At 40.6% G+C, this 57,671-nt stretch carries 50 protein-coding genes and 2 pseudogenes (1 of these 52 running past the window's edge); 40 read left to right on the top strand and 12 right to left on the bottom strand.

Going from position 1 to position 57,671, the window contains the following annotated elements:
• The 11 genes from rseP to ribF form a co-directional block, all read left to right on the top strand.
• A protein-coding gene (gene rseP, locus MR181_RS08150; RefSeq protein WP_242336910.1) for an RIP metalloprotease RseP crosses the window boundary here: on the top strand, positions 1 to 701 show its 3' portion. 577 nt of this gene lie to the left of the window's left edge; only the last 701 of its 1,278 coding nucleotides appear in the window; its start codon lies off the left edge, out of view; it ends in the stop codon at positions 699 to 701.
• A gap of 18 nt (positions 702 to 719) precedes the next feature.
• Positions 720 to 2,462 carry a proline--tRNA ligase gene (locus tag MR181_RS08145; RefSeq protein ID WP_242336908.1) on the top strand — a complete coding sequence of 581 codons (1,743 nt, stop codon included), beginning with the start codon at positions 720 to 722 and terminating at the stop codon, positions 2,460 to 2,462.
• 81 nt (positions 2,463 to 2,543) lie between these two features.
• Positions 2,544 to 6,872 (top strand): PolC-type DNA polymerase III, encoded by a 4,329-nt coding sequence (locus MR181_RS08140; protein ID WP_242336906.1) that lies wholly within the window; start codon positions 2,544 to 2,546, stop codon positions 6,870 to 6,872.
• Positions 6,873 to 6,986: 114 nt separating this feature from the next.
• On the top strand, positions 6,987 to 7,469 hold the full coding sequence (gene rimP / locus MR181_RS08135) for a ribosome maturation factor RimP (RefSeq protein WP_191911787.1): 483 nt from the start codon (positions 6,987 to 6,989) through the stop codon (positions 7,467 to 7,469).
• Between the two features lie 15 nt (positions 7,470 to 7,484).
• Positions 7,485 to 8,720: a transcription termination factor NusA gene (nusA, locus tag MR181_RS08130; protein ID WP_242336903.1), complete on the top strand. Its 1,236-nt coding sequence runs from the start codon at positions 7,485 to 7,487 to the stop codon at positions 8,718 to 8,720.
• 18 nt (positions 8,721 to 8,738) lie between these two features.
• Entirely contained in the window at positions 8,739 to 9,041 is a 303-nt protein-coding gene (gene rnpM, locus MR181_RS08125) for an RNase P modulator RnpM (RefSeq protein ID WP_098044624.1), read from the top strand.
• On the top strand, positions 9,031 to 9,342 hold the full coding sequence (locus tag MR181_RS08120; RefSeq protein WP_191911789.1) for a L7Ae/L30e/S12e/Gadd45 family ribosomal protein: 312 nt from the start codon (positions 9,031 to 9,033) through the stop codon (positions 9,340 to 9,342). Before rnpM ends, MR181_RS08120 begins: the two co-directional genes overlap by 11 nt.
• Positions 9,343 to 9,355: 13 nt before the next feature.
• Complete coding sequence (gene infB, locus MR181_RS08115; RefSeq protein ID WP_242336900.1) at positions 9,356 to 11,563, top strand: translation initiation factor IF-2; 2,208 nt, start codon at positions 9,356 to 9,358, stop codon at positions 11,561 to 11,563.
• Between the two features lie 15 nt (positions 11,564 to 11,578).
• Positions 11,579 to 11,944 carry a 30S ribosome-binding factor RbfA gene (gene rbfA / locus MR181_RS08110; protein WP_003716934.1) on the top strand — a complete coding sequence of 122 codons (366 nt, stop codon included), beginning with the start codon at positions 11,579 to 11,581 and terminating at the stop codon, positions 11,942 to 11,944.
• A 58-nt stretch (positions 11,945 to 12,002) separates the two neighbouring features.
• Complete coding sequence (gene truB, locus MR181_RS08105) at positions 12,003 to 12,902, top strand: tRNA pseudouridine(55) synthase TruB (RefSeq protein WP_242336897.1); 900 nt, start codon at positions 12,003 to 12,005, stop codon at positions 12,900 to 12,902.
• A 14-nt stretch (positions 12,903 to 12,916) separates the two neighbouring features.
• Positions 12,917 to 13,885: a riboflavin biosynthesis protein RibF gene (ribF, locus tag MR181_RS08100; protein WP_242336894.1), complete on the top strand. Its 969-nt coding sequence runs from the start codon at positions 12,917 to 12,919 to the stop codon at positions 13,883 to 13,885.
• Between the two features lie 87 nt (positions 13,886 to 13,972).
• Here ribF and MR181_RS08095 read toward each other — a convergent pair whose 3' ends face one another.
• The gene (locus MR181_RS08095) at positions 13,973 to 14,344 is read right to left on the bottom strand and encodes a hypothetical protein (RefSeq protein ID WP_242336891.1); all 372 of its coding nucleotides are present in this window, start codon (positions 14,342 to 14,344) and stop codon (positions 13,973 to 13,975) included.
• 114 nt (positions 14,345 to 14,458) lie between these two features.
• Here MR181_RS08095 and hrcA point away from each other — a divergent pair, with 114 nt between their 5' ends.
• The 5 genes from hrcA (at position 14,459) to lepA (ending at position 21,271) form a co-directional block, all read left to right on the top strand.
• The gene (gene hrcA, locus MR181_RS08090; RefSeq protein WP_191911795.1) at positions 14,459 to 15,508 is read left to right on the top strand and encodes a heat-inducible transcriptional repressor HrcA; all 1,050 of its coding nucleotides are present in this window, start codon (positions 14,459 to 14,461) and stop codon (positions 15,506 to 15,508) included.
• Positions 15,509 to 15,520: 12 nt separating this feature from the next.
• Positions 15,521 to 16,096: a nucleotide exchange factor GrpE gene (gene grpE / locus MR181_RS08085; RefSeq protein WP_242336888.1), complete on the top strand. Its 576-nt coding sequence runs from the start codon at positions 15,521 to 15,523 to the stop codon at positions 16,094 to 16,096.
• 21 nt (positions 16,097 to 16,117) lie between these two features.
• Positions 16,118 to 17,989 (top strand): molecular chaperone DnaK, encoded by a 1,872-nt coding sequence (gene dnaK / locus MR181_RS08080; RefSeq protein ID WP_191911797.1) that lies wholly within the window; start codon positions 16,118 to 16,120, stop codon positions 17,987 to 17,989.
• 120 nt (positions 17,990 to 18,109) lie between these two features.
• The gene (gene dnaJ / locus MR181_RS08075) at positions 18,110 to 19,264 is read left to right on the top strand and encodes a molecular chaperone DnaJ (protein ID WP_242336885.1); all 1,155 of its coding nucleotides are present in this window, start codon (positions 18,110 to 18,112) and stop codon (positions 19,262 to 19,264) included.
• 171 nt (positions 19,265 to 19,435) lie between these two features.
• Complete coding sequence (lepA, locus tag MR181_RS08070) at positions 19,436 to 21,271, top strand: translation elongation factor 4 (protein ID WP_148444538.1); 1,836 nt, start codon at positions 19,436 to 19,438, stop codon at positions 21,269 to 21,271.
• A 70-nt stretch (positions 21,272 to 21,341) separates the two neighbouring features.
• Here the strand turns inward: lepA and MR181_RS08065 are convergent, their stop codons facing one another.
• Positions 21,342 to 22,541 (bottom strand): MFS transporter, encoded by a 1,200-nt coding sequence (locus MR181_RS08065; RefSeq protein WP_242336882.1) that lies wholly within the window; start codon positions 22,539 to 22,541, stop codon positions 21,342 to 21,344.
• 553 nt (positions 22,542 to 23,094) lie between these two features.
• On the opposite strand from MR181_RS08065, the gene MR181_RS08060 reads away from it, so the two are divergent.
• Entirely contained in the window at positions 23,095 to 23,343 is a 249-nt protein-coding gene (locus tag MR181_RS08060) for a cytochrome b5 domain-containing protein (RefSeq protein WP_191911207.1), read from the top strand.
• A 90-nt stretch (positions 23,344 to 23,433) separates the two neighbouring features.
• Here the strand turns inward: MR181_RS08060 and MR181_RS08055 are convergent, their stop codons facing one another.
• The gene (locus tag MR181_RS08055; protein ID WP_191911208.1) at positions 23,434 to 24,243 is read right to left on the bottom strand and encodes a Cof-type HAD-IIB family hydrolase; all 810 of its coding nucleotides are present in this window, start codon (positions 24,241 to 24,243) and stop codon (positions 23,434 to 23,436) included.
• 158 nt (positions 24,244 to 24,401) lie between these two features.
• Here MR181_RS08055 and MR181_RS08050 point away from each other — a divergent pair, with 158 nt between their 5' ends.
• The 7 genes from MR181_RS08050 (at position 24,402) to MR181_RS08020 (ending at position 31,715) form a co-directional block, all read left to right on the top strand.
• Complete coding sequence (locus MR181_RS08050; RefSeq protein ID WP_242336879.1) at positions 24,402 to 25,769, top strand: RsmF rRNA methyltransferase first C-terminal domain-containing protein; 1,368 nt, start codon at positions 24,402 to 24,404, stop codon at positions 25,767 to 25,769.
• Between the two features lie 14 nt (positions 25,770 to 25,783).
• Positions 25,784 to 26,650, top strand: a complete 867-nt coding sequence (locus MR181_RS08045; RefSeq protein ID WP_242336875.1) for an SPFH domain-containing protein — start codon at positions 25,784 to 25,786, stop codon at positions 26,648 to 26,650.
• A 17-nt stretch (positions 26,651 to 26,667) separates the two neighbouring features.
• Positions 26,668 to 28,437, top strand: a complete 1,770-nt coding sequence (locus MR181_RS08040; protein ID WP_191911211.1) for a sensor histidine kinase — start codon at positions 26,668 to 26,670, stop codon at positions 28,435 to 28,437.
• Entirely contained in the window at positions 28,415 to 29,140 is a 726-nt protein-coding gene (locus MR181_RS08035; RefSeq protein ID WP_191911212.1) for a LytR/AlgR family response regulator transcription factor, read from the top strand. The genes MR181_RS08040 and MR181_RS08035 overlap by 23 nt, the downstream gene beginning before the upstream one ends.
• 412 nt (positions 29,141 to 29,552) lie before the next feature.
• On the top strand, positions 29,553 to 29,957 hold the full coding sequence (locus MR181_RS08030) for a CidA/LrgA family protein (RefSeq protein WP_003716951.1): 405 nt from the start codon (positions 29,553 to 29,555) through the stop codon (positions 29,955 to 29,957).
• A 15-nt stretch (positions 29,958 to 29,972) separates the two neighbouring features.
• A complete protein-coding gene (locus MR181_RS08025) occupies positions 29,973 to 30,713 on the top strand; it encodes an LrgB family protein (protein WP_182581543.1) in 741 nt (246 codons plus the stop codon).
• Positions 30,714 to 30,743: 30 nt separating this feature from the next.
• Positions 30,744 to 31,715, top strand: coding sequence for an L-lactate dehydrogenase (locus MR181_RS08020; protein WP_242336872.1), 972 nt, complete (start codon positions 30,744 to 30,746; stop codon positions 31,713 to 31,715).
• Positions 31,716 to 31,789: 74 nt separating this feature from the next.
• Here the strand turns inward: MR181_RS08020 and MR181_RS08015 are convergent.
• From MR181_RS08015 to mvk, 6 genes and pseudogenes are all read right to left on the bottom strand, one after another.
• Positions 31,790 to 33,029: pseudogene (locus MR181_RS08015) on the bottom strand (ISL3 family transposase).
• Between the two features lie 164 nt (positions 33,030 to 33,193).
• Entirely contained in the window at positions 33,194 to 33,880 is a 687-nt protein-coding gene (locus tag MR181_RS08010; RefSeq protein ID WP_242336869.1) for a YjjG family noncanonical pyrimidine nucleotidase, read from the bottom strand.
• Between the two features lie 16 nt (positions 33,881 to 33,896).
• Entirely contained in the window at positions 33,897 to 34,934 is a 1,038-nt protein-coding gene (gene fni, locus MR181_RS08005; RefSeq protein ID WP_242336867.1) for a type 2 isopentenyl-diphosphate Delta-isomerase, read from the bottom strand.
• Between the two features lie 111 nt (positions 34,935 to 35,045).
• Positions 35,046 to 36,158 carry a phosphomevalonate kinase gene (locus MR181_RS08000; RefSeq protein WP_242336864.1) on the bottom strand — a complete coding sequence of 371 codons (1,113 nt, stop codon included), beginning with the start codon at positions 36,156 to 36,158 and terminating at the stop codon, positions 35,046 to 35,048.
• 25 nt (positions 36,159 to 36,183) lie between these two features.
• Complete coding sequence (gene mvaD, locus MR181_RS07995; protein ID WP_242336861.1) at positions 36,184 to 37,155, bottom strand: diphosphomevalonate decarboxylase; 972 nt, start codon at positions 37,153 to 37,155, stop codon at positions 36,184 to 36,186.
• Positions 37,155 to 38,105, bottom strand: coding sequence for a mevalonate kinase (gene mvk / locus MR181_RS07990; protein WP_191911218.1), 951 nt, complete (start codon positions 38,103 to 38,105; stop codon positions 37,155 to 37,157). Before mvk ends, mvaD begins: the two co-directional genes overlap by 1 nt.
• Positions 38,106 to 38,264: 159 nt before the next feature.
• Between mvk and MR181_RS07985 the strand changes: the two genes are divergently transcribed.
• The 9 genes from MR181_RS07985 to MR181_RS07945 all read left to right on the top strand — a co-directional run bounded on the left by MR181_RS07985 (position 38,265) and on the right by MR181_RS07945 (position 47,792).
• Positions 38,265 to 41,129 (top strand): helicase C-terminal domain-containing protein, encoded by a 2,865-nt coding sequence (locus MR181_RS07985; protein WP_369807486.1) that lies wholly within the window; start codon positions 38,265 to 38,267, stop codon positions 41,127 to 41,129.
• Between the two features lie 53 nt (positions 41,130 to 41,182).
• Entirely contained in the window at positions 41,183 to 41,701 is a 519-nt protein-coding gene (locus MR181_RS07980; protein ID WP_242336854.1) for a cell wall elongation regulator TseB-like domain-containing protein, read from the top strand.
• 77 nt (positions 41,702 to 41,778) lie between these two features.
• The gene (locus MR181_RS07975) at positions 41,779 to 42,495 is read left to right on the top strand and encodes a DnaD domain-containing protein (RefSeq protein ID WP_242336851.1); all 717 of its coding nucleotides are present in this window, start codon (positions 41,779 to 41,781) and stop codon (positions 42,493 to 42,495) included.
• A 22-nt stretch (positions 42,496 to 42,517) separates the two neighbouring features.
• Positions 42,518 to 43,450, top strand: coding sequence for a DMT family transporter (locus MR181_RS07970; RefSeq protein ID WP_242336848.1), 933 nt, complete (start codon positions 42,518 to 42,520; stop codon positions 43,448 to 43,450).
• 305 nt (positions 43,451 to 43,755) lie between these two features.
• The gene (locus MR181_RS07965) at positions 43,756 to 44,772 is read left to right on the top strand and encodes a uroporphyrinogen decarboxylase family protein (protein ID WP_242336845.1); all 1,017 of its coding nucleotides are present in this window, start codon (positions 43,756 to 43,758) and stop codon (positions 44,770 to 44,772) included.
• 13 nt (positions 44,773 to 44,785) lie between these two features.
• The gene (locus MR181_RS07960; RefSeq protein WP_242336842.1) at positions 44,786 to 45,529 is read left to right on the top strand and encodes an amino acid ABC transporter ATP-binding protein; all 744 of its coding nucleotides are present in this window, start codon (positions 44,786 to 44,788) and stop codon (positions 45,527 to 45,529) included.
• A 17-nt stretch (positions 45,530 to 45,546) separates the two neighbouring features.
• Entirely contained in the window at positions 45,547 to 46,215 is a 669-nt protein-coding gene (locus tag MR181_RS07955) for an amino acid ABC transporter permease (protein ID WP_242336840.1), read from the top strand.
• A gap of 15 nt (positions 46,216 to 46,230) precedes the next feature.
• Positions 46,231 to 46,929 (top strand): amino acid ABC transporter permease, encoded by a 699-nt coding sequence (locus MR181_RS07950; RefSeq protein ID WP_242336837.1) that lies wholly within the window; start codon positions 46,231 to 46,233, stop codon positions 46,927 to 46,929.
• A gap of 20 nt (positions 46,930 to 46,949) precedes the next feature.
• On the top strand, positions 46,950 to 47,792 hold the full coding sequence (locus tag MR181_RS07945; protein ID WP_242336835.1) for a transporter substrate-binding domain-containing protein: 843 nt from the start codon (positions 46,950 to 46,952) through the stop codon (positions 47,790 to 47,792).
• 67 nt (positions 47,793 to 47,859) lie between these two features.
• On the opposite strand, the gene MR181_RS07940 is transcribed toward MR181_RS07945, so the two are convergent.
• The gene (locus MR181_RS07940) at positions 47,860 to 48,816 is read right to left on the bottom strand and encodes an L-lactate dehydrogenase (RefSeq protein WP_240411486.1); all 957 of its coding nucleotides are present in this window, start codon (positions 48,814 to 48,816) and stop codon (positions 47,860 to 47,862) included.
• A gap of 506 nt (positions 48,817 to 49,322) precedes the next feature.
• Here MR181_RS07940 and MR181_RS07935 point away from each other — a divergent pair.
• The 6 genes and pseudogenes from MR181_RS07935 to dtd all read left to right on the top strand — a co-directional run bounded on the left by MR181_RS07935 (position 49,323) and on the right by dtd (position 54,496).
• The gene (locus tag MR181_RS07935; protein WP_191911289.1) at positions 49,323 to 49,622 is read left to right on the top strand and encodes a hypothetical protein; all 300 of its coding nucleotides are present in this window, start codon (positions 49,323 to 49,325) and stop codon (positions 49,620 to 49,622) included.
• Between the two features lie 63 nt (positions 49,623 to 49,685).
• Positions 49,686 to 50,648: a 50S ribosomal protein L11 methyltransferase gene (gene prmA, locus MR181_RS07930; protein ID WP_242336831.1), complete on the top strand. Its 963-nt coding sequence runs from the start codon at positions 49,686 to 49,688 to the stop codon at positions 50,646 to 50,648.
• Positions 50,648 to 51,403 carry a 16S rRNA (uracil(1498)-N(3))-methyltransferase gene (locus MR181_RS07925; RefSeq protein WP_242336829.1) on the top strand — a complete coding sequence of 252 codons (756 nt, stop codon included), beginning with the start codon at positions 50,648 to 50,650 and terminating at the stop codon, positions 51,401 to 51,403. Before prmA ends, MR181_RS07925 begins: the two co-directional genes overlap by 1 nt.
• Before the next feature lie 50 nt (positions 51,404 to 51,453).
• Positions 51,454 to 51,798: a hypothetical protein gene (locus MR181_RS07920; RefSeq protein WP_191911227.1), complete on the top strand. Its 345-nt coding sequence runs from the start codon at positions 51,454 to 51,456 to the stop codon at positions 51,796 to 51,798.
• A gap of 21 nt (positions 51,799 to 51,819) precedes the next feature.
• Positions 51,820 to 54,043 (top strand): annotated as a pseudogene (locus MR181_RS07915) (RelA/SpoT family protein).
• Between the two features lie 15 nt (positions 54,044 to 54,058).
• Positions 54,059 to 54,496: a D-aminoacyl-tRNA deacylase gene (gene dtd / locus MR181_RS07910; protein ID WP_191911229.1), complete on the top strand. Its 438-nt coding sequence runs from the start codon at positions 54,059 to 54,061 to the stop codon at positions 54,494 to 54,496.
• 65 nt (positions 54,497 to 54,561) lie between these two features.
• Here the strand turns inward: dtd and MR181_RS07905 are convergent, their stop codons facing one another.
• The gene (locus MR181_RS07905; protein WP_191911230.1) at positions 54,562 to 55,413 is read right to left on the bottom strand and encodes a fructosamine kinase family protein; all 852 of its coding nucleotides are present in this window, start codon (positions 55,411 to 55,413) and stop codon (positions 54,562 to 54,564) included.
• Between the two features lie 147 nt (positions 55,414 to 55,560).
• The gene (locus tag MR181_RS08795; protein ID WP_277956503.1) at positions 55,561 to 55,692 is read right to left on the bottom strand and encodes a hypothetical protein; all 132 of its coding nucleotides are present in this window, start codon (positions 55,690 to 55,692) and stop codon (positions 55,561 to 55,563) included.
• A 92-nt stretch (positions 55,693 to 55,784) separates the two neighbouring features.
• Between MR181_RS08795 and aspS the strand changes: the two genes are divergently transcribed.
• Positions 55,785 to 57,572 (top strand): aspartate--tRNA ligase, encoded by a 1,788-nt coding sequence (gene aspS, locus MR181_RS07900; protein WP_242336827.1) that lies wholly within the window; start codon positions 55,785 to 55,787, stop codon positions 57,570 to 57,572.
• Positions 57,573 to 57,671 lie beyond the last annotated feature (99 nt).

Genomic DNA, 57,671 nt, shown 5'->3' with positions numbered 1-57,671 from the left:
TTCTCGGGTTTCTCTTAAGCGGTGGCGTTCCGGTGAATAGCAACAAGATCGGGCACGTTAATGCCAATTCAGTTGCTGCGCGGGCGGGTCTCGTAAGCGGCGATCGGATTAAGCAAGTTAACGATACTAAAATTAAAGATTGGACAGCTTTGTCAACTGCAATCTCTAGTCACCCGGGGAAGAAAATTACCGTAACTTATGAACACCGCGGAAAACAGCACACCACCACAATGGTTCCCAAAACAGTCAAACAGTCAGATCAAAAGGTTGGTCAAATTGGGATTCTTGAAGAAACGGATAAGAGTTTCTCAGCACGGCTTAATTTTGGTTGGCAACGGTTTGTTCAAGCAGGTACACTAATTTTTAGTGTTCTCGGCCACATGGTTACCCATGGCTTTTCATTAAATGATTTTGGGGGACCAGTCGCAATTTATGCAGGAACGTCACAAGCAACGGCGCTCGGATTTACGGGTGTTTTGAATTTCTTAGCACTTCTTTCAATTAACCTCGGAATTGTTAACCTATTACCAATTCCGGCGTTAGATGGAGGAAAACTGTTGTTAAATATCATTGAGGCGGTTATTCGTCGCCCAATTCCGGAAAAAGCCGAAGGAATTGTGACGATGATTGGTTTCTTCTTGCTGCTAGTGTTAATGATTTTGGTTACGTGGAATGACATTCAGCGTTATTTCATTCGATAAGGGAAAAGGAGTATTTTAATGCAACAATCAAAGATTTTAATTCCAACAAAAAAGGAAGCGCCAAGTGATGCGGAAGCGCTTAGTCATAAGATGATGGTCCGCGCTGGCTACATTTATCAAGTATCTGCTGGTGTTTGGGCTTACTTACCAATGGCCTACCGAGTAATTCGGAAGGTTGAAAATATCATTCGTGAGGAAATGGAAAAAGCTGGTGCGGTTGAAATGATGATGCCAGCACTTCTTCCTGCTGACTTGTGGAAAGAATCTGGTCGGTATGAAAGCTATGGCGATAACCTATTTAAGTTAAAGGATCGTCGTGATCGTGACTTTATCATGGGACCAACCCATGAAGAAACGTTTACTGAAGTTATCCGTGACAGTATCAAGTCATACAAGAAGTTGCCATTGGTTGTTTACCAATTGCAGGATAAGTTCCGGGATGAAGATCGTCCTCGTTATGGGATCCTTCGTGGTAAGGAATTTGAAATGCTTGATGGTTATTCATTCTCTGCTGATCAAGCAGGTTTAGATCAGGCATATGATCTTCAAGCAAGAGCATACCGTAATATTTTTGACCGGATTGGCTTAGACTACAAGGTGATCTTAGCTGATTCAGGAACAATGGGTGGTAAGAACTCACAAGAATTTTCTGCGCCTGCAGAGGTGGGGGAAGATATCATTGCTTATACTGACGGTGATTACGCTGCTAACTTGGAAAAAGCCACTAGTAAGTTTACCGGTGTTCAACAAACCGCTGAACCAGAAAAGCTTGAAAAGAAGCCAACTCCAGGGGCTCACAGTGTCGACGAGGCTGCGGAAAGCCTTGGAATAGACTCAACACAAATTATCAAGGCAATGTTCTACATGGCTAAAATGAGTGAAGAGGAAACGCAACCAGTTCTTGTTTTGATGCGCGGTAATGATGAAGTTAACGAGGCCAAGCTGAAGGATGAACTAGGCTGTGAAGAATTAGAGCTAGCTGATGAAGAAGACGCTGTGAAGTATTTAGGAGCACATCCAGGTTCACTTGGTCCAGTTGGTGTTGGTGAAGATGTTAAAATCTATGCTGACAATTACGTTAAAGTAATGGTTAATATGGCCTGTGGGGCTAACGATGACGGTCACCACTACATTAATGCCAATATTGATCGTGACTTCCGGGTGGATCAGTTTGGTGATTTCCGTAACGTTAAGGAAGGCGAAATTGCACCGGATGGTCATCCAATCAAGTTTACCCCAGGGATTGAAATTGGGCATATCTTTAAGTTAGGGACCCATTATTCAAAGAAGCTTGGTGCACAAGTGCTCGATAATAATGGCCGCCTAGTTGATGTTATTATGGGAAGCTACGGGATAGGTGTTAGTCGGTTGCTTTCTGCAGTTGCTGAACAAACTGCTGATGACAATGGATTAGTATGGCCCGACAGTATTGCACCATTTGATGTTCATGTAATTCCTGTGAATGCTAAAAAAGCAGATCAAATGGAAATGGCAAATGAACTTACCGTAGCTCTTGAAAAAGCTGGCTATGATGTCTTAGTAGATGACCGAAAAGAACGTGCTGGTGTTAAGTTTGCCGATTCTGACTTAATTGGTATTCCAATTCGGATTACTGTTGGTAAGAAGGCTTCAGACGGTATTGTTGAAATTAAGATCCGGAAGACCGGTGAAACAGTTGAAGTTAAGACTGAAGAAGTCGTTAATACTGTTGCAATTTTGCTTAAGCAACTTAGTGGACAAGATGCTACTGAAGCTAAATAATTAGTCTAATCATTAATTGGTGGTGACGATGGTAGAATTTAATTTATCAACGCGCCACTTTTTATTGTAGGAGGATAAAAAGTGAGTTTATCACGACAAGAATTATTTCAAAAGCTACTTGAACAAATTCACTTTCCCGAAAAAGATAACCCTGCCTTTCATGATGCAAAGGTTCAATCTGTCGTGGTTCATAAGGATTCGCGTTTATGGGAATTTCATTTAATGCTTCGACAGCCGTTACCATTTAACCTTTTTAGTGAATTTTCTAATGCACTAAAAATTGGTTTTCGGGATATTGCTAATACGCGGGTGAAAATTAGCAGTCCAATGACTGATCTTGATCCCAAACTAATTGGTGATTATTGGGAGTATGTAGTCCGGCAAACGGCACCTGATTCACCGATGACTCAACAAGTTTGTACACAGACAGCACCTGAGGTTAAGGACGGTCGAGTAACTCTTGTTATTGAAAACGAGATGATGAAAGACTTCCTTATTAAAAATATTTTAGGAAAGATTGAAGAGGACTATGTTGACCTTGGTTTTCCTAAATTTCGGATTCACCCATTTGTTGATGAATCTGCTTCGGAGGCCCGGATTAAGGAATTGAAGGCCAAGCATGAAGCAGACGATGCCGCACTTGCTGCTAAAGCAATGGAACAGATTAAAAAGAATAACGTTGCTAAAAAGAAAAAGCAGCAAAGTAAGGTTGCTCCTGCCGATGGACCTGTTCAACTTGGCCGAGTAATTAATGATTCTCAAGAAGTTAAGCAAATGAAAGATATTGCTGAGGAAGAACGCTCGGTTGTCGTTGAGGGCTATGTCTTTAGTACTGAGGTACGGGAACTACGCTCAGGTAGGCAATTACTGACATTTGAAATTACCGACTATACTTCTTCGTTTGCGGTAAAGAAATTCTCTCGCAATGAAGCTGATGAAGCCCAATTTGCAAATATCAAAGAGGGAATGTGGCTTAAAGTTCGTGGGCCGGTACAAGAAGATACATGGATGCATGATTTAGTTATTAATGCCTTTGACGTTAATGAAATTAAGCATGAAGAGCGTCAGGACAAAGCGCCGGCTGATGATAAGCGAATTGAGTTACATGCCCATTCAGAAATGAGTCAAATGGATGCCACTAATTCAATTACCGAATTAGCTAACCGTGCTCATTCATGGGGACAGCCTGCAATTGCAATTACGGATCACGCAGATGTTCAAGCGTTCCCAGAAGCGTTTAAGGCAGCTAAAAAAACAGGAATTAAGATGCTTTATGGTGTAGAAGCAAACGTGGTTGATGACGGGATCCCGTTGGTGTACAACGAAAATGACACACCGCTAGATGGTCAGACATATGTTATCTTTGATGTTGAAACAACGGGGCTTTCAGCTATTTATGATAAGGTGATTGAACTTTCCGCTTCGAAGATGAAAGATGGTGAAGTCTTGGAGCGGTTTGATGAATTTATTGATCCTGGGTTCCCTCTTTCTGAACAGACAACTAACCTAACATCAATTACTGATGAAATGGTTCAAGGCTCAAAAAGCGAGGAAGAAGTCTTTAAGATGTTTAGGGACTTCTGTGAAGGGTGCATTATTGCTGGTCACAATGTCTCCTTTGATATGGGGTTCATGAATACTGGTTACCGTCGCCATAACATGGAAGAAATTACGGCTCCTGTTATTGATACTTTACCGTTGGCCCGGTTCCTCTATCCTCATATGCGAGGATATCGTTTGAATACCTTAAGTAAGAAGTTCAAGGTTGCTCTTGAACACCACCACCGGGCAAACTATGATGCCGAAGCAACAGGGAAGCTGCTGCATATCTTCTTAAAGGATGCGGAAAAGCGGTATGGAATTAAACTAATCAGTGACTTGAATAAACACATGACTGATAATGATGCTTATCGGCATGCGCGACCATTTCATGTTACGATTCTTGCCCAGACTCAAGCAGGACTGAAAAACCTCTATAAGTTGGTTTCACTGTCTAACGTTAAGTATTTTGCACGAGTACCGCGGATTCCGCGTAGTGTTCTAACTAAGTATCGCCAGGGACTCCTTTTGGGTACTGCCTGCTCTTCTGGTGAAGTATTTACCGCAATGATGGAAAAAGGATTCGCTGAAGCTGAGCGAAAGGCTAAGTATTATGACTTTATTGAAGTTCAGCCGAAGCCTAATTACCAGCCATTATTAGAGCAGAAGGTTATTGCTGATGATGCCCACTTGGAAGATATTTTGAAGAACATGGTTAAACTAGGTGAAAACCTAGAGAAGCCAGTTGTTGCAACGGGGGATGTCCATTATTTAGATGCTCATGATGCCATTTACCGTAAGATCCTTATCAATTCTCAAGGTGGTGCTAATCCACTTAACCGAACTAGAAGACCAGATGTTCATTTTAGGACAACGGATGAGATGCTTAATGAATTTAGTTTTCTTGGCGCTGATGAGGCTCATCAAATCGTTGTCACAAATACCCATCAGGTTGCTGATCTGATTGATGACGGTATTTGTCCGGTTAAGGATAAGCTCTATACTCCTCATATGAAGGGAGCAGAGCAAGAAATTCAGGATCGTACGTGGGACACTGCTAAGAAATGGTATGGTGATCCGTTACCAAAGATTGTTCAAGACCGGGTTGAACTTGAGCTAAATAGTATTGTTAAAAACGGGTTCTCGGTAATTTACCTGATTGCTCAACGGCTAGTAGCAAAGTCAAATAAAGATGGTTATTTAGTAGGTTCTCGGGGATCCGTTGGTTCAAGTGTGGTTGCTACGCTGTCTGGTATCACGGAGGTTAATCCGTTGCCACCACACTATCGATGCCCGAAGTGTCATTATTCCCACTTCTATACCAAGGGGGAATACAGTTCAGGATTTGACCTTCCAGAAAGAAAGTGTCCTAAGTGCGGAACGCTATTAGTTAAGGATGGTCATGATATTCCGTTCCAAACTTTCTTAGGGTTTAAGGGAAATAAGGTTCCAGATATTGATTTGAACTTCTCTGGAGACTACCAGCCAATTGCTCATAACTACATGAAAGTGTTGTTCGGTGAAAAGAACGTTTTCCGTGCGGGAACGATTGGTACTGTTGCTGATAAGACTGCCTATGGCTATGTTAAGGCCTATGAACGTGATACGGATAAGCAGTTCCGAGGAGCGGAAGAGGATCGGCTTTCTCATGGTGCTACTGGTGTTAAACGAACAACAGGACAGCACCCGGCTGGAATTATTATTGTTCCTGATGATATGGAGATTTATGATTTTACGCCAGTTCAATACCCGGCTGATGATCAAGAGGCAGCTTGGGAAACAACTCACTTTGATTTCCATTCCATCCACGATAATATTTTAAAGATGGATATTTTGGGACATGATGATCCAACGATGATTCGTGCATTACAAGACTTATCTGGGGTTGATCCACAGACTATTCCGATGAACGATCCGGGAGTAATGAGTTTATTCTCTAGTCCCGAGGCATTAGGGGTCAGTGAAGAACAGATCCAAAGTAAAACGGGAACTCTTGGTTTACCAGAATTCGGGACCCGTTTTGTTCGGGGAATGCTTGAGGATACCCACCCGAAGAATTATTCGCAACTCTTGCAAATCTCCGGACTTTCTCATGGAACGGGCGTGTGGTTGGACAACGCTCAAGAGTTAATTAAACAGGGCGTTGCAACAATCGCCAATGTGATCGGGTGCCGGGACAACATTATGACCGACTTAATTCACTATGGTCTTGATTCTGAAACCTCATTCCAGGTAATGGAATCAGTTCGTCACGGTCGGGGAATCCCTGATGATTGGCAAAAGAAAATGCGTGAGGCTAATGTTCCGCAATGGTACATGGACTCATGCTTGAAGATTAAATACATGTTCCCCCGAGCTCACGCGGCCGCCTATGTTCTGATGGCATTACGGATTGCGTACTTCAAGGTATACTTCCCGCTTGTTTATTACTGTGCCTTCTTCTCTGTCCGTGCTGATGACTTTGACGTAGTTGCAATGTCACACGGTAAAGATGCCGTTAAGACACGGATGAAAGAGATTAGTTCGCAAGGAAACGACGCAAGCGCTAAGGACAAGAGTTTATTGACGATCCTCGAATTAGCTAATGAAATGCTAGAACGGGGCTTTAAGTTCAAGATGGTTGATCTTGAGCGATCTGATGCAAGCAACTGGTTAATTGATGGTAATTCATTAATTGCTCCATTTCGTGCAGTTCCTGGTTTGGGATTGAATGTTGCTAAGCAGATCGTTGCTGCTCGTGAAGAAAAGAAATTCCTATCGAAGCAGGACCTAGCTGAGCGGGGAAAGGTTTCCCAGACAATTATAGATTTTCTTACTCAGAACCATGTCCTAGACGGGCTGCCGGATGAAAACCAATTAAGTCTGTTCTAGGGATAGTTGCTTGCTAGTTGAGCAAGTTCATGCTACAATTAATTATGGTAAATAACTCGTTGGAGTGAGCAGAGATGCTCGCTCTTTTTATTGCAAATAATGGAGGTGACGCAGTTGAGCAATGTCGTTGAAATAGTAACCGGATTAGCTAAGCCGATTTTAGCCAAGCATGATTGCTACCTTTACGATCTTGAATTTGTTAAGGAAGGCAAAAGCTGGTACTTACGAGTTTATGTTGATAAGGATGGGGGAGTTACCCTAGAAGACTGTGCAGATATTAGTGATGAACTAAGTGAGGCACTTGATAGCACCGAGCCTGATCCAATTCCTCAGGCATATTTCCTTGAGGTTTCTTCTCCTGGTGCCGAACGTCCATTAAAGAAGGAAGCTGATTATGAGCGAGCAATCAATGATTATATTCACGTTTCCCTTTACCAGCAGATAGAAGGGAAAAAGGCATATGAGGGAACGTTGGTTGAACTTACGCCTGACGAACTAACATTGGAATATATGGATAAAACTCGTCAGCGTCGAATTAAGATTGAACGTAAAATGATCGCACAAGCACGATTGGCAATCGACTTTAGTAAGATTTAAAGGGAGTGTTAAAAGGTGAGCAAAACAAAAACAAACACTGAAATGATCGCCGCTCTAGATTACTTAGAGAAGGAAAAAGGGATCAAGAAGGAAATTGTTATTGAAGCCTTGGAACAGGCTTTGGAACTCGCATATAAGCAAAATTACGGTGAAAAGAACGTTGAAGTTGACTTCGACGGGGTTACTGGTAATATCAAGGTTTACGCTGTTAAAACGATTACCGATAATGAAGACTTGGTTGAAGAAGATGAGAACGAGTATATGAGCCTTGCTGATGCGCGAAAGTTGCCACATGGCCAAGGATACGATGTTGGTGATGAGATTCGTGAAGAAGTTACGCCACGTGATTTTGGCCGAATTGCAGCCCAAACAGCAAAGCAAGTGGTAATGCAACGGTTACGCGAAGAAGAACGCAAGATCATCTATAATAAGTACAAGACTTACGAGAATGAAATTATTACTGGTGAAGTTTCTCGTGAGGATAAACGTTTTACGTGGGTTGACCTTGGTGATGGTGTTGAAGGTGCCATGGGTTACCGGGATAAGATGCCTAATGAACACTACCACATTCACGATCGGATCCAGGTTTACGTTTCAAAAGTAAATGATGATCGTCATGGTCCACAAATCTTTGTCAGTCGAACAGCTCCAGAATTATTAAAACGGCTATTTGAACGGGAAGTTCCTGAAATCAAGGACGGGACAGTTTTAATTGAGAATATTGCCCGTGAGGCTGGAGATCGTGCTAAGGTAGCTGTTTATTCCAATGATCCAAACGTTGATCCTGTTGGTACTTGTGTCGGTCCTCGTGGTTCACGTGTTCAAGCAATTGTTAATGAACTTGACGGTGAGAACATGGATATTGTTGAATATGTTAAGGATCCGGCTCAATTTATTGCTAATGCTCTTAATCCTGCGGAAGTTCTGGATGTTATTTTTAATGAATCAGGAGCTCCAGTTACTGAAGAACAATCAGAAGAAGATTCAACTGATGCCTCTGTAACGGAAAACACCGATGCCGCAACTGAGATGGAGAATACTGAGGAAGCGGAACCTGTTGCAACAACTGAAGAACGTTCATGCACGGTTGTAGTTCCTGATAGTCAGCTTTCACTTGCAATTGGTAAGCGGGGTCAAAATGCACGGTTAGCTGCACGGTTAACAAAGTATAAGATTGATATTAAGCCGGCTTCTGAGATGGAAAATAGTACTGATACACTCAAAGAAGAAACTGACGCTTCAGAAGATTAAAGCAGCGGGGTGAAATAAATGAAAAAGAGAAAAGTACCGATGCGTAAAGATATTGTTACCGGCGAAATGATGCCGAAGCGACAATTAATCCGGGTAGTTAAGAACAAGGAAGGCGAAGTTACGCTTGATCCAACCGGTAAGAAGTCCGGTCGGGGCGCATACATTGCAGTAGATGTAGAGATCGCTAAGCGGGCAAAGGAAGAAAAAACCTTTGAAAAGGCTTTTCATGTTAAGTTGGATGATTCATTTTATGATGAATTGATTCAATACACGGATCACCTTCAAGCACGACAAGCTTTATTTGGTAACAATGAAAAATAATCAACAATCCGTTTTAAACTTACTCGGATTAGCACGCCGCGCCAAACAAATTCAAAGTGGCGAAGGCGGTGTCTTAAAATTAATTCAAACAGGAAAAGCCCAGTTTGTTTTCTTAGCTCAGGATGCTGGTTCAGCAACACTAAAGAAGTTTACGGATAAATGTACCTTTTACAAGGTTCCACTCTGTACACTTTTTACTAAAGAACAACTAAGTCAAGCAATTGGACAGTCAAGAACTGTTATTTGTGTAACGCAATCTGGATTTGCAAGAAAGTTTGAGGAACTACTAACGATGAATTAAGGAGCGTGAGTACATGGCCAAAGAACGAATTTATGAATTAGCCAAAGAACTCAAGATGCCAAGCAAGAGCCTTGTAAATGTAGCTAAGGATCAAGGGATGGATATTAAAAGCCATATGTCATCTGTAACACCTGATCAAGCACAAAAGTTACGTCAAGTTGTTAAGGGGAACAACAAGAATGACGCTAACCAATCAAAAAAGCAGGCTAACCATAACAAGAAAAATGAACATCATGATCAAAAGCATCATGATAACAACCATTCCTCTAAGCAAACAAACCAAAGCAATAACCGTCATCAAAATGATAACAACGGTCGCTTTGGTGGCAGCTTAAATGAATCTGGTCGAAAGGGTAAGCGATTCAACAAGAAAAACAAAAAGCGAAACAAGAAACATAACAACAATGGTCGCCTTCGTGAAGTTAAGCATCAACAACCTACTCAGCGAAAGGATAAGCCATTACCAGATGTTCTTGAATATACCGAGGGAATGAATGCGCAAGATCTTGGAAAAATCTTGCACCGTTCACCAGCCGAAATTATTAAAAAGCTCTTTATGCTCGGTGTAATGATTAATCAAAACCAATCCTTAGATAAAGATACGATCGAATTGTTGGCAACTGATTACGGCATTGAAGCTAAGGAAAAGGTTGAAGAAGACATTTCAGATATCGATAAGATGTTTGAAGAAGAGCAAAACAATACGGATCACTTAGTTTCTCGTCCGCCAGTTGTTACGGTTATGGGGCACGTTGACCATGGTAAGACTACGTTACTTGATAAGCTTCGTCACTCACATGTTACTGAACATGAAGCTGGGGGAATTACTCAGGAAATCGGTGCTTACCAAGTTCATTACAAGGATGATCTAATTACATTCTTGGATACGCCAGGACACGCTGCCTTTACTGAAATGCGTGCTCGGGGAGCTAATATCACTGATATTACCGTATTGGTTGTTGCCGCAGATGATGGTGTTATGCCTCAAACCGTTGAAGCTATTCACCACGCCCAAGCCGCTAAAACACCAATTATTGTTGCGGTTAACAAGATTGATAAGCCAGGTGCTAATCCAGAACGGGTAATTGAGGAATTGGCTAAGTACAACTTGATTCCAGAAGACTGGGGTGGTGACACAATCTTTGTTAACATCTCAGCTAAGTTTGGGAAGAACATTGATGAATTGCTTGATATGATTCAACTCCAAGCTGAAATGATGGAATTGAAGGCTAACCCAGACCAAAATGCTGCTGGTTCCGTTGTTGAAGCACGACTCGATCAAGGTAAGGGATCTGTTGCTACCGTTCTGGTACAACAAGGAACTTTGCATGTTGGTGACCCAATTGTTGTTGGAAACACTTATGGCCGTGTTCGGACGATGACAAACGAAAATGGTCGGCGGATTAAGGAAGCAACCCCATCAACTCCTGTCGAGATTACCGGACTTAATTCTGTTCCGGAAGCAGGGGACCGCTTTGTTGTCTTTGACGATGAAAAGACTGCTCGTGCTGCTGGTGAGAAGCGTGCAGAACAAGCCCAAGAAGAGGAACGGAAACGGACTTCTCACGTTACATTGGATAACTTATTTGATACGATGAAGAAGGGGCAAATGAAGACTCTCCCATTAATCATTAAGGCCGATGTTCAAGGTTCAGTAGAAGCACTTAGTCAAAGTCTTCAAAAGATTAAGGTTGATGGTGTTCGGGTTGATATAATTCACCAAGCTGTTGGCGCAATTAATGAATCCGATGTAACATTAGCTGAAGCTTCTAATGCCGTTATTATTGGGTTCAATGTGCGGCCAACTTCGCTTGCTAAGTCATTAGCTGATTCAAATAAAATTGATATTCGTCTCCACCAGGTGATCTACAACGCAATTGAAGAAGTTGAAGACGCAATGAAGGGGATGCTTGAACCAGTTTATAAAGAAGAAACTATTGGTCAAGTTGAAGTACGGCAAATCTACAAGGCTTCCAAGGTTGGGACAATTGCTGGGGGAATGGTAACTTCTGGTAAGATTACCCGTGATTCCAAGGTTCGGCTTGTTCGTGACGGGATTGTCGTTTATAGCGGTGAACTTGGTAGTTTGAAACGGTTCAAGGATGATGTTAAGGAAGTTAAGGCTGGCTTTGAATGTGGTTTGACAATTCAAAATTACAATGACATTAAGGAAAATGATGTTATTGAAGCTTACCAAATGAAGGAAGTACCAGTTAAGTAAACCGAGGTGAATAAAATGCCTAATAAGCAATATCGTGTTGATCGGTTAGCTCAAGAAATTCAACGTGAAGTTGACGATATTCTCTTAAAGCGGGTTCGTGATCCTCGCGTACAAGGAGTAACCATTACTGGTGTAGATGTTACTGGCGATCTTCAACAAGCAACAATTTACTACAGTATCTTGTCCGATAAAGCTTCTGATATGGAAAAAGTTCAAGCTGGTTTGGATAAGGCAACTGGTTTAATTCGGAGTGAATTAGGTGCACGGTTGAATATTTTCAAAACACCTGAAATTAAATTTGAACGAGATAAGTCAATTGCCTACGGAAGTCGGATTGATCAACTGATCAATAAGCTTCACCAGCAAGAACAAGATAAGTAATTAAGGATGAACGAGCTGGGAGCTATCTCTTAGTTCGTTTTTTTATGGAGAGAATTATATGGATGGAATTATTCCCTTGTATAAAGAACGTGGAATGACAAGCTTTGATTGTGTTAGTCGATTGCGGCGAATACTAAAAACTAAGAAAATTGGCCATTCAGGGACGTTGGATCCGTCTGTTGATGGTGTATTACCAATTTGTGTCGGTAATGCGACTAAAGTGGTAGAATATTTGATGCAGTCTGGTAAAGAATATCAGGGAGAACTAGTAATTGGGAAAGCAACAACGACTGAAGATTTTGACGGCGAAGTGATTGAAACTAAGCCAGTTGAAGCGTCAATTAGTAGTGAACTAATTAAGACAGCAATGCAGAAAATGACGGGAGAAATTATTCAAATTCCGCCAATGTACTCTGCCGTCAAGGTAAATGGTAAACGTCTTTATGAATATGCTCGTGCTGGTGAAATTGTGGAACGCCCACGACGGAAGGCAATAATTAGTAGTTTTATAATGTGTCGGAACGAATATGATCCAATACACCAAGAACAACACGTTTATTTTAAGGTAAAGTGTAGTAAGGGAACTTATATTAGAACACTTGTCGTTGATTTAGCGCGCTCACTTGGCTATCCTGGTGCGATGAAATGGCTAACCCGACTTGAAAGTGGCGGCTTTACACTTGATCAAACGTTGAGCCTGAACGATATTCAAGATGCGGTAGCTCACCAAACAATCAACCGGCATCTTTACCCAATTGATTATGCATTAAAAGAATATCCAGCAGTAGAATTAACTCCGGCACAATGGCATTCTGTTCAGCATGGGGGTTGGCTTAAGAAAGATGAGCTACAAACGGTGGCAAGTGATGTGGTCCTGAAATATGATGGGTCGACTAAGGCACTATACCACTTAACTGCTCAAGGATATAAACCAACAAAGATGTTCTCTGTAAAGTGAAGGAGGAAGAACAAGTGGAAGTAATAAGGATCCACCACCCATTGCAGAAAGAGTTAGTGCCTGCTGGTCCAGTAGTGCTCGCAATGGGCTTCTTCGATGGTGTTCATCGTGGTCACCAACAAGTGATTAATACTGCCAAAAGGGTTGCTGAACGGGAAGGCCTCCCGCTAGCGGTATTAACTTATGATCATGCGCCTGGAATCGTTTATCAACAATATCCTGGTGGTTTTAAATATCTGTCAACAACGCCACGAAAGTTAAATCTTCTAAAACAATTAGGGGTTGATTTGGTATATTTAGTTAGCTTTACTTCTTCATTTGCGAGTCTCTCACCACAAGAATTCGTTGATCAATATTTAATTGGATTTCACGCCAAAATTGTGGTGGCGGGCTTTGATCATACTTACGGTAAAGCTGCGGTGGCAACAATGGCGCGTTTGCCGGAGTATGCTAACGACCGATTTAACGTAATTACGGTTCCCAAGTTTACCGGTAATGGCAACCATAAGATTGGTTCACGGGTTATTCGTAAAGCTATCGATCGGGGGGATGTTGAGCTGGCTAATCAGATGCTCGGTTATTATTACACGACAACGGGAATCGTTGTTCATGGTTTGGCACGAGGACGAACACTGGGCTTCCCTACAATTAACGTTGAAACTCCTGAAGGTGAACGTCTTCCTGGTATTGGCGTATACACTGTTCAAGTGCAGATTGGTCAAAAATGGTATGGTGGGATGGCAAGTGTCGGTCATAACATTACTTTTGGTGATCAAAATAGTCTTACTGTTGAAATATACCTTTTTGACTTTGATCAGCTGGTATACGGTGAAGAAGTCAGGGTTCGGTGGTTTTATTATCAACGTGGTGAAATGAAATTTAGTGGTGCTGACGAACTTGTTGTCCAGATGAGGCAGGATGAACAGTTAGCCCGCCAGAATTTACAAAAAATTACTCCTGACATACAACAACTATTAATTTAATTCTTTCAATTGAGTTTGGAAGTTGAGAAACCGTTAATTATAGAAAAGGCCAGAGAAGCATTTTGCTTTTCCGGTCTTTTTCCTTTATCAATGACGACTTGCCCGATGATTGGTTGATTGATTAATTTTATGAATATGGCGCTTAAACTTTGTGCCGCCGTCCGTAACTAACTTGAAGTGGCGCATTTTAGCGTTGAACGGGCGGTTCGATAGGCGAATTGAAACCCAGCGACGCATGATCTCTATCATTTCATCAAGATCTTTACTGAGATGCTCGTTATTAGCTTTTATTACGGCATCGTGAATATCAGTCTGTAACCGATTAATCAAATTATTATGATAGTCAAGCAGCTCCCTTGTTAAGGGGGCGTTCCTGTAACTATTGAAGAGCTTCTGAATAATTCGCATAGCATCTTCGGGACCACTTGGCTGAATAAATCGTTGCTTCTTATGTTTCATTAAAAAACTCCTAGATTTTATTTGACGTTTCTTGACTTTTACTATTCAGATTGTTATATTATACATGTGTTTAGCACTTAACCCTATAGAGTGCTAAAAGGGGAAGTGATACAAATGCTAACACAGCGTCAAAACAAGATCCTGCAAGCGATTGTACGTCAATATACCGCAACAGGTCAACCTGTTGGGTCAAAACACCTGGCAGAACAGTTGCCTTTTAAGGTGAGCTCTGCTACGGTTCGAAATGAAATGGGGGTTCTTGAAGAAGTTGGTTTTGTTACCAAAGAGCACTCATCTTCAGGACGGGTACCTTCTAAAAAGGGTTACCGTTATTATGTTGACCATTTGCTTGATCCAGAGGTTATTACTGACAATGATTTAGTAGTAATCCAAAATTCACTAGGAACAAGTTTTCAAAAGATTGATGAGATCATTTCGCACTCGGCTGATATTTTATCTGATCTTACTTCCTATACAGCCTTTACACTGAAGCCCGAACAAGCCGATGTCCGGTTGAGCGGCTTTCGGGTTGTTCCGTTAGGTAATCGAAAGGTAATCGCCATTTTAGTCACTGATAGCGGTGATGTCGAAAGTCAGGCATTTACGTTACCACGAAATTACGATACAGATGCTCTTCAGGCCGTTATTCGGATGATTAATGACCAGCTAGTGGGGCAGCCATTAGCTAACGTGATGAAACGACTGAATGATGATATTCCGCTTCGGGTGATGCACTATATGCAAAGTGCAGATGGCTTTTTGGATCTGTTTGATAGTGTCGTGTCAAGGGCAGCACGTGAGCAATTCTTTGTTGGCGGCCGGTTAAATCTCTTAGATTTCTCAGAAAAGCATGATTCGGTTGACTTACAGACACTGTATAGTTTGCTTGACCATAACGATCAATTGTCGCATCTATTAGATTCAAATGTTTCTGATGATGGGGTAAACGTTAAAATTGGTTCTGAGATTTCTAAAGATAAGGCCTTAGATAATTATAGTTTGATCACGGCAACTTATGATGTTGACCAATATGGTAAGGGCATTATTGCGGTACTAGGTCCAACAAGAATGCCTTATTCACGGACGATTGGTTTAGTGAATGCATTCCGTCAGGAGCTAGCAAAACGACTTTTAAACTTTTACCGTCATTACTACGATTCATAGGAGGCGAGTCGATTGGCAGAAGACAAAGCTGCAAAGCAAACAGGTAAGGAAGCAAAGCACCAAAGTAAAAATGCTGCTTCTGAAAAAAACGACCAGTTTGATGTTAAAGAGTTACAGACTCAAGTGACAAAATTAGAAAGTCAAGTTAAAGATTTACAACAGCAATTAGATGAGAAGGACGATAAGTATTTGCGGGCTGAAGCAGAAATTCAGAATATGACTACCCACTTTAAGAAAGAGCGTGCTCAACTACTAAAGTATGATGGTCAAGATTTAGCCAAGTCCGTTTTACCTGTTTTGGATAACCTTAAACGGGCACTGACGATTGAAGTTCATGACGAAAATGGTCAGCAGCTAAAGAAGGGGATCCAGATGGTTCATGACCACTTAATCAGTGCATTAAAGGACCACGGAATTACTGAGATTGATGCAGACGGTAAGCCGTTTGATCCGACCCTTCACCAGGCAGTGCAAACAGTACCGGTGGAAGGTGATCAGAAGGCCGAAACAGTGGTGAAGGTACTCCAGGCCGGCTATCAATTAAAGGATCGGGTTCTTCGTCCCGCAATGGTTGTAGTTGCACAATAAAAATAAGAGAGGGAATAAACAATGGCAAGTAACAAAATTATTGGTATTGATTTAGGTACTACTAATTCCGCCGTTGCCGTTATGGAAGGTAACGAGCCAAAGATTATTACAAATCCAGAAGGAAGTCGGACAACTCCATCTGTAGTTTCATTTAAGAATGGTGAAACTCAAGTTGGTGAAGTAGCAAAGCGTCAAGCAATTACTAACCCTAATACTATTTCATCAATTAAGAGTCATATGGGTGAAGCCGGATATACCGTTGAGGTTGATGGTAAGAAGTATACTCCACAAGAAATTTCTGCAATGATTCTTCAATACTTGAAGAAGTACGCTGAAGATTACATTGGTGATACAGTTAGCCAAGCAGTTATTACTGTTCCTGCATACTTTAATGATGCTCAGCGTCAAGCCACTAAGGATGCTGGTAAGATTGCCGGATTAGATGTTAAGCGGATCATTAACGAACCAACCGCTTCATCACTTGCTTATGGTCTTGATAAGAAAGACAAGGATGAAAAGATCCTTGTTTATGACCTTGGTGGTGGGACCTTTGATGTTTCCATCCTTGAATTGGGCGATGGTGTCTTCCAAGTTCTTTCTACTAATGGTGATACTCACCTTGGTGGGGATGACTTCGATAAGAAGATCATGGATTGGTTAATTGACGGTTTCAAGGAAGAAAACGGTGTTGACCTTTCTAAGGATAAGATGGCTCTTCAACGGTTGAAGGATGCTGCTGAAAAGGCAAAGAAGGACTTATCAGGTGTTCAAGAAGCTCAAATCAGTTTGCCATTTATTTCTGCTGGTGAAAATGGTCCACTACACCTTGAAAAGACATTAAGTCGGGCACAATTTAACCAATTAACTAATGATTTGGTTGAACGGACTAAGCAACCAGTTATGAATGCTTTGAAGGATGCCGACTTAACCTTTGATGATATTGATGAAGTAATCCTTAATGGTGGTTCTACTCGTATTCCAGCTGTTCAAGAAATGGTTAAGGAATTGACTGGTAAAGAACCTAACCACTCTATTAACCCAGACGAGGCGGTTGCCCTTGGTGCTGCTATCCAGGGTGGTGTCCTTACTGGTGATGTTAAGGATGTTGTTTTACTTGATGTTACGCCACTTTCACTTGGTATTGAAACCATGGGTGGTGTCTTCACCAAGTTGATTGACCGGAATACTACTATTCCAACATCCAAGAGCCAAATCTTCTCTACTGCAGCTGATAACCAATCTGCTGTTGATATTCATGTTCTTCAAGGTGAACGACCAATGGCAGCTGACAACAAGACTTTAGGTAACTTCCAACTTACTGACATTCCAGCTGCTCCTCGTGGTGTTCCTCAAATTAAGGTTACCTTTGATATCGATAAGAACGGGATCGTTAACGTTTCTGCCGAGGATCAAGGAACTCATAAGAAGCAAAACATTACTATTAAGTCTAACTCTGGCTTAAGTGATGAAGAAATTGAACGAATGAAGAAGGATGCTGAAGAACACGCAGCAGCTGATAAGAAGAAGAAGGAAGAGGTTGACTTGAAGAATGAAGTTGACCAAGAACTCTTCCAAGTAGATAAGACTTTGAAGGAAGTTAAGGGTAAGGTTCCTGAAGAAGATATTAAGAAGGCCGAAAGTGCTCGTGACGACTTGAAGAAGGCTAAGGAAAGCGGCAACTTAGATGATATGAAGGCTAAGAAGGACGCATTAAATAAGGTGATCCAAGATCTTAGCGTAAAGCTTTACCAACAAGCCCAAGGTGCTCAAGGCGGTCAAACAGGTAATGCCGGTAATAATGGCACTAACGGAAACAATAATAATTCTGGTTCCGATGATGGCAAGACCGTTGATGGTGACTTTAAGGACGTTACCCCAGATGACAAGAAGTAATTCTATCAGCCGTTAATAAACAATTGTTAAAAGCCAAAGGCCGGAGAAAAGGACTTTGGCTTTTACTTTCGTTTGTCATGTATGGTATAACTAAACAAGCAATATAAATGGAGGATCCGTATGGCAGAAGAAAGTTACTACGACATCCTAGGTGTAAAAAAGGATGCTTCTGAAAAAGAAATTAATCGGGCTTACCGGAAACTTGCAGCGAAATACCACCCGGATATTAACCATGAACCTGGTGCTGAAGAAAAATTTAAGAAGATTAATGAAGCGCATGAAGTACTGAGTGATCCACAAAAACGGGCCCAATATGATCAGTTTGGTTCAGCAGGACCAAATGCAGGAGCTGGTCAAGGATTTGGTGGCTTCGGTGGTCAACAAGGCTATGGTGACTTTGCCGGTGGCGATTTTGGTGATATTTTTAGTCAATTCTTTGGCGGCGGTGGTCGTCGTCAAGCTGATCCGACGGCACCACGTCAGGGTCGTGATTTGCAATATTCAATGACGTTAGACTTTATGGATGCTGTTTTTGGTAAGACCACAACAATTAAGTATGAACGGGATGCCCAATGTGACGTCTGCAAAGGGAGTGGTGCAAAACCTGGAAAGTCTCCCGCAACATGTTCACGGTGTCATGGTAGTGGAGTCATTCTTACCGTACGGCGGACGCCCCTTGGTAATATTCAAACCCAAACCACCTGTCCTGAGTGTAACGGGACTGGTAAGATCATTAAGCCGGAAGATCAGTGTACTAAGTGCCATGGTTCTGGGCATATTCATGAACGGCATGAATTGGAAGTTAAGGTTCCTGCAGGAATTGATGATGGTCAACAAATGCGGTTAGAACACCAAGGTGATGCCGGTGAAAATGGTGGCCCTTATGGTGACCTGTACATTGTTTTCCGTGTAACGCCAAGTCGGGAGTTCCGACGTGATGGTTCAACGATCTACGTTGATCAAGATATTTCATTTGCCCAAGCCGCATTAGGTGATGAAGTGAAGGTTAAGACTGTTCATGGTGATGTTAATCTTAAGATCCCTGCTGGTACTCAATCTGAAACAAACTTCCGTCTTCGGGGGAAGGGTGTTCCCCACTTGAATGGCAATGGCAATGGGGATGAACATGTTACAGTTCATGTTCATACACCGAAGAGTCTTAATAAGCGTCAAAAAGAGGCAATGATGGCCTTTGCTGCTGCTAGTGGTGAAGACGTCAAGGGAGTTAAGAAAACCGTCCTTGACAAGCTTCGGGATGCATTTGAAGATAAATAAAGAGTCAAAATAAGCTAGTAATATCCGACCTTTGAAGCGGAATTGCTGGCTTATTCTATTTCATTTAGCTTTGTTAAATGCTGGTTTGATTGGCTTTTCAAGCGCGGATGGTCTTTGGTATACTAGTATTAGTATTTACAAGTTTAGAAAGTAGTGAACTAATTCATGACAATGAATCTTGATGAAATGAAAGAACGGCAAAAGCGGATTCGTAACTTTTCAATTGTGGCCCACATTGATCACGGTAAATCGACCCTTGCCGACCGTATTTTGGAAATGACGGATTCAATTAGTAAGCGGGAAATGAAGGATCAGGTCCTTGATGATATGCCACTAGAGCGTGAACGGGGGATTACCATCAAGTTAAACGCGGTTGCCCTAACTTATCATGCTAAGGACGGCCAAGACTATATCTTTCATTTGATTGATACTCCAGGTCACGTTGATTTTTCATATGAGGTTTCTCGATCATTAGCTGCTTGTGAAGGAGCAGTGTTAGTCGTTGATGCTACTCAGGGAGTAGAAGCACAAACCTTAGCGAATGTTTATCTGGCTTTGGATAATGATTTGGAGATTTTACCGGTAATTAACAAAATTGATCTACCATCTGCGGATCCTGAAGGAACAAAGAAGCAAATCGAGGATGAAATTGGTCTTGATACAGATGATGCGCTGGATGTTAGTGCAAAGACTGGATTAGGAGTTGATCAGGTCCTAGAAGAAATTGTGAAGAAGGTTCCGGCACCAACTGGTGATCTGACGGCCCCATTAAAGGCTTTGATTTTTGACTCAAAATATGATGATTACCGTGGAGTAGTCCTTAGTGTTCGGGTATTTGAAGGAACCGTAAAAAAGGGCGATAAGATTCGGCTAATGAATAGTGGTACCGAGTATGAGGTTGCTGAAGTCGGGATTAACTCGCCTAAGCCATTAGCGCGCGATGTTCTGATGGCCGGGGATGTAGGTTATATTACCGCCGCGATTAAGGATATTAAAGATACGCGGGTCGGTGATACTGTTACGGATGCTAATAATCCAACTGCTAAACCGCTAGAAGGTTATCGGCAAATGACCCCAATGGTTTATGCTGGTCTATACCCAACTGATAATGCCAAGTTCAATGATTTACGTGATGCTTTAGAAAAGTTGCAATTGAATGACGCAGCACTAACGTTTGAACCTGAATCATCACAAGCGTTGGGCTTTGGGTTTCGTTGTGGTTTCTTAGGTTTGTTGCACATGGATGTAATTCAAGAACGGCTTGAACGGGAATTTAACCTTGATTTAATTACCACAGCGCCATCCGTTACTTACCATGTTGACTTAGCAGATGGGACTACAAAGGAAGTTGAAAATCCTGCTGAAATGCCGGATGCATCATCGATTAAGGATATTAAGGAACCTTATGTTAAAGCTTCAATTATGGTTCCGAATGATTATGTTGGACCAGTAATGGAACTTTGTCAGCGAAAACGGGGAATTTTTGAAACGATGGAATACTTAAGTGATACGCGGGTAAACGTAATCTATCATATTCCATTGTCAGAAATTATCTTTGACTTCTTTGATAAGCTGAAGAGCTCGACTCGTGGCTATGCATCTCTTGACTATGAGATTGATGACTATAAGCCAAGCAAGTTAGTCAAGATTGATATCTTGCTAAATGGCGATAAGGTAGATGCATTAAGCTTTATTGCCCATAAAGACTTTGCTGCGGAACGGGGTCGTGACATTACTTCTAAGCTTAAGAAGATTATTCCACGGCAAAACTTTGAGATCCCAATTCAGGCAGCAATTGGTTCAAAAATCATTGCCAGGACTAATATTAAGGCTTACCGCAAAGATGTTACTGCACGAATCCATACGGGGGATCCTGATCGGCGAGCTAAGCTTCTTGAAAAGCAAAAGCGCGGAAAGAAGCGGATGAAGGCTGTTGGTAAAGTTGACATTCCTCAAGAAGCCTTTATGGCTGTCCTTAAGACTGATGAGGAAGTTGACGAGAAATAAGGTTTATTATCAATATAATAAAAGGTTCAGAGTTCGCTTGTTTGAGCTCTGAACCTTATTTCGTTTGTTGTTAATGATTATTAGCAATTTTTCGCATCCCAGGTAATGAAGACATAACAATAAAACTGAGAATATAAAGTGCTGATAAGAAACCCATTGTTACTCCTAATGAGTAGTGATCCATCAGCAATCCAATAACTACTGATGAAAATCCGCCAATTGCTCGACCAACATTCATAATGATACTGTTGGCAGTGGAACGAATGGCAGTTGGGTAAAGCTGACTGATAACTGCACCATAACCGCCGAACATTCCATTAGAGAAGAAGCCAATTAGTGCACCGGCAAGGATGAGGGCAAGGGAGCTTTGGACCATGAGAATGGTAAACATTACCGTAGCGGAACCAAGAAGAAAGATGCCAAAGGCCCAGCGAGGTCCCCAATTATCCATTACTGTTCCAAAGACCAGCATTCCGATGCTCATTCCAACGATGGTCGCGATCATCCAAATTGATGACCTCGAAACGGACAGTCCTTGCTGCTTTTGGACAATGGATGGAAGCCAGATCATTAGACCGAAGTATCCAGCGATTTGAACAATCGTCATTATCATTAAGCCAAGAGTTTGCATGGCTAATCGTGGTGTAGCAAAAAGACGACCAACAGAAATTCTTTGGTGATTAGCAATCGTCTTTTGGTGGGCAACAATAAATTCTTGGCTTTCGTGAACGTGACGTCGAATAAAGAAGGTGAGGATTACTGGAATAATACCTAAAAGGAAAAGGGCGTTCCATCCAAAATGGGGGATGATGTAGGCAGCCATTATAGCAGCAAAAATCGCACCGACTTGGCCACCAATAGCTGCAACAGAAGTCAATCGGCCGATAAGGTGAGGTTCAAAGTTCTCGGCAATTAGCGCAATCCCTACACCGTACTCACCACCAGCACCAATCCCAGCTAGAAAACGGCAAAGGTAAATAGCTGGTAATGAGTGGGCGAAGAACATTGCAGCAGTTGCCAAGGCAAAAATAAAGATCGTGTAAGTAAATGTTTTTACACGACCGATTCGATCACCGACAAGGCCGAATATCGCACCACCCGCTAACATTCCAAGGTTAGTAATAGAACCAATCCATCCGGCAGCCGTACTTGAAATATGTAGGCTAGCGATAATTGGTGCAAGGGCAAAGGACAAAAACATAATATCCATATTTTCTAATGAAAACCCAGATGCAGTAGATGCTAGAACCCATTTCTGGTTTTTGGTCATTGCTTGTCTGTTCCATATTTAATTCCTCCAAAATGATGCTCACTGACATCGATTATTTTGCTTTGGGATTATTAAATCCCTGTTTGACAACGCATTATACACGCCTTAATTTAAAATGCAATTAAAAGTTTAGCGATTGAGCATGAAAGGTGGTGTATAATATGAAATATTGATTCAAGGGGGTTATGGAATGAAAAAAAATATTTGGCGCCAGGTTAGAGATGTTCTTTCCCTTATTATCGCTGCAATGTTACTGTATTACATCGTGACCTTTTTAGACAACCTGATCAAATAAAAATTGAGGATCGCGATAACATGACACACCGTGATCCCCAAGTAGAAGTATTTAGCGAAAGTGATTGCAGAATCACCTTCTTTTATATTATAACAATATTTTTGACAGTTGTTATATAATATAGGTATTATTTACGATAAAATTAATTTTCATCTCATTTTTGTTTTATTACTAAAGTGCTGATTGAGATTGTCTTAATCGGTAAATTAAAAGTGCTATAATAAAATCAACAATGAGTATCGGGAGGAATATTTTAGTATGACTACAAGAACCTTTACTGCTGAAGAACTTGCAAAATACAATGGCCAAGATGGCAACCCAGCTTATGTCGCAATTGATGGAGTGGTTTATGACGTCAGTAATGTCCCGGCTTGGCGTAACGGTAAGCATCATGGCAATTTAGCAGGTCATGACGTTAGCGCTGCAATTCAACGCTCACTTCATATGAAGCGGGTTCTTGAAGATTTGCCAGTTATTGGTAAATTTACTGGTGATCCTGAAGTTTAATTTTCTTTAGGCAAATCATTTAAAATAGAACAACCTAAGATTGTCCTCATTTTGAGTTAATCTTAGGTTGCTTTTTTACTATAGCGGCTTTTAAGCTAATTTCAGATAATCTCTTAAGTATTCTGCGAGACCATTATGTTCGTTATCGATTGGGGTAACATCATCTGCAATGGCCTTGATTTCAGGAATTGCATTATTCATTGCAACACCACGACCGGCAGCAGCGATCATTTCTTGATCGTTCTTCTCATCCCCAAAAGCAATAATGTGGGTACGGTCAATCCCGTACTGCTTAGCAATATAGAACATCCCTGATTCCTTATGGGTCCCACGATGAATTAGTTCAAGAATATTATATGGGCCGCCCCAGACTCGAGGTTCAACGAAGTCACCGTATTTGTCGTTGACTGCGCGGATAATCTTTTCTTTACTATCTGGCTGGTATTCGATTGTCATTGCGATCGGATTATCACTAAGATTCCTTTCACTCAGTAACTGACTAGGCTTAAGGTGGTTGGGAAGAAATTCAGGGACATCTTTAGTTGCCTGGTTCGCCCAGAAATGCTCCTTACTTTCAACGGTAATGGTATCAATTCCCAATTCTTCTCTATGTGCCAGAAGATCTAATGCCAGTTCTTTTGTTAATTCAATTTCATATTCCTTATCCCAGTTTTGGTGGGGAATATGGGTTAGAGCACCGTTGAAATTAACCATTGGCGTTTGAATCCCGATTTGATCGTAAATGTGTTGAGCAATTCGGTAAGGCCGGCCGGTAATAATACTAACAATGTGACCGTCCTTAGCAGCAGCCCGTAACGTATTAACAGTTTCAGCAGTTAATTTTGACTGATTATTGAGAGTGGTTCCATCCAGATCGATGGCAATGAGGTGTTGATCCATTAAGCGTGTCACTTTCCTTTATTACGAATAATTAACTATTATACCTGGAATTAAGAAAAAGTTAAATGAATTCCAAGAATGCTTTCGGGAAATGTTTAGGAACGGATTAAAATAAGTTATAATTTGTTTAAGATTAAAGTGATGGGGTGATTAAGAGAATGCAGCTACCAAGTGCATTTAAAACTAAGTATCAGCAATTGTTGGGAAGTGAAGCCTCAGCATTTTTAGCAGCATTGAATGAACAAAGTTTTAGCGGCTTTCGGGTTAACCCACTGAAGGATGGCTTGCCACAGGAGACAATTAGTCAAGCCAAGGGAAAAGTGCCGTACGTCCCTACCGGATATTATGGTCAAGTTAATGGAAAATCCCTGGATCATGTTACTGGTTGGGTATATAGTCAGGAACCTTCCGCAATGTATGTAGGAGAAGTGGTGAACCCACAGCCAGGAGAACGGGTTCTTGACCTCTGTGCGGCGCCAGGAGGGAAATCGACCCACTTAATTTCTTTGATGAGGGATCAAGGATTGTTAGTTGCTAATGAGATTTTTCGGAAGCGGGCCTTGATTTTAGCGGAGAATTTGGAACGATGGGGTACTCGTAATACAGTGGTGATGAATGAAAGCCCAGAAAAACTAGAAAAGCAGTTCCCAAAGTTCTTTGACCGAATATTAATCGATGCTCCGTGTTCTGGCGAAGGAATGTTTAGAAAAGAACCGGCTGGGATTGAATATTGGAATTCAGATTATCCAGCGGAATGTGCTAATCGTCAGCGTAAAATTATTGCTTCAGCGATTAGAATGTTAAAGCCGGGTGGTACTTTGGTTTATTCAACTTGTACGTTTGCTCCTGAAGAAGATGAACAGAATGCTAGTTGGATTCTTAAAAATTATCCCGCAATGCAAATGGAAGAGATTAAAGCATATCCGGGGATGGATCATGGTCGTCCTGAATGGGCAGATGGCAATCAGGAATTAGCAAAGACAATTCGTCTTTTCCCTCATCATATCAAAGGCGAGGGGCACTTTATTGCTAAGTTTCGTTATGGTACTCCTGTTACTGAAAAGCCTTTACGAAAGAAGCGACGGAAGAAAAAACACGCAAACTCGTATTCCTTGACTAAGGATCAGCAAGCACTGTTTAATAGTTTCCGGGACGCAGTTATTCCTAACTATCAACCCACTAGATTAGTTTTGTTTGGTGAACAGCTATATGATTTGCCAGTCGGAATTGATGAAATTGATGATCTCAATATTCTTCGGCCTGGGTTGCATCTTGGGACATTTAAGAAACGACGATTTGAACCATCGTTAGCATTAGCGCTAGCGTTAAAGCCGACTGAAGTTAAAACAACGCTCGAATTGAGTGAAGAGCAGTGGCGGCAATATGTTCATGGTGATACGATCGCAATTGATAAAGAGCTAGCTAGTGGCTGGTACCTGCTAGTTTGTAATAAACATTCCTGTGGGTTTGGAAAATTAGTGCAAAAAACGGTGAAAAACTTTTATCCAAAGGGGTTAAGATTTTAGAGGAGTTAAATAAAATGAAAGAAAAACAAGCATTTCATGTTAATGGTTATTTGGGGTTATTAATAGCAATTCTTGGTGGACTAGTAGGACTTTGGCTCATATATAGTGGCTTTCGCTTTGGTCACTTAATAAGCATGATAGTAGGTATTGTGTTAGTGGTGCTTATTCTAGTCCTTTCGAGTAGTTTAACGATTATTCAGCCGAATGAAGCCAAGGCATTAACGTTCTTTGGTAATTACATCGGGACAATTCGGGATGCAGGACTATTTATGACCGTACCGTTTACCGATAAGGAACCCGTTTCTCTTCGGGTTCGGAATTTTAATAGTCAAATTCTTAAGGTGAATGATTCAAAGGGAAATCCGGTTGAAATTGCTGCGGTAATTGTTTTTAAAGTAGTTGATACCGCTAAGGCCCTCTTTTCGGTTGATGATTACGAACAATTTGTTCAAATTCAAAGTGAGTCAGCCATTCGTCACGTTGCCAGTGAATATCCTTACGATACATTTGAAAACGAGGATGCATTGACTCTGCGAAGTAACCCAACTGAGGTATCTAACCGGTTAGCAAGTGAGTTACAGGAACGGTTAAATGTTGCCGGAGTAAAAATTGTTGAAACTCGGTTGACCCACCTTGCTTATGCCACTGAAATTGCTAGTGCAATGCTGCAAAAGCAACAATCATCAGCAATCTTATCTGCCCGAAAGATTATTGTTGAGGGCGCTGTATCAATTACTGAGGATGCAATAGATCGCTTGGCAAAGGAAGCAGATTTAGAATTAACGGACGAACAGCGTTTACAAATTATTAATAACATTATGGTTGCGATCATTAGTGAACGAGGAACGCAACCAGTAATTAATACCGGAACGCAACAATAAGTGGAGTTAATAAGCGCATGTTATATCTAACAATTTTAATGACCGAGCGGGTCGGCTTTGTTATTATTTGTGCTTTCCTCTTGGTTAACATTCCAGCGTTTCGTCGTTGTCTCTTTGCCCAAACACTTACGGCAAAGTTACAGTTAGTGGTAATCTTTTCACTATTTGCAATTATGGCAAATATTACGGGAATTGAAATTGACCCGGCTAATGAGCTGCATAATAAAGTTTTGCTAACGGCTGTTTCTCATGACTATTCGGTTGTTAATGCCAGAATCCTTGCCGTAACTACGGCAGGAATTATTGGTGGACCATGGGTTGGTGGTTCGGTCGGCTTGATCGCTGGACTTCACCGGGCGTTTCAAGCTGGCTTTGCTAGTGAAGCTTGGTTTTATATTCCCAGTTCAACACTGATTGGATTGTTGTCTGGTTATTTGTATAAGGATAAAAATAGTTCGTTTACGGTAATGACGCCATGGCGGAGCTTTATTGTTGGTTTATCGATGGAATCAATTCAGATGATTTTCGTCTTTCTGTTTAGTCCAACGGGATGGTTATTGGTCCGTTACATCGCGGTTCCAATGATTTTAATCAGTTCGTTAGGGACATCAATTTTCATTTCAATTATTACGATGTATCTTCGTCAGGAAGAAGAAACTCGGGCTACACAGACTCACTCGGTACTGAAGCTAACTAACCAGACGCTACCCTATTTCCGTAACGGGCTTAATGTTAAATCAGCCCAGCAAGTAGTTCGCATTATCAAAAAATACACAAACTTTGACGCAATTAGTATTACTGATCGGAACACGATCCTTGCTCATATTGGTGCTGGGAGTGATCACCATATTTCGGGGGAAACGATGGTGACAACGCTCTCTGAATCAGTAATTCAGAGTGGTCAGGTAAAAGTTGCACGGAATGCTGAGGAGATTGGCTGTTCGCATATTGACTGTCCCTTACAGGCAGCGATTGTTGTCCCGTTGCGAGTTACAGATAGGGTAGTCGGAACTTTAAAAATGTATTATACCGATAGTTGGAAGCTAACACCGGTTGAAATTCAGTTGGCAACCGGTTTGGGCGGAATCTTTGCTAACCAGATTGCCTTAGGGGATGCTGAAATGCAGGCCCGGCTAGTTCGTGATGCCGAAATTAAATCGCTACAGGCACAGGTTAACCCGCACTTTTTCTTTAACGCGATTAATACAATTAGTGCGATGATGCGTCGTGATAGTAATAAGGCGCGTCAGTTGCTCCTGCAGTTAAGTACCTATTTTCGCTCAAATTTAATTGGTGCTCGAGAGACGCAAATTACTCTAGCTCAAGAGCGGCAACAGGTTAATGCTTACCTTAGCTTGGAAATGACTCGTTTTCCAGGGAAATATGATGTCCAACTACATACGACCGTTAGTGATGATGTTTTGCTACCTCCATTTACAATTCAGGTTTTGGTTGAAAATGCATTAAAACACGCGTTTGGGGAACGGAAAATCGGTAATTACGTAACCGTTGATGTCTACCAGCAAGAGGATCGGTTAATAATTATGGTTAAAGATAATGGTCAGGGAATCTCACCAGACTTGATCAAGCGTCTTGGCCAACAGGCAGTCCCATCTGAGCATGGTTCAGGGACTGCATTGCATAATTTGAACCAGCGATTAATCGGATTGTATGATAAGAAAAGCGGCCTTCACTTTACCAGTAGTAGTCAGGGGACAACAGTTAGTATCTCCATTCCATTTACCAAAAAGGGAGGACAAGTAAATGAAAGTCTTAATTGTGGATGATGAACCATTAGCACGTGACGAGCTTAGTTATCTATTAGAACAAAATGACCTGATTGACGAAATAAATGAGGCTGATGGAATTAAATCTGCTCGAGAAGAAGTGAAAAACAATCGACCAGATTTAATCTTCTTGGATATTCAGTTGGATGATGGTAGTGGAATGGCATTTGCCAAGGGCTTGAAGAAAAAGGAAAATTGTCCCTACATTGTTTTTGCTACTGCTTATGACCAGTATGCATTGGATGCCTTTGAGGCGGACGCAATCGATTATGTATTAAAACCCTTTGAGGCAGAGCGAATTAATGACGCAGTTAAACGAGTTGTTAGGCTAATGGATAACCAGAATGGCAGTCATGGAGTGACCGTTCAACAGAAGAATCCACGAATTTCACTAACTAATGATGAACGAACAATTGTTATTCAGAAGCGAAATATTCTTTATATTCAAGCACAAGCAGGAAAAGCTGTTGTTCATACTGAAGATCAGGAAATCGTCAGTAAGCAAACTCTCAATAGTATCATTAATTTGTTAGACCCTAACCGGTTTATTCGTGTTCACCGGAGCTTTGTTGTTAATCTTAATAAGGTTCATGAATTACAACCAAGCTTCAATCATACTTACGAATTAACCCTTGATGATGGGAGCAAAATTCCTGTGAGCCGGTCATTTGTTGCTACTACTAAGAAGGCGTTAGGGGTATAGTTAACAAATTAAATTCCTGCGATTATGCGTTAATCATTTTGGAATATTAAAAAGATAATAAACGGGGCAGAAAAACATTTTGTTTTTCGTGCCCCGTTTCTAGTTAATCATTCGATCAGTAATGTACAAAGTAGATGAAAGATAGTAAAACTGCCGATATAACAGTAATTTAGAAAAAGATTAACAAAGAATTAATGGTTAAAGATCGGTTGAATAGTAATTAATTGTAAATAAATTAACAATCTTGAGGGCATTTCATCTGCTGGTTAGGGCATTTCATCCTCAAATATGGCTATTTAAGTGTGAAATTCAACACAAATGGTAAAAAAAGTGTAAATTAAATAACTGAAGAGGCGCTGTGAAAACGGTACCGAACAAAATTTATTTTTATTTCTGTGGGAGGGAATAAGTTATGGAAAAGGACAAACAACCTAAGGATTCCAACATTTATGTTCAAATGGGAATCTTTGCTGCTATTTTATTTGTTTCTCAATTGATCTCTGATCTTTTTCCAAAGAGCTTTGTTGTACCAACTCCTTTAATTGGTATGGTATTGCTTTACATTCTGTTGGCTACTCATATTGTTAAGCTTCACCAAGTTGCTAAGTTTGGTGACTTTATGATCGGACTAATTGCATTCCTGTTCGTTCCATCAGGTATCCAATTAGCTGCTCACCTTGACATCATGAAGAAGGAAGGACTTCAAGATGTTATCGTAATTATCATTGCTACGATTATCATTCTTGTTGTTATTGCCTACGTTGGTGCCCTTGTTATGAGCATTCACCACAAGATCACTGGTACTAAAGAAGACTAGGGAGGCACAATAATTATGGCTAATACGATTGTTACAAATCTAGCATTACCATTTACTGGTATCTTCATTTCATTGATTGTTTACCTAATTGGTATGTGGTTAACAAAGATTAGTAATGGATTCTTCCTTTTTAACCCATTACTTGTTGGGATGGTACTTGGTATCGTTGTCTTAGCAATTTGGGCTAAGGGCACTGGTTCCACTACCGCTGCTGTTTACAAGAAGTTCTACCTTCCTGGTGGTAACATGATTTTCTGGTTCTTGAACCCAGCTACTATGGCCTTCGCTATTCCAGTTTACCGTGTTAACAACATTTTCAAGAAGTACTGGTTCGATATTATCGTAATCTGCTTCGTTGGTGGATTTATTTCATTGTTCCTTATCAACCTTGTATGTAAGTTATTCGGTCTTTCTGCCGCTTCAACTGCATCAATGTTGCCACAAGCCGCAACTACTGCTGTTGCCATGCCAATTGCTGCTGGTGTTCATGGTGTTCCAGCCGTTACTGCAATGGCATGTATCCTTAACGCCGTTGTTATCTACGCTTTGGCCGAATTCCTTATTAAGGTTCTTGGTTTGAAGAAGATTTCAGCCGTTGCTACTGGTTTAGGTTTAGGTTCTGCAGGGCACACCGTTGGTTCCGTTAAGGCTCTTTCACTTGGTGAAGTTCAAGGTGCCATGGCCGGTGTTTCTGTTCTGATTATTTCATTAGCAATGGATATCTTGGTTCCAATCTACGCCCACTTATTCATGTAATTTAATTTATCATTAAGGAGAAACTGAATTATGTCAAAAAATCATCAAAAAGTTGTTCTTGTTGGTGACGGACAAGTTGGTTCAGCTTATGCTTATGCATTAGTTCAACAAGGGTTGGCTGAAGAATTAGCAATTGTTAACCTGTCAAAGGAACAAGCTGAAGGTGACGCCCTCGATTTAGAAGACGCAACTGTTTTCACTGCCCCGAAGCAAGTTTATCAAGCTGATTACGATGCTTGTGCAGACGCAGACCTAGTTGTAATTTGTGCTGGGGCTGCTCAAAAGCCAGGTGAAACTCGCCTTGACTTAGTTGGAAAGAACCTTGAAATCATGAAGCAAATTACGAAGAGTATTATGGCCACCGGTTTCGACGGAATTCTTTTACTTGCAACAAACCCAGTTGATGTTTTAACCTATGCAGTTCAGAAGATTTCAGGATTACCTGCTAACCGGGTTATCTCATCCGGTACTTCACTTGATTCAGCACGTTTACGTATTGCTTTAGCAAAGAAGTTGGGTGTTAGTCCACTTGATATTAGTGCTAATGTGATGGCAGAACACGGTGATTCAGAATTTGCTGCATACTCCAGTGCAACAGTTGGTGGTAAGCCACTTCTTCAAATCTGTGAAGAACAAGGCATCAGCAATGATGAATTGCTAAAGATTGAAGATGACGTACGTCACAAGGCTTACGAAATCATCAACCGAAAAGGCTTTACTGCATATGGTGTTGCAACTTGCTTAATGAGAATTACACGGGCAATTCTACGGGATGAAAATGCTGTATTACCAGTTGGTGCTTACATTGATGGTGAATATGGTATTAAGGATAACTATCTTGGAACCCCAGCTGTTATCAATGCATCTGGTATTTCAAAGGTTATCGAAGTTCCATTAAATGAACGTGAAAGCGAAGCAATGACTAAGTCAGCTGAAGCTTTGAAAAAAATTGCTACTGACGGGATGACTAAGGTTGGTTTAGTTAACTACCTGATTAAGTAGTAATAAAAAGAGGGTATCTGTCAACTGGTATTGATGGATATCGATACCACTCACAGAAATGTGGGTGGTATTTTTTATACAAAAAGACAATCAATTCTTAAAAAGAAAAATTTTTGATTGGCAAAACCATAACAGGTTCGTTTGAGTGCTTTAATTTTTCGATTGATTCCTTCTAAGGGGTCATTTGAGAATTCATACTTAGTGCTATTAATAACGGCTTGTCGGTTCTTCTTTAGGGTATAAATTGTCGTATCCATTTCAGTATTGGTAGTTCGATAGTCCTGAAGAACTGCTTTAAGCAGTTCAGTATTACGATCATGAATAGCTTGAGTAATTCCTTGGTAGGTTTGATAAACTGCCTTAAATTCAGTAAATTTACAGGTGATTAGATCGACGACGTTTTGCTTAGTTATATATTCGTTTATTTATTCCCCGAAGATAAACTGGTTTTTCGGGATTAAGCTTGGTCTGCTTAAGATGGAATAACCGCCATTGAGTTTTCATAATTTTATATTCACGACTTTGCTTATTGAGGGTCTTAAGAAGATTGATTCGACAGTTATCTAAAGCTCGTCCGGCTAATTGGACGATATGAAACCGATCAATAATGATTTTGGCATTAGGGAAGAGGCGGTAAATGAAACTTTGGTATTGAGCATTGAGATCGATAACAACGGTTTCTACTTGAGCCCGTTCAGCCCGACTATAGCGATTCTCAAAGTAGTCGATGATGGAAGGTGAGAGTCGATCGTGGAGCTTAACTACCAGTTGGTGAATTTCACTGTCACAACAGATAAATGACATGATGGACTTCGTTGAACGGAATTCATCAAAGCAGAGGTGTTTAGGCAGGACGGCCATTCGATAATGAGGTTCAACTCGTTCGGTGATGGTCCGACGAACACTACTGGCTGAACAATGACAAAGGCGAGCGACTAGCTCGCCATTCAAACCTTCACGAACTAATGCCATGATTTGATTTTTAAGATCTCGGGAAAGAGTATGATTAGGTTTAGTTAATTGTGTAATAGCACCAAAAGTAGTTTGACAATTGGAACAATAGTAACGTTGCTTAGCTAGAATCATTTCATATCGAGTACCGTTAAGACTTGCCAAACGAAGATGACTTTTTCGCAAGCCGTTTTTGACCACTGATTTAAATCCACAGTTTTTACAGCGATCCACGGGATAAGTCAGTGAAGCATGAATCAGTTTCCACTCTTCATTGTTTTTCAAAATAGTTTCGACTTTGAGAACCTTGATATTCTGGTCTTCAATTCCGAGGAGATTTAGGATAGAATTGTTTTGGGACATCTGCATAACCTTCTTTACATGATTTTTTTGGTGAATTGATTGTACAACACGAGGGCAGCAGCTGTCCTTTTTGTGTACAAAAAAACTGGCATTGATTTTTTATCAATACCAGAAAGTGTATACCCTAAAAAGATGTGATGAGAATTCATCACATCTTTTTCTTTTTAAAGAATTGCTTTAAGCTCGGTTAAACGGTGGATTTCAAAGGTTGGCTTTAAGCGAGTTGAATTATGCAATGAATGGGGGTTGAACCAGACTGTATCAAGATGAGCATTAATGCCGCCTTGAATATCAGAACTTAATGAATCTCCAATCATTAAAGTGTTACTACGATGACCGCTAATGTGGTGAAGTACAAAATCAAACATTTCTTTGTTCGGCTTTTGAAGTCCAATCACTTGTGAAATAAAAATATCATCAAAATACTGGAGTAGTTTAGCATCCTTCAGTCGTTGATCTTGCACTATCTTTTGCCCATTGGTAACTGCATATACGTGGTAGTTATTTTGCTTTAGGTACTTCATTACTGTTCGCGTACCGGAAACCAGTTGATGATTATTACTGAGGTATTTGAGGTAGGTTTGAATTGTCTTTTTACCAGGAACATTTAGTTGGTGGTAAGCCTTAAAATAGTCGGCAAAGAGGTGTTCCATAAGTTGATCCCAGGTGAGTTCATTCCGTTCGAACCGTTGCCACATCCTGACATTATAATTTTGGAATGTTTGTTTAACGGTTGGTGTTAATTTCAGGTTGAAATCACTAAAGAGTTGTTTTAAGGCGTGGCTTTCGGCGGCTCCGTAATCTAATAGTGTATCGTCAAGGTCAAAAAGGATGTTTTGATACGCTGTCATTCGATAATCACCATCCTTAAATTAAATCACGTTGTTGAGCATATTCGAGTTCTTTACCGTGTAAGACAAAATTAGTTGACGGTAACTCGTTAAATGACTTACAACCAAGGAGGGCAAGAAGTCGCGGAAGGGCCATTTGCCAATTAGTAATTTCTTTATCGAGTGCATCAATTCCATCATGGATGAGAATATTAAGAAAATAGCCGGCAACACCAACAGCATTAGCACCAAGGATTCCCGCTTTAATAACGTCTAACGGGGAACAGATTCCGCCAGAAGCAATAATTTGGGTATCCTTAGTACGCGCTTCACGGGCCTCCAACATTGATTCTAATGTTGTTTGCCCCCAATAATTGAGAAAACTAAAATCTGCTGTATGATTCCGTCGATCTTCGATTGCAGCGAAGTTAGTTCCACCGCGACCACTAATGTTAATTATGGAAACACCGATTGATTGCAGCTGGTTAATTGTTGAACTATCCATACCAAAACCAACTTCCTTAACAATAACCGGAATATTAAGGCGGTTAACCAAAGATTCAATATTAGTTAACCAGTGAAAGTTACGATCACCATCATCCATAATTAATTCTTGAGTAGTATTAACATGGAGTTCAAGGGCATCGGCATCTAGCAGGTCAATAACCGTTTTTGCCTGTTCTAAACTGGCTTTGGCACTGAGGTTAGCAATAACAATTCCGTCCGGGTTAATGTCACGGACAACCTTAAAACTCTTTTTAGCAGTTGGATCATGAAAGATAATACTTGCTGAGCCAAGTGCCATTGCAAGGTGGTGTTTTTTAGCAACCATTGCAAGTTCTTGATTAATCTTAAATGCATTTTGACTGCCACCGGTCATTGCCTCAATGAAAAAGGGAACCGCCAGCTTTAAGGTTCCACAGTTAGTAACGGGGTTCACCTGATCAAGACTAATTTCTGGAAGACTCTTGTGAATGATCTGCATACTGTTAAATGAATTGGTGTGGACCTGGTTATAAAGCTTAGTTGCTAACGAAAGGTGCTCATTTTTTCGTTGGGCATGACTTGATTCCATAGTTTTTCTCCTTAAAATAACTTTCCGAATTAATAATACTTAAAATTAACTAAAAGAGTGTGACTTTTGAATCATGATCGATCAATTATCACACTCTTTTATCATTAACTATTATTTTTTGATGAGGTGGTACTTGATCTCACCCTTAACATTTTCGATGAAGTGAACCGAAAGGGGGAGTTGCTCGATTTTATTGGCCGCCCACTTCTTCAATACTTGTTTGAAGTTACTATCACGATCGATAGCAACGATTCCACAATCACCACCACCAGCACCGGATGTCTTTGCTGCTCCGCCAAAATCTTCAGCAATTTGGCAGAGTTTATTTAGGACGGGGGTTTCGATATGAACACCGGAGTTCGTACCGAGTTGCTTTAACAATTCCCGGTTATACCGGATCTCATTTTTAATTAACTCCAAATCAGCATTATGAAAACCTTCAACCATTCGTTGAATGCAGTGCTTACTATCTTCCAAAAACTGGCGGTACTCTTTTTGTTGGCGAGCCTTGAACAGGGAAATCTTATCGACTAGTTGTGAAGTCGATGCCGGCTTTCCAGTCCATCCAATAAGGAGCTGAAGGTTGTTTGGCGCCTTTAAGGATTCAATTTTGAGATCAGGCCATGGTAGATCAACGAGGGTTCTCAAGTCAAGATATTTTCGTTGTTGAGCAAGCCATTGACGGTCAAATGAATGGTAGGCGATCCAACCACCATAAACGGAAGCGGCCACATCTCCCAATGACCCATTTCCTTGAACTTCAAAGTGAGCAATTGCGGCTAATTTGAAGATTTCATCCTTAGTAACTGGCAGGTTATAGAAATGGCAAAGGGCTTTTACCGTGGCAACCGTAACGGCAGCGGAAGAACCAAGGCCGTATTTCTTTCCTGAGTCGCTATCCAGCTGACTATCAATATGGAGATCGAATATCCGTAATTCACGCGCGAAACTACGGGCATATTCCTCAGTTACTTTGATTGCGGACAAAATATAAGAAAACGGGTTATCACGATTATCAACAATCATTTGTTCCCCAAGACGATGCCACTGTAGAGCATTATTGTGATATTGTCGACTAATGATTTTACCAACTTCTGCAGCACTTTCTTCAATGGAACAAGTGACAAATTGATCCAATGCTACTAAAATCGCCGGGTAACCATTTTCCACAACAGCGTATTCACCAGCAATATAAAGTTTGCCAGGTGCTTTTTCAGTAATCAATTTTACAAAACCTCTCAATCAAATCCTATTTATCGATAATTTTTACTCCTGGTCCAGGCTGTGAAATAATTAACCTTTGCTTACTGAAAAGGTTCCCCAAATATTGAACAATTTTTTCACGATCTTTTTGATCGTAAATCACTTTAACGTTTGGACCAGCATCCATAGTATAGTAACAACTTACCCCGTGTGAACGCAAGTCATTAACTGCCTGAATTGCGCGGATCGTATCACCATTAAAATAAGTATATCCTGGATCAGCAGAAAGAGTTAGAGCGTGCATTCGGAGAGCATTTTCTTCAGCAATGTGGCCGATCTGATCAATATTCTTGTCAGAGATAGCCTTTTTCATTGCAACCATATCGTGAGCAACAACTTTTCGCCAGGTAGGGTAATAAGGTGAAGACTCAACACTTGACTGCATTCCCTGACGACTTGAAATCTTTTTCTTGGTCGTATTGATTAGGATCGCGATCATTTCAATTCCAAAATCGACTTTTTCCATGATCGGTTCAGCAAAGGAAGATTGATCATCAGTTCCCCGGTGCCACTCAACAAGGCCGCCATAAATGGAACGTGTAGCTGAACCTGAGCCACGGCGAGCAAGGCGAGAAAGGGAGCGCCGGTCAAGATTTAGGCCGGCTGCCTTACTAGCTGCAGTCGCAAGGGCGGCAAATGCGGAAGCGGAAGACGCCAACCCTGCAGACATTGGTACGTGATTAGTGGAAATAACTTTAGCATAATTATGGTTGCCACTAATTTGCCGAATAATATCAAGAAAATTCTTAACCTTTTCGGCAGAACGACCAGTGATCGGTTGACCATCAATTTCAATGTCATCTGCTATTAGGTCGTCTCTGAATTCAACCCCTGTATCAGCATAGAATTCATTTAACGTTAGTGAAAGGCTATCCGTTTGCGGAATGATCAGCTTTTGATCTTTTTTCCCCCAGTACTTAACTAACGCAATATTAGTGTGTGCACGTGCGGTGATCATTAGTTTATTTCCTCCGTATCCCCAAGTGGTTGTAACCATACTTGCTTAGCACCATTATCTTTTAAAATCCCTGCTAGTTTTCTGGCACCAAGCGCGGTTCTGGTAATCGCAAACATACAACCGCCACGGCCGCCTCCCGTTAGTTTAGCTCCTAATGCGCCATTATGGTTAGCAGCAGCGATTAATCGATCCAAGTGTTCGTCACTAACATTTAGTGCAGCTAGGTCGCTTTGCGCGCTATTAAGTGCGATGCCAAGGCTCATTGCTTCATTATGACTTAAATAATCCTTAGCTAGATTAACCAGTTTTCCTAAATGATTAATATGGCTTAACGCTGCATTATGATTAGTTTCTAATTCATGTCTAACAGCAATGATTGCTTCCTTAGTGGCTCCCTTAACCCCTGTATCAGCAATGACCATTGTTGCCTGTAAGTTCATTTTCAACGGTACTCCAGCTTGACCCTTAACGAAGTAGAGTGGTGATGTTGAGCTGACAGTTGCCGCATCTAAACCAGAAGGACTTCGGTGGGTTACTTCTTCCTCGATATCGGCAAGCTGGAGCAATTGCTTGCGGCCAAGCTTTTCTTCGTATAAATCAAAAAAAGCGCGAACGATAGCGACCGCTGTTGCTGCAGATGATCCCATACCACGTTCTGCTGGTAACTGGCTTTTAATTGTCATTGTCCATTGATCGCTTTCACCATTAAAACGCTGCATCAATGAAGAAATTAAGCGTTGGACTCCTGCCATCTTTTCGGGAATTTGATTTAATGATCCTTCAAAGTAACGGCTTTTAATTTGGTGGCCTCCCTTGTTCGTTAACTTAATTGTTACCGTTAACGTAACATCTGGAAGCGGAAGGGCAATTGCTGGTTCACCATAGACCACGCTATGTTCGCCCATTAAAATTATTTTGGCATGACTGTGACCGATTCCTTGTTCTTTCACATCAAAACCTACTTTCTTCGTAAAATACCATTATTAATAATAGCGTAAAATTACTGATTTGCCAAAGAACAACGGCAATTGTTACTATAATTTAAAAAACGAATGGTGTATCATAAAAACAGAACTTTGATCGAATAAATAATGAAACATGGTGATAGTTTGTCAACAACGAAAAAACGTCGACAGAAAGCAAAAAAGTCACGTGGACCAATATATTCGGTTGTTGATCTGGAAACGACCGGAACAAGTGTTAATCATGGTGACCGCATTATCCAGATTGGCTGTGTACTTGTTCAAGATGGCGAGGTCATTAATCGCTTTGAAACAAAAATTAATCCGCGAGTAGTGGTTCCGCGGCAGATTACTCAATTAACAGGAATTAAAAATAGTGACGTACGGAATGCACCGTTATTTGAAGATGTTGCTGGGACACTATACAGTCTCCTCAGTGGCACTGTTTTTGTGGCGCATAATGTTAATTTTGATTTTCCGTTTTTGAATGCCGAGTTAGAACGTGCTGGTTACCCTCCGTTATCAATTAAGGCCATTGATACGGTAACGCTAAGTCAAATATTAATGCCGACTGCAAAGAGCTATCGCTTGCGAGACTTGACAAGTTCATTATCAATTGAGCATGATCATCCTCACAGCGCGGTTTCTGATGCAGAAGCAACTGCTCATTTACTAGTGGACCTAATGAAGCAATTACGAGAGTTGCCGACACTAACGCTTGAAAAACTTGTTGAACTTAAATTAAACCTGCCTCAACAAACGACAATGATTTTGGAACAGGAGCTAGAACGGCGAGATGCTCATCCATTGCCATTAGCTGATAGTCTATATGTTAGTCACGGAATTGTTCTCCACAAGGTTCGTCCGGCAACAAGCTTAGGAGAGGCAACCAATGTCCGTTATCCATCAACAAAGCGGGCAAAGATTAAGCTGTATGGTGACTTATTGGAATTTCGTCCTACCCAATCAAAGATGATGAATAGTATTTATAATAACTATACTCATGATGAGCCTAAATCAATGATTGTGGAAGCTGGAACCGGAACAGGGAAAACATTAGGGTACCTTCTTCCCTTAGCCTATGCAGCGTATCCAGATAAGAAAATTGTTATCAGCACGGCAACTAATCTTTTGCAACAACAAATAGCGCAACGGACAATGAAGCAATTGAATAAACTCCTACCATTTGAATTAAATGGAGTAGTAATTAAGGGGAATTCGCATTATCTTGATCTGGCTAAGTTTGTTCATTCATTAAGTATCGTTGAAGATTCTGACTATATTCAGTTAATTAAGGCAAAAATTCTTGTCTGGCTGCTAAAAACTACCAGTGGTGATCTTGACGAATTGAACTTAAATGCGCAACGTTCACCATATTTTGCTGAAATTCGTCACCAAGGTATTAAAACTCTGCGCGAAGATAATGAGTTTTATAAAGATGACTTCTTAATTCGTCGGCAAAAGCAATTACATACTGCAAATGTAATTATTACTAACCATGCCTACTTAGTTGCTCATGCGCAAGAATTAGGGGATGGCACTAGACGACCATACCTAGTGGTTGATGAGGCTCAGCACTTAAGCGAAAGTATTCTTCGTCGTTCACGACAAACGCTTGATTTTCAAAATATTAGAACTGCGATCCATGTGTTGGAGAACTTAGTTAGCGATAATCAGGAACGAAACCTTGCAAATATTTTTGAAGATCATGCGTTAGGGACATACAATGTTGAACTGTTGAGAGATGATTTGCGCTCGCTTAGTGAAGCCACTGATGCGTTTCAGCAGGCGTTGTATCGTCAATTTATGCTTAATGTTCAAGGTAATAATAGTAATGAATTAATTGAGCAACCGTTGAATAATCAGCAATTATTTTCGCTATTAACGCCAAGTAATAAACCAATCATGCAGCTTGAACAGGCATTAGCAAGTGTTCAGCTTCATTTTATGGCTCTCCGGCACCTTTTTGAACAGCAAGCTGACCGGTGGTTATTTAGTGATCGGTACTTAATGAGTCAATTTCAGAGTCAGTGGATGGTTCTTGCTGATGCAGATAACAAGCTTCACCAATTTATTGAAACCCTTGAGGAACGTGGTGAATCCGCTGCTTTCTGGCTCACCGTCCAGCAATCTACTGAGCACAGTTCAATGCGACTTAGTGGTGGTCTCTTGGCTGTTAATCACTTCTTAACAGAGAACGTTTATCCATACTTTGCTCAACCATTATTTGTTGGGGCAACGCTATTTACTTCTAGTCGTTCTAACTATTTGTATGAACAGTTGGATCTAGAAAAAGGACGCACATTGCAAAAGCGTTTTGCCTCACCGTTTAATTATGCAGAGCAGGCAGAATTGCTGGTTGCTAAAGATGCACCAATTCCGAATCAGACTAATAACGAGGAATACACTCGTTATTTAGCACAGACGATTTATCGATTATGTAAAAACAACCATTGCCAAACAATGATCCTTTTTAATTCGTTAGTAACAATTGAGCAGGTTTATAGTCAGCTTAAAGAAACAGACTTATTTGATCAGCGAGATATTTTGGCTCAAGGAATTACTGGCCGCCGTGAAAAATTATTAAAGCAGTTTGCAAGCGGAACAAGTTCGATCTTACTAGGCGCAGCTAGTTTTTGGGAAGGAATTGATCTCCCTAAATCATCCTTAGAACTACTGATTATAACCCGCTTGCCTTTTGATTCGCCAAATGAAATCATGACGCGTGCACATAATAATTTACTGAAATATGAGGGGAAAAATCCGTTCTACCATGCAGCTCTTCCTAAGGCAACCATGAGACTCCAACAGGGAATTGGCCGGTTATTACGGACGCCAAATGATTTTGGAGTAGGGATTATCCTTGATTCGCGAATTAATACCCGGCACTACGGAAGTTCAATGCTCAAGAACCTTCCTAAAGATTTGCCGATAAAGGAATTATCAACTACCGAGCTGGTAGAAAATGCCAAAAATTTTTTAAAAAAGCACCGGACAAATAACGAAAGGTAAGAATTTCTGGTATAATTTCTAAGATTAATAATTTTTTAAAGAGGGGAAGTTACATGCAAAGTCGTCGCGAGGTCCAGCGTGATAAGCAACATCGTTCTACTGGACAAACGATTCGTAATCTTTTAATTGTCATTGTTGCAATTATTGTTATTGTGGGGATCTTTTACCTTATCAGTAACCAGCCACGTTCGGCAGCCAGACGACAAACCGTTTCAATTGCAAAAAAGTATGCCCACCTCAAGGAGCCAGGGAGCTTTTATATTTATAATCGGGAAAATACTTATTACACCATTGCTGGAAGAAATAACCAAAATCAACCGATTTTAGTGGTTGTTCCTCAGCATGGTGGTAATGTTCGGGTATTGAAACAGAGTAGTGGCTTAACAGCGCAGCAGGTAATCCAGCTAGTTCGGCAGGATCATCACCCACAAAAAGTGTTAAAAGCTGCTCCAGGAGTCTTTAATGATAAAGTAGTTTGGGAAGTTACTTATCGTAACCACAAAGGACAATTATGCTATGATCTGATTAACTTCAAAACAGGGAAAGTTGTTCAGACGATTAATAATTTGTAGTTCGTGAAGATAGGGGGACGATTTATTATCGTTACGCCCTTATCTTTTTTGGTTAATTTTTGTTAAGGGGGTTCATGATGACAGAAAATTCACTAGTCCAATACCTTAAAGCTGGAGAAACTTCTATCAGTAACATCCTCCTCCATCATTATCATGAATTGGGGATGTCAACGGCTCAACTGGTTGTATACCTCGAATTTAAGTCTTATCTTGATCGGGGCGTGATTGATCCTGACATTCGACAAATTGCCCAGCACCTGCAAACGGACGAGAATCAAGTTTTTGATCTTCTTCACCAAATGATGAGCAATAAACTAGTAGTTCAGCAGATGCGTAAGTTGGATGATGGTAAGGAAGATGCCTTTTGGGATTTCACACCGCTGATAAATAAACTTAGTGCGTTTAACGAGCAGGAAGCTACTGAACAAGCTAATGCTAATACCGGAAATCAGCGAAAAAAAACGTTCAACAAAATTGAGGCAGAAGTCGGTCGACCGTTGTCACCAATGGAAATGCAGATTGTCAATGATTGGATTGATCGTGATCATTACAAAGCTGCGATTATTGATCTTGCACTGAGACAAGCGGTAATGAATAATGCGCTAAGTCTTCAGTATATGGATCGTATCTTAAGAAACTGGTCCAGACAAGGATTGAAGTCGGCTCATGATATTCGAGAGCATGAACGTCAATTTGAAGAACGAAAGTCAAATTATTCACACCAGGATGCCAGAAAAATTCAGGGTCCTAAGATTCCAATTTTTAACCTTAACTCGCAAACAAAAAAGAATTAATTTAAAGGAAGAAGGGTGCTTTATGGCGCAAAGAACAAATAATCCGGTAATGAAGGGGATTATCATTGCTGCAGCTGCATCAGTAATGTGGGGAATTTCAGGAACGACACTTCAGCTAATCTCCCAAAACCTTGCAATCCCGGCAGCGTGGATGCTTTCTATTCGAACATTTTCTGCGGGAATTATCTTACTTGTAATTAGTGGGTTTATGTACGGCAAAAAAACCTTCAATGTGTTTAAACGGCGTGATACAACAATTTCTGTTCTGTCTTATGCCGTTTTTGGGTTGATGGCTAATTTATTGACCTTTTACTACGCTATTCAAAAGGGAAATGCCTCAGCGGCAACAATTCTGCAATATTTATCACCATTATTCATTGTGCTTGGTGGTGTGATATTTAAACATCAACACCCATTTAGAAGCGACCTGCTTGCATTTGTTTTAGCCCTTTTAGGGGTTTTCTTTGCTTTAACCAAAGGAAATTTTACCCAGCTAGACATTCCGATTGATTCACTATTATGGGGTCTTGGTTCAGGAATTACTGCAGCCCTATATGTTGTCTTACCCCAAAAAGCCGCTGATTCTAATCCGCCAATTGTTGTGTTGGGGTGGGGAACCATTATCGCAAGTATCTTGTTTAACATTTACCGACCATTTTGGGTTAATCCGCCACAGATTAGCGGTGAGTTAGTCGCCGCTGTTGCGACTGTTGTGCTATTTGGAACAATTTTGCCATTTAGTTTATTAATGGTTGCCACCCGTTATGCTCCTTCTGATGTTGTAAGCATTATGGATGCTCTACAGCCAATTACAACCTCGTTATTAAGTGTGCTTTTCTTTAACCTTCACTTAACCTTAATTGAAATAATTGGGATTGCTCTTGTTATTATTGCTGTTTACATCTTGCAAGATGGTCGGCGAAAAGCACTTACTGAAAATGACCTTCACTATTAAATTAAAATTATCTAAGAATAATTTTAATTTAATATTGACAAAAAGTAAGAAAGTTTGTATATTAAAACCATTAATTATTTGGAAAGGAGAAGGACTCATGTTAGTTAACCGTTTATTTAATTTTAATTGTTGTCAAACTTCAAAAATTAATGGACATTCTGACATGAGTTCAGTTGGCCATTCTTTTTGAGGTTGATTAAATCTTAAAAGGGGCGGCTGCTCCGCAATAAGTGGTAAAAGCTACTAATCATGTCAGTGATTAGTAGCTTTTTTTGTACGCTGAATTAAAGAAAAGAGTGATGATAATGACATTAGCACGTAAAGAAGTAATTGCAGCCTTAAACAATCAAGAAACTGGTAAAATCCCAATTTCTTTTTGGCGCCACTTCGCAGTAGATGAGTTTACGAATGTTTTTCAAGAGCCAGCAATCCTCCAAACAAACTTAAGAGGGCACCAAAAATACTATGATGCAGTAGATGTTGACTTTGCTAAAACAATGTTAGATGGCTATTTTGCTTACCCGTTTCGTGGAGTTGATAACCCACGGAGCCTAGCTAATCTTCAAAGGCTTCAGCCACTAAATCAGAATGATCCGTGGATTACCGGTCAGGTTAAACTTGCTCAACAACAACAGCAAATTGCGGGAGATCGACCAACCTTTATTACGATGTTTTCCCCAATGCTTCTTTTTAAGTGGGCGTTAATTAAACATTATGCGGAACCACTTTTGTTAGCAGATCAGCGATTTACGGATCTTTATAAACAGGATCCATCACTAATCTTGCAGGTCCTAGAAGTAATTGCTGACGATCAAATCAAAGTTGCTCAAGCAATAATGACTAACACTAAGGTTGACGGTATTTATTACAGTACCCAGTCAATTCAGGATTCACGTTTACGTGATGACACCCAGTTCTTTAAGCAAGTAATGGAGCCGATTGATCTTAAGGTTCAAGAGGGAATTAACCAAGTGTCACGATTGAATATTCTTCATATCTGTGGCTTTGCTGGTGCAACTAATCATCTTGAGTGGTTCACTAATTATCCGTTGCAGGTTATTAACTGGGCAACAGAAATTGATGGCTATTCGTTAAGTGAGGGAAAACAGTTATTTGGTGATCGGCCAGTAATGGGTGGTTTTGATAACAGTATAAACGGAATCCTTTACCAGGGAACCAAGGAGCAAATTCAAACAGAGGTCAAAAGGTTAATTGATGAAGCTGGTCACCGGGGAATTATTTTGGGAGCTGACTGCACGGTCCCTCGTGATATTTCTTACGAACGACTAACCTGGGCGATTGAAGCAGCTCACCAGAACTAGGAGGTTATTGGGGATGTTATTAAAAATAACAGATTTGAAAAAGCAGTTTCATGGTCAGCAAATTTTAAACGGGATTGACCTTTCAATTGCCAAGGGCGAAGTAGTGGTTATTATTGGCCCTTCTGGTTCAGGAAAGACAACCCTGTTGAGAAATTTAAATTTCCTTGAACATGCTGATAGCGGCTTAATGGAATTTGCTGGAGAAAAAATCAGCCTGGCTCAAGCAACTAAGCCAGAAATTCAAATGGTTCGCCGAAAAACAGCAATGGTATTTCAAAATTATAATCTTTTTAAGAATAAAACAGCCCAAGAGAATATTGCTGAGGGCTTGATTTATGGTCATGGCGAGAATGCTAAAGCAGCAAACAAAAAGGCGGTTCAAGCGTTAAAGAATCTTGGACTAGATAAACAAAAAGATTATTATCCTTCGCAACTATCAGGTGGTCAGCAGCAAAGAATCGGAATTGCTCGGGCAACAGTCCTTAATCCAGAAATCATATTGTTTGATGAACCGACTAGTGCCCTCGATCCCGAGTTAGTAGGAACGGTTTTAAAAGATATTCAGCAGTTGGCTGAACAAGGCCAAACAATGATCGTTGTTACTCACCAGATGTGGTTTGCCCGAAACGTCGCTAGTCGAGTGTTGTTCTTTGCTGATGGTGAGATCATCGAGTCAGGGACGCCTGTGCAAATCTTTGAACATCCACAGAAACAAAGAACTAAGCAATTCTTAAATGCTTTGGCTGATAACTATTAGGAATGGGAGGTAGATCAATGAATAGTCAGAAGATTATTGGGATTATTTGGCGAGGCTTTCCAAACACGGTTGAATTACTAATCTTTTCCTTTATCTTTGCAACTCTTCTAGGATTGCTCTTAACTTGGGTTGGGTTGCGTAAAAATAGGTTAGCTCAAGGAATTGCAACAGTATACCTGAATCTGGTTCGAGGAACACCGCCGTTGCTAATGTTGTTACTTGCTTATTATGGATTACCGGTTTTGTTGAAAGCAATCGGGATCAATATTGATCATTGGACAAGGTTAATGTTTGGAATTCTTGGGCTCTCCTTAGGGTGGAGTGGTTATTTAGCGGAAGCGTTTCGGTCAGCCTACCTCTCAGTCGATACAGGTCAAATTGAAGCTGCTCGTTCTGTAGGAATGAAGGATCAGACCACCCTTAGGCAAATTATCTTGCCTCAAGCGGCAATGCTTGCTTTGCCTAATATTGAAAATTTGGTAGTGGGGCTGGTTAAGGCAACTTCATTAGTTTATGTTATTGGTTTATATGACATGTATAATCAGGCATCTAATCTTTCAAACCAAACTGCCGGCTTACACCAGTTGCAAATATTTATTCTTTTGGCGTTAAGCTATTGGGGATTGGTATTAGTAATTGAGGCCATGTTTCGTTTTATCAAACGACGTTACCAGTGGCTAGCTTAGGAAGGATGTGATTATGTGTTTGATCTGAATTTCGCTAGGGATTCATTTAATCAAATTCTGGCAGCAATACCACTAACGCTAATTATAGCTTTAGTTGCAACTATTATTGGATTAGGTCTAGCGATTTTAGTAGTAATTGCCAGAGAAAAGCGAATCCCGGTCCTTTCTCAGTTTTTAGCGATACTAGTATCGTTTATTCGGGGAACACCAATTTTAGTTCAACTATATGTTGTTTATTATGGACTACCTCAATTGTTAGTGTTGATGAATGAATGGGGCTGGAACACGAATCCTAATGGCCTGCCAGCAATCATCGTTGCCTTTTCTGCTTACGGCTTAAATGCGATGGCTAACTTGTCGGAGAGTATTCGAGCAGCTTACCATTCGGTTGATTTTGGACAATATGAGGCCGCGTTATCAATTGGAATGACGCCTTTTCGGGCAATGACTCAAATTGTAATTCCCCAGTTAATTATTAATTTAATTCCTAATTTTACGAACATTTTTTTAGATTTAATCAAAGATACAGCATTGATCTACAATATTGGCTTGGTCGAGATTATGGGGCAGGCAAATATTGTTTCATCAATTGGATTTAAGTACCTAGAGACTTACACTGATGCATTGATTATTTACATTATTATTTGCTGGATCTTTGCTCAATTATTTAGGTTAGTTGAAAAGAAATTACGACAGCGGTATTTCGTTGTATAGACAAAGAGAGGTTACTTATTATGAAGATTTCAAGATTATTTACAAAGTTATCAGTGATTGGTTTAGTTAGTGCCGCTGCAGTTAGTTCAGCAACGGGAGTTCATGCAGCGACGACGGTTAATGTTGCTGCACCAAACGGTAATCCGGCATATATTGTTAATACTGATAACGGACCTGAGGGGTATTATGGTGAATTAATCAAAAAAGTTGATCAGGACTTACCCCAATATAGGTTTAAAACCACCTTTACGTCTCAAAATGCAGTTTTTTCAGGATTACAAAGTGGAAAGTATGACGTTGCCTTAAATAATTCTTGGTACAATAAGCAACGTTTCCAAACATATTATCATACTCGAGCAGTTGGCCTTGACGACTTACGGTTGGTATATAACAAAAATGGGAAGAAAGCGAACTCATTAGATGATGTTGCTAAGAAAAATTTAAAGTTAGTTCCCGTTTCAACTGATGATGCCCGTTATAGTGTTTTAGAAGACTATAATAAATCACATAGTAAAAAGGTGAACTTGAAAGCGATTGGCGACCAATCTTCAGCTGATGCTTTAGCACAAGTGGCTAATGGTAAATATGACGTTGCACTATACCCATACGCTGCTTATAAACAGGTAGCTAATTCCAAGAATGGAAAGAAATTGACAGTTTCAACATCAATTGATCAGCGTTCAGCTTACTTGCTCTTACATAAGGATGCTAAGAACAAAAAGTTAACGCGGGCACTGAATAAGGAAATCAAGAAGTTATATAATGATGGTTATTTGGAAAAGCTGACAAAGAAATATCTCTATGAGAACACCTTTGTTTTGCCAGGTGCTAAGAAGAACTATAATGCTGAATTTAATAAGTAATAAAAAAGGCTAAGAAGGAATTAACTCCTTCCTAGTCTTTTTTATTGTTTATATTAATAAGTAAAGGTTAGTTGTTTTGGAGCTTAGCCATACCGTCCTTAGCAACCTTTTCAAGGGCAGCAGCAGAAGCATCCATAGCCTTCTTTTCACGGTCATCCAAAGGAACTTCGATAACCTTGTCAATACCGGATGCGCTGATAACAGCAGGAGTACCGATGTAAAGATCGTTAATTCCGTATTCACCGTTCATTGGAGCACCAACTGGTAATACAGCGTGTTCGTCACGTAGGATAGCGCGAGTAATCCGCATTAAGCAGGTAGCAACACCGTAGAAGGTAGCACCCTTACGGTTAATGATTTCGTAAGCCTTGTTACGAACATCGTCTTCGATCTTAAGTAATTGATCCATTGAAACATTGTTTTCCTTAGCAATGTCAAGAAGTGGCTTACCACCAATAGTTGCACTTGAGTAAGCAGCAAATTCGGAGTCACCGTGTTCAGCAAGAATGTTTGCTGAAACATCGCGTGGGTCAACATGGAACAACTTAGCTAAAGCGATACGAAGACGTGATGAATCAAGTGAAGTACCTGAGCCAATAACCTTGTTCTTTGGGAAGCCAGAAAGCTTTTGAACAGCGTAAGTCAAAATGTCAACTGGGTTAGCAGCGATCAAGAAGATACCGTTAAAGCCAGACTTAACAATTGGTTCAACAACTGACTTCATGATCTTCAAGTTCTTGTCAACTAGTTGAAGACGAGTTTCACCAGGCTTTTGTGGTGCACCAGCAGTGATAACAACCAAGTCAGCATCCTTGCAAGTGTCGTAATCAGCAGAGTAAATTTGCTTTGGTGCAGTGAAGACAGTAGCATCTTCAAGATCCAAAGCGTCACCTTCAGTACGCTTCTTAACAAGATCAACGATAGCTAATTCTTCAGCCAAACCTTGTTGTACTAATGCGTAAGCATAACTTGAACCTACAGCACCGTCACCAACAAGAACAACTTTTTGATGATTCTTAGACATAATTAAACAGTCTCCCTTTCATCCAGTAAATATGCTATTTGAGATTTCTCTCACATGACTAATTATAACATTCCTTGTGAAAAAAGCTATTAAATTCGGAATTATTGTCATTTTTTGTGGAAACTAGCTAATAATTGCTAGCTTTACTTATGATTGAAGACCACTGATTAGTATGATAAAAAGGGCAATTACGATTGCAGGGATTAGCAAGGCATGAAAAATGAAGCCGACTACGAAAATTAAAAAGAGCAATCCCAAAATTTTGAGTGTAAAAACACCTAATTTCCACATGATCCATAGAATTAATAGCGTGATCAAAATCCCCAAATTTAGGAACCTCCTATTCTCAATTAATGAGGGAATTATAGCATTTTTTAAATTGAAAAGATTAATTTACGTTAACCTTTTGCACAATCTTAACCATGTGATAAAATGGAACATATGTTAATGAATTGATTATATAAAAGGAGGAGGTGATTACCGTGTTGAATCAAACGAAGCGTTTTATGCGTGACAATGACTTGATGTACAAGAAAGAATATATTCGGCCGATGATGACGCCACAGCATGTATATGTTTTTCGGTTTGGGAAGCATCGATTGAACAATCGGGTAATCATTCGTTACTCCCATACATGGACGGGGCGATTGAAGATTAATGAGATCGATGTTCGCCTACACCACCAACATCATCCACGAATTTTTCGGACTGAAGCTGACTTGATTGAATATTTAAGAAGTCACTTTACCAAAAAAGATGATGAGGAGAATTCATCGCAGCCTGCTAATTTTGAGAATGAAGAATAGGTGAGCGATATTACTGTGACCATCATATTGGTGGTCATTTTTTATTTAATAAAGGAGAACAATATGGATTGGACAGCGGTAAAAGTAATTACTTCTAGTGAAGCAGTTGAAGCAGTAAGTTATATCTTAACTAATGAGGGAGCGGTCGGAGTTCAAATTGATGATGCAAAGGATTTCGCCAATTTAAAGCCTGGCCGCTATGGAAAATATGGAGAAATCATTGATCCACAGGAAATCCCCCACCGGGAAAGCGGGGCTGCGGTTACCGGATACTTCCCGCAAAATGTTTTTGTTCCCGAACTTGTTTCAACAATTAAGGAACGAGTTGCTAAACTTAAGGACTACCAACTTGATCCGGGAGCAGGCCTTGTGATCACAGAAGCAGTTAATAATAAGGATTGGGCAACTGTTTGGCAAAAATACTATCACCCATTGCGAGTAACCAGCCAATTAACAATTGTTCCTCAATGGGAGAACTATCAACCACATTCCGCTAATGAGAAATTAATCGTTTTGGATCCAGGGATGGCCTTTGGAACGGGAACTCACCCAACGACGCGCTTAATGATTGAAGCACTCGAAATTGTTGCTCGTGGTGGTGAATCAATGATTGATGTTGGTACGGGTTCTGGAGTCTTGAGTATTGCGGCAAAACAACTTGGGGTAGGACAGGTAGATGCTTATGATATTGATGAGGTGGCTGTCCAATCCGCAAAGAAGAACATTGACTTAAATCCGGTTGCTGCTGACGTTAAGGTTGGTGTTAATAGTCTGCTCGATGGAATTCATACCCAGGTGGACCTAATCGTTGCAAACATTTTGGCGGAAATAATTGTTCCATTAATTCCTCAGGCATTTGAAAATCTAAAACCAGGTGGTCGGTTCCTCGTTTCTGGAATTATTAAAGATAAGGCAGACCTGGTTGAACGGGAATTAAAGAGCCACCACTTTGTCATCGATCAGAGATTACGAATGAAGGATTGGTATGGAATGATTGCCCATAAAGCAGTAGAGGGTCAGGAATAATGCAACGTTATTTTATAGATCAAAGTAAAACGGCAGGTAAAGTTATTCTTCCAGAAGAAGTTGCCCATCATCTTGTGACGGTTCTTCGGGCAGCTGTTGGCAGCAAATTTGAATTAGTAATGGCGGATCATCAGGCTTATCTTGCTGAGTTGATTTCAATAACCCCAGGTAATGTCACAGCTAAATTGATCAAGAACCTTGGTAAAGATAGTGAACTTCCGGTGAAAACGATTCTTGCTTGTGGGTTACCCAAGACTAAGGAAAAGCCTGAACTGATTGTTCAAAAAGGGACGGAGCTTGGGGCCGACAAGATTGTCTTCTTTGAGGCTGAACGTTCAATTAGCCACTGGAATAGTCAAAAGCAACCACGGAAAATTGCCCGTTTGCAGAAAATTGCTGACGCTGCGGCTGAACAATCACACCGAAATGTAAAACCACAGATTGAATATTGTCCTTCATTAAAACAGCTCCTTGCTAATTATCCTGCAACGACACGATTAGTTGCCTGGGAAGAGTCAGCAAAGGAGGGAGAGAGCAGCCGTTTATTTCAAGCGTTAGTTAAGTTACAAAAGGGAGATTCTATTCTTGCTATATTTGGGCCAGAAGGTGGATTGAGTTCAGCAGAAGTTACTATAATGGAAGAAAACGGAATTATTCCGGTTGGCTTTGGACCACGAATTCTACGAACAGAAACGGCTCCCTTATATTTTTTGGCGACCGTCTCATTTGTTACTGAATTGTCGAAGAATAGTTAGCGGTTTGTGGTACAATTATTTTCATCATATTAAGTATAGGAAGTTAGGTTATGGATTGGCTAAAAAAAGTTGAAAATAGTAAAAGCATTGCTGTATGGGGATTTGGGATCCTTTTTGGAATTATTCTTCCATTATTTAGCGATAAATTTCGGTTAATTCATCGTGTATGGATGGTTGGTTTTTTCCTGTTCTTGGTTAATATGCTTTTTGGTATTTGGCTCGGTCAATATATAAAGAAAAATGGCCTGAAATGGTGGAACCTGTTGGTATTTCCAGTTTTATACCTCTTTGTTTCATACGTATTTATGCCAAGGTACACTGTTTATTTTGCTCTATTCTATTTAGGAGTTACTTACCTAGCTTGGTCGATTAGTTCACAGGGCCAGCCAAAGTAGTTTAGATTGGAGGGTGGCACATTGTCAGAGGTTAAAGAGTTATCACATGAAGATGTCCTTAAAATGGTTTCTTCATATATGAATGATGAGCATGTCGCTTTAGTTGAACGGGCATACCGGTTTGCTGCTGTTTGTCATCGAGACCAGCGGCGAAAATCAGGTGAGCCATATATCATTCACCCAATTCAAGTTGCGGGAATCTTAGCTGATCTTCATATGGATCCAGAGACGGTTTGTGCTGGGTACCTTCACGATATTGTTGAAGATACTGGGGCAACTTTAGATGACATTAAGGAGCTATTTGGTCCAACAATTGCCCTGATTGTTGATGGTGATACTAAGTTAGGGAAAATCCAGTATAAATCAAATAAGGAGCAGATGGCTGCTACCCACCGTAAACTGTTGCTTGCAATGTCTAAAGATATTCGTGTGATGATTGTTAAGCTTGCAGATCGGCTTCATAATATGCGAACCCTTCAGCATTTACGGCCAGATAAGCAGCGACGGATTTCAAACGAAACTTTAGAAATTTATGCGCCAATTGCTGATCGATTAGGAATTAGTACTATTAAATGGGAGTTAGAGGATCTCTCTCTTCGTTACCTTAATCCGCAACAATACTATCGGATTGTCCATTTAATGAATTCGCGGCGGGATCAGCGAGTAGAATATATTGATGAGGCCATTACAGAAATTAAAAAGGCGATTAGTGACCTCAACTTAGGACCAAACGTTGAAATATATGGTCGGCCTAAACATATTTACTCAATTTACCGCAAAATGGTTAACCAGCATAAACAGTTTAGTCAAATTTATGATCTGTTGGCAGTACGGATCGTTGTTGATTCGATTAAGGATTGTTATGCAGCCTTAGGAGCAATCCATACTAACTGGAAGCCGATGCCAGGAAGGTTTAAGGACTATATTGCAATGCCTAAAGCAAATGGCTACCAATCATTGCATACGACGATCATGGGCCCTGGAGGTAAACCACTAGAAGTTCAGATTAGAACTCACCATATGCATCAAGTTGCAGAATATGGGGTTGCAGCACACTGGGCTTATAAGGAAGGAAAAACTAACGGAATTCAACAAACCCGCGATAGCCAAAAGTTGAACGTGGTTAAGGAAATTCTCGAACTACGTAGCGAAAGTGATGGTACTGATGAATTTATGCAGGGGGTCCAAAGTGATATCTTTGCTGATAAGGTCTATGCTTTCACGCCTAAGGGTGATGTAATTGAATTGCCACAAGGGTCAGGACCGCTTGATATGGCTTACCAAATTCATACTGAAGTTGGTAACCACACAACAGGAGCCAAGGTTAATGGTCGGATTGTCCCTCTAGACTACGAAATCAAAACCGGCGATATTGTGGATATTCTGACTTCTTCTTCATCTGCCGGACCGAGTCGTGATTGGTTGGAGCTTGTGTCCACACGACGGGCACGGAATAAGATTCGGCAATTCTTTAGAGCTCATGATCGAGAAGCAAATATTGAAGAAGGTAAGCGAATGATTGAACGGGAGATCCGGGAAGCCGGCTTTGATGACTGAAGAAAAGAACGAAGAAGTGGCCAACCAGATGCACTACCAAAGCAGTGATGATATGTTCGCTGCAATTGGCTTTGGGGATATGGCACCGGTTGGCGTGCGGAATCGGTTCACCGCTGATGTAAGAAAAAAGGAAGAAGATTCACGGAAACAGGCTGCTGAGAAAGCCGTCCTTGAAGAACATGCAACGTTAGAAAAGCCTGATCAACGAGAGAAAAAGAAACAGGCTAAGGAGACGAGTGAAGGCATTGTTGTTGAAGGCGTTGATAATTTATTGACTCGTCTTAGTCACTGTTGTAGTCCAGTTCCCGGTGATGACATTGTTGGTTATATTACTAAAGGACGTGGTGTATCGGTTCACCGTTCAGATTGCCCCAATATTAAAGCTGCCGAGAAGAGTGGTCAACGAATTATTCATGTTTATTGGGCTAATCCAAATGGGGATAAGACGAACTATAACTCGAACATTGAAGTTCAGGGTTATAACCGGAGCGGCTTATTAAACGATGTCCTTCGTTCAGTAAATAACACTACAAAATTCTTAAACTCCGTAAACGGGAAGGTTGACCACAATAAGATGGTCACCATTAGTATGACAATTGGTGTTCGTAACCTTCATCAATTGCAGTTTATTATGGATTCGTTAAAGAATATTAAGGATGTTTATGTAGTTAAGCGAACCATTCGTTAGTGAGGAGGAAAAGTAGTGAGAGTAGTTTTACAGAAAGTCAACCATGCTTCAGTTTCAATTGACGGTGAAGTCGTTGGGGCAATTAAGCGTGGCTATATGTTATTAGTTGGTTTTGCTCCTGATGATGGGGATGAACAGCTAGATTACCTTGTTCATAAAATTGTTAATCTCCGCGTCTTTGAGGATCAAAATGGTAAAATGAACCTTGGCCTTCGAGATGTTGACGGTGCGATCCTTTCCATTTCACAATTTACCTTGTATGCTGATACAAGACATGGTAATCGCCCCGGGTTTACTGATGCAGCTCGTCCAGAAATTGCCGAGCCGCTTTATCAGCGATTTAATGAAAAACTGGCTGCTACTGGTGTTCATGTTGAAACTGGTCAGTTTGGTGCCGAAATGAAGGTTGATCTGGAAAATGACGGACCAACGACGATAATTTATGAGAAATAAATAGTACGAAAAATGGTCTCCAAAGGACGGTAAAGCCGAACTTTGGAGACCATTTACATTAATTATTAATAGCTGCTTAAAATGTTATCGACTGCGGGACCATAACTTTCACCAAATAAGATGAGGTGCATGCAGAGATAATAAAACCTGTACCAGGGAAGTCGTTCGTTAATTCCTGGGGTGATTGGATATATGGCATTATAGCCGCGGTAAAATTGATCGTCGAACCCACCGAAGACTGTTGTCATAGCTAGATCAAATTCACGATCACCATAAACGCAATCTGGATCAATTAAGTATGGCTGGTGAGTTTGGCTAAACATAAAGTTTCCGGCCCAGAGATCACCGTGTAGCAGGCTAGGCTGAACCTCATGTGTAGAATAGTAATTGTCAAATTTGGCAATCATTCGGTCAAAATGTTCTTGTCGCCACTTATTCCAGCGATCTTGCTTTATCGCTGCCGAGATCTCTGGCTTTAATCGTTGGTTAATGTAAAAATCACGCCAACTGGGATTCCACTGGTTATTTTTAACCAATACCTTTGTTTGATGGTTGTCCATAAAGCCAAATTCTTCTCTTCGCTGTTGGTGCATTTTAGCAACTTCTTGACCAAGTGCGTATTGATCACCGACACCACTATTGATCCAATTTAATATTAGGTAAGCATCACCATCAATTTCACCATTAGCAACAGGGGTAGGGACATTAGCTATTTTGCCGATTTCTCGTAATCCGGCGATTTCATGATCGAAATATGATGCCTGATGATTTGGCTGAACTTTGACAAAGTATGTCGCCTGGTTAGTAGTGATTTGGTAGGCTAGATTAATATCGCCACCGCTAACTGACTGGCAACTGGTAATATTGTCTAGCGGTAACTGTGATAACCAGCTACTAGATAATTGATGATTAATCAAAATGAACACCTTCTTTTGACCTATATTTTAAACTTTTACTGGGAGAAAGCCAATGGAACGGTAACTATTGACATTTTTAGTGAACTCGGGTACTGTAAGAATGTAATTTTAATACTAATAGCCAATGATAAAGAATGCTTATTTACCTTAGTCAGCAGCGAGTGGGAAGTGGTGGAAGCCCATGACATTAGGTGATAATTGACGCTTTTGAGGCTGGGCAGTTAGCCCCGTCGGTAGTTCGACGTTACCAATGAGTGATACTAAGGTGGTACCGTGCATAAAGCACCCTTATGAAAGATAGGGGTGCTTTTTTTATTAGAAATTAGTATTAACACTACCAATCTAAAAATGGTTAAAGAGGTAATTAGAGGATGAAGAGAACTAATTACGCTGGTGAAACCAGTGAAAAACAAGTAGGCCAAGAAGTTGTTCTTAAAGGCTGGGTTGCTAAACGTCGTAATCTTGGTGGCTTGATTTTTATTGATCTGTGGGATCGAGAAGGAATCGTTCAGTTGGTCTTTAACGAAAAAGAAAACCCTGAAGCATTTAAGGTTGCCAATGCGGTTCGGAACCAATATGTTCTTGAAGTTCAGGGAAAGGTTCAATTGCGGGCTGAAAAAGAAATTAACCCTGAGATGAAGACCGGGAAAGTTGAAGTTGCGGTTGATCAAATTAAGGTCCTGGCAAAGTCTGAAACAACGCCATTTGATATTGTTGATGACGTTGATGCAAGTGAAGATTTACGGATGAAGTACCGTTACCTTGATCTCCGTCGTCCTGAAATGATGAAGAATTTGATGCTCCGAAGTAAGGTTACGTCTGTTGTTCACCATTACTATGATAATCAAGGATTCATGGACGTTGAAACCCCGGACTTAACTCGTTCAACCCCAGAAGGTGCTCGTGATTATATTGTCCCATCACGTGTATACCCAGGGCATTTTTATGCTTTGCCACAATCGCCACAATTATTTAAGCAATTACTTATGGCCGCTGGAGTTGATAAGTATTATCAAATCGCACGATGCTTCCGGGATGAAGATTTGCGTGGTGACCGCCAACCTGAATTTACTCAAATTGATACGGAAATGAGTTTTGCTACTCCTGAGGATATTCAAACGGTAACTGAAGGATTAATTAAGAAGGTTATGAAGGAAGTCTTGGGTGTCGATGTTAAAACTCCATTTCCACGGATGGAGTGGCAGGAATCAATGGATAAGTATGGTTCTGATAAACCCGATACTCGATTTGGGATGTTAATCCATGACTTATCATCAATTGTTAAGGACAGTTCATTTAAGGTTTTTTCTGGAACTGTAGCCAAAGGAAACTTTGTTCGGGCAATTTGTGTTCCTGGTGGGGCTGACAAGTACTCCCGGAAAGATATTTCTAAGAAGGAAGAGTATATTAAGCGTTTCGGGGCTAAGGGCCTTGCCTGGGTCAAGGTTACTGAAGACGGTTATTCTGGTCCAATTGCAAAGTTTATTAATGATAATGCTGATGCAATCAATGAAGAAATGGGTGCTAAGCCGGGAGACTTAATGCTCTTTGTTGCTGATTCATTCCACGTTGTTTGTGATGCTCTTGGCTACTTACGTCGTGAGATTGCTAAGGAGCAAGATATGATTGCGCCTAACCAGTGGAATTATCTCTGGGTTGTTAACTGGCCAATGTTTGAATATGATGAAGGGTTTGGAAAGTGGATTGCAGCTCACCACCCATTCACCATGTTAAACGAAGAAGATCTTCATTATCTTGAAGATGGTGAAGATCCCCACAAGGCTCATGCCCAGAGTTACGATATTATTCTTAATGGTCAAGAAATTGGTGGTGGCTCAATCCGGATTCATGATCCAAAAGTTCAAGAAAAAGTTCTGAAGGCATTGGGCTACACTAAGGAACGCGCAGAAGCTCGCTTTGGCTTCCTCCTCAAGGCATTAACAATGGGAATGCCTCCTGAAGGTGGATTAGCCTTCGGGTTAGATCGTTGGGTAATGTTACTTGCACAAGCAGATAATATTCGTGATGTCATTCCATTCCCTAAGAATTCTAAGGCTGTTGAACCATTAACAGCCGCACCTGGTAAGGTTAGTCAACAACAGTTGGATGACTTAAAGGTTCAGTTTGATGATCAAGTTGATTATAAGCAGGATAAATAATTAGCAGGATCAAATTAAAAATGGGTATCTGTCAACTGGTATTGATGGATATCGATACCACTCACAGAAATGTGGGTGGTATTTTTTATACAAAAAGAC

This window comes from Limosilactobacillus urinaemulieris (assembly GCF_932750685.1).
Classification (GTDB): domain Bacteria; phylum Bacillota; class Bacilli; order Lactobacillales; family Lactobacillaceae; genus Limosilactobacillus; species Limosilactobacillus urinaemulieris.
The sequence above is the reverse complement of the archived record's forward strand: the minus strand, read 5'-3'. Positions and strand labels throughout refer to the sequence as shown.

Coding starts and splice junctions, on each gene's coding strand:
- MR181_RS07960 (WP_242336842.1), top strand. CDS start 44,786: ATGTTATTAAAAATAACAGATTTGAAAAAGCAGTTTCATGGTCAGCAA.
- MR181_RS07940 (WP_240411486.1), bottom strand. CDS start 48,816: ATGTCTAAGAATCATCAAAAAGTTGTTCTTGTTGGTGACGGTGCTGTA.
- fni (WP_242336867.1), bottom strand. CDS start 34,934: ATGGAATCAAGTCATGCCCAACGAAAAAATGAGCACCTTTCGTTAGCA.
- MR181_RS07970 (WP_242336848.1), top strand. CDS start 42,518: ATGGCGCAAAGAACAAATAATCCGGTAATGAAGGGGATTATCATTGCT.
- MR181_RS07965 (WP_242336845.1), top strand. CDS start 43,756: ATGACATTAGCACGTAAAGAAGTAATTGCAGCCTTAAACAATCAAGAA.
- mvaD (WP_242336861.1), bottom strand. CDS start 37,155: ATGATCACCGCACGTGCACACACTAATATTGCGTTAGTTAAGTACTGG.
- dnaK (WP_191911797.1), top strand. CDS start 16,118: ATGGCAAGTAACAAAATTATTGGTATTGATTTAGGTACTACTAATTCC.
- aspS (WP_242336827.1), top strand. CDS start 55,785: ATGAAGAGAACTAATTACGCTGGTGAAACCAGTGAAAAACAAGTAGGC.
- MR181_RS08145 (WP_242336908.1), top strand. CDS start 720: ATGCAACAATCAAAGATTTTAATTCCAACAAAAAAGGAAGCGCCAAGT.
- MR181_RS07925 (WP_242336829.1), top strand. CDS start 50,648: ATGCAACGTTATTTTATAGATCAAAGTAAAACGGCAGGTAAAGTTATT.
- MR181_RS07945 (WP_242336835.1), top strand. CDS start 46,950: ATGAAGATTTCAAGATTATTTACAAAGTTATCAGTGATTGGTTTAGTT.
- MR181_RS08025 (WP_182581543.1), top strand. CDS start 29,973: ATGGCTAATACGATTGTTACAAATCTAGCATTACCATTTACTGGTATC.
- MR181_RS07935 (WP_191911289.1), top strand. CDS start 49,323: ATGCGTGACAATGACTTGATGTACAAGAAAGAATATATTCGGCCGATG.
- MR181_RS07980 (WP_242336854.1), top strand. CDS start 41,183: ATGCAAAGTCGTCGCGAGGTCCAGCGTGATAAGCAACATCGTTCTACT.
- MR181_RS08065 (WP_242336882.1), bottom strand. CDS start 22,541: ATGACCAAAAACCAGAAATGGGTTCTAGCATCTACTGCATCTGGGTTT.
- dnaJ (WP_242336885.1), top strand. CDS start 18,110: ATGGCAGAAGAAAGTTACTACGACATCCTAGGTGTAAAAAAGGATGCT.
- MR181_RS08795 (WP_277956503.1), bottom strand. CDS start 55,692: ATGCACGGTACCACCTTAGTATCACTCATTGGTAACGTCGAACTACCG.
- MR181_RS08010 (WP_242336869.1), bottom strand. CDS start 33,880: ATGACAGCGTATCAAAACATCCTTTTTGACCTTGACGATACACTATTA.
- rbfA (WP_003716934.1), top strand. CDS start 11,579: ATGCCTAATAAGCAATATCGTGTTGATCGGTTAGCTCAAGAAATTCAA.
- MR181_RS07920 (WP_191911227.1), top strand. CDS start 51,454: ATGGATTGGCTAAAAAAAGTTGAAAATAGTAAAAGCATTGCTGTATGG.
- MR181_RS08035 (WP_191911212.1), top strand. CDS start 28,415: ATGAAAGTCTTAATTGTGGATGATGAACCATTAGCACGTGACGAGCTT.
- prmA (WP_242336831.1), top strand. CDS start 49,686: ATGGATTGGACAGCGGTAAAAGTAATTACTTCTAGTGAAGCAGTTGAA.
- MR181_RS08060 (WP_191911207.1), top strand. CDS start 23,095: ATGACTACAAGAACCTTTACTGCTGAAGAACTTGCAAAATACAATGGC.
- MR181_RS08120 (WP_191911789.1), top strand. CDS start 9,031: ATGAAAAATAATCAACAATCCGTTTTAAACTTACTCGGATTAGCACGC.
- MR181_RS08095 (WP_242336891.1), bottom strand. CDS start 14,344: ATGAAACATAAGAAGCAACGATTTATTCAGCCAAGTGGTCCCGAAGAT.
- MR181_RS08055 (WP_191911208.1), bottom strand. CDS start 24,243: ATGGATCAACACCTCATTGCCATCGATCTGGATGGAACCACTCTCAAT.
- MR181_RS08020 (WP_242336872.1), top strand. CDS start 30,744: ATGTCAAAAAATCATCAAAAAGTTGTTCTTGTTGGTGACGGACAAGTT.
- lepA (WP_148444538.1), top strand. CDS start 19,436: ATGAATCTTGATGAAATGAAAGAACGGCAAAAGCGGATTCGTAACTTT.
- MR181_RS08030 (WP_003716951.1), top strand. CDS start 29,553: ATGGAAAAGGACAAACAACCTAAGGATTCCAACATTTATGTTCAAATG.
- truB (WP_242336897.1), top strand. CDS start 12,003: ATGGATGGAATTATTCCCTTGTATAAAGAACGTGGAATGACAAGCTTT.
- hrcA (WP_191911795.1), top strand. CDS start 14,459: ATGCTAACACAGCGTCAAAACAAGATCCTGCAAGCGATTGTACGTCAA.
- MR181_RS07975 (WP_242336851.1), top strand. CDS start 41,779: ATGACAGAAAATTCACTAGTCCAATACCTTAAAGCTGGAGAAACTTCT.
- rnpM (WP_098044624.1), top strand. CDS start 8,739: ATGAAAAAGAGAAAAGTACCGATGCGTAAAGATATTGTTACCGGCGAA.
- MR181_RS08050 (WP_242336879.1), top strand. CDS start 24,402: ATGCAGCTACCAAGTGCATTTAAAACTAAGTATCAGCAATTGTTGGGA.
- infB (WP_242336900.1), top strand. CDS start 9,356: ATGGCCAAAGAACGAATTTATGAATTAGCCAAAGAACTCAAGATGCCA.
- MR181_RS08045 (WP_242336875.1), top strand. CDS start 25,784: ATGAAAGAAAAACAAGCATTTCATGTTAATGGTTATTTGGGGTTATTA.
- MR181_RS07955 (WP_242336840.1), top strand. CDS start 45,547: ATGAATAGTCAGAAGATTATTGGGATTATTTGGCGAGGCTTTCCAAAC.
- MR181_RS08040 (WP_191911211.1), top strand. CDS start 26,668: ATGTTATATCTAACAATTTTAATGACCGAGCGGGTCGGCTTTGTTATT.